Source organism: Mesorhizobium sp. B2-4-2, from assembly GCF_006442845.1.
Lineage (GTDB): Bacteria > Pseudomonadota > Alphaproteobacteria > Rhizobiales > Rhizobiaceae > Mesorhizobium.
In genome coordinates this window covers 1-51616 of the sequence record NZ_VFVM01000021.1, presented here as the reverse complement: position 1 = coordinate 51616, position 51616 = coordinate 1, and the positions used below count along the sequence as shown (strand labels likewise).

General features: G+C 63.3%; 53 protein-coding genes and 2 tRNA genes. 24 read left to right on the top strand and 31 right to left on the bottom strand.

The window, feature by feature from the left end; translation table 11 throughout:
• Positions 1 to 318 precede the first annotated feature (318 nt).
• Both FJ942_RS28000 and FJ942_RS27995 read right to left on the bottom strand, forming a co-directional pair.
• A complete protein-coding gene (locus FJ942_RS28000; protein WP_140494294.1) occupies positions 319 to 1452 on the bottom strand; it encodes a metallophosphoesterase in 1134 nt (377 codons plus the stop codon).
• Between the two features lie 110 nt (positions 1453 to 1562).
• Positions 1563 to 2228 carry a TetR/AcrR family transcriptional regulator gene (locus FJ942_RS27995; protein ID WP_140899608.1) on the bottom strand — a complete coding sequence of 222 codons (666 nt, stop codon included), beginning with the start codon at positions 2226 to 2228 and terminating at the stop codon, positions 1563 to 1565.
• A gap of 119 nt (positions 2229 to 2347) precedes the next feature.
• Here FJ942_RS27995 and FJ942_RS27990 point away from each other — a divergent pair, with 119 nt between their 5' ends.
• The 4 genes from FJ942_RS27990 to FJ942_RS27975 all read left to right on the top strand — a co-directional run bounded on the left by FJ942_RS27990 (position 2348) and on the right by FJ942_RS27975 (position 6081).
• A complete protein-coding gene (locus tag FJ942_RS27990; protein ID WP_140899606.1) occupies positions 2348 to 3130 on the top strand; it encodes an NIPSNAP family protein in 783 nt (260 codons plus the stop codon).
• A gap of 376 nt (positions 3131 to 3506) precedes the next feature.
• A complete protein-coding gene (fumC, locus tag FJ942_RS27985; protein WP_140561879.1) occupies positions 3507 to 4904 on the top strand; it encodes a class II fumarate hydratase in 1398 nt (465 codons plus the stop codon).
• 179 nt (positions 4905 to 5083) lie between these two features.
• A complete protein-coding gene (locus FJ942_RS27980) occupies positions 5084 to 5506 on the top strand; it encodes a DoxX family protein (protein WP_140561877.1) in 423 nt (140 codons plus the stop codon).
• Between the two features lie 170 nt (positions 5507 to 5676).
• Positions 5677 to 6081: a DoxX family protein gene (locus tag FJ942_RS27975; RefSeq protein ID WP_140494304.1), complete on the top strand. Its 405-nt coding sequence runs from the start codon at positions 5677 to 5679 to the stop codon at positions 6079 to 6081.
• 336 nt (positions 6082 to 6417) lie between these two features.
• Here the strand turns inward: FJ942_RS27975 and ppx are convergent, their stop codons facing one another.
• Both ppx and FJ942_RS27960 read right to left on the bottom strand, forming a co-directional pair.
• Positions 6418 to 7953, bottom strand: a complete 1536-nt coding sequence (gene ppx / locus FJ942_RS27965; RefSeq protein WP_140515513.1) for an exopolyphosphatase — start codon at positions 7951 to 7953, stop codon at positions 6418 to 6420.
• Positions 7953 to 10145: an RNA degradosome polyphosphate kinase gene (locus tag FJ942_RS27960; RefSeq protein WP_140494308.1), complete on the bottom strand. Its 2193-nt coding sequence runs from the start codon at positions 10143 to 10145 to the stop codon at positions 7953 to 7955. Before FJ942_RS27960 ends, ppx begins: the two co-directional genes overlap by 1 nt.
• Before the next feature lie 202 nt (positions 10146 to 10347).
• Here FJ942_RS27960 and FJ942_RS27955 point away from each other — a divergent pair, with 202 nt between their 5' ends.
• Positions 10348 to 10593, top strand: a complete 246-nt coding sequence (locus FJ942_RS27955; RefSeq protein WP_140494310.1) for a zinc-finger domain-containing protein — start codon at positions 10348 to 10350, stop codon at positions 10591 to 10593.
• 19 nt (positions 10594 to 10612) lie between these two features.
• Positions 10613 to 11836: an FAD-dependent monooxygenase gene (locus tag FJ942_RS27950; RefSeq protein WP_140899603.1), complete on the top strand. Its 1224-nt coding sequence runs from the start codon at positions 10613 to 10615 to the stop codon at positions 11834 to 11836.
• Between the two features lie 34 nt (positions 11837 to 11870).
• Here FJ942_RS27950 and FJ942_RS27945 read toward each other — a convergent pair whose 3' ends face one another.
• The 5 genes from FJ942_RS27945 to FJ942_RS27925 all read right to left on the bottom strand — a co-directional run bounded on the left by FJ942_RS27945 (position 11871) and on the right by FJ942_RS27925 (position 16911).
• A complete protein-coding gene (locus tag FJ942_RS27945; RefSeq protein WP_140899601.1) occupies positions 11871 to 12533 on the bottom strand; it encodes a TIGR02117 family protein in 663 nt (220 codons plus the stop codon).
• Between the two features lie 115 nt (positions 12534 to 12648).
• On the bottom strand, positions 12649 to 13452 hold the full coding sequence (locus FJ942_RS27940; protein ID WP_140494315.1) for an amino acid ABC transporter ATP-binding protein: 804 nt from the start codon (positions 13450 to 13452) through the stop codon (positions 12649 to 12651).
• A gap of 15 nt (positions 13453 to 13467) precedes the next feature.
• Positions 13468 to 14625, bottom strand: a complete 1158-nt coding sequence (locus tag FJ942_RS27935) for an amino acid ABC transporter permease (RefSeq protein ID WP_140565096.1) — start codon at positions 14623 to 14625, stop codon at positions 13468 to 13470.
• Between the two features lie 4 nt (positions 14626 to 14629).
• Entirely contained in the window at positions 14630 to 15817 is a 1188-nt protein-coding gene (locus FJ942_RS27930; protein ID WP_140899599.1) for an amino acid ABC transporter permease, read from the bottom strand.
• Between the two features lie 65 nt (positions 15818 to 15882).
• Positions 15883 to 16911 (bottom strand): amino acid ABC transporter substrate-binding protein, encoded by a 1029-nt coding sequence (locus FJ942_RS27925; RefSeq protein WP_140494320.1) that lies wholly within the window; start codon positions 16909 to 16911, stop codon positions 15883 to 15885.
• A gap of 591 nt (positions 16912 to 17502) precedes the next feature.
• On the opposite strand from FJ942_RS27925, the gene FJ942_RS27920 reads away from it, so the two are divergent.
• From FJ942_RS27920 to FJ942_RS27900, 5 genes are all read left to right on the top strand, one after another.
• Positions 17503 to 18687 (top strand): cystathionine beta-lyase, encoded by a 1185-nt coding sequence (locus FJ942_RS27920; protein ID WP_140515505.1) that lies wholly within the window; start codon positions 17503 to 17505, stop codon positions 18685 to 18687.
• 212 nt (positions 18688 to 18899) lie between these two features.
• Positions 18900 to 19988: an HPP family protein gene (locus FJ942_RS27915; RefSeq protein WP_140515503.1), complete on the top strand. Its 1089-nt coding sequence runs from the start codon at positions 18900 to 18902 to the stop codon at positions 19986 to 19988.
• 90 nt (positions 19989 to 20078) lie between these two features.
• A complete protein-coding gene (locus FJ942_RS27910; RefSeq protein ID WP_140515501.1) occupies positions 20079 to 20747 on the top strand; it encodes an RNA polymerase sigma factor in 669 nt (222 codons plus the stop codon).
• A 116-nt stretch (positions 20748 to 20863) separates the two neighbouring features.
• Entirely contained in the window at positions 20864 to 21388 is a 525-nt protein-coding gene (locus FJ942_RS27905; RefSeq protein ID WP_140494328.1) for a DUF4142 domain-containing protein, read from the top strand.
• Positions 21385 to 21705, top strand: coding sequence for a cupredoxin family copper-binding protein (locus FJ942_RS27900; protein WP_140494330.1), 321 nt, complete (start codon positions 21385 to 21387; stop codon positions 21703 to 21705). Before FJ942_RS27905 ends, FJ942_RS27900 begins: the two co-directional genes overlap by 4 nt.
• A gap of 120 nt (positions 21706 to 21825) precedes the next feature.
• Here FJ942_RS27900 and FJ942_RS27895 read toward each other — a convergent pair whose 3' ends face one another.
• The 5 genes from FJ942_RS27895 to FJ942_RS27875 all read right to left on the bottom strand — a co-directional run bounded on the left by FJ942_RS27895 (position 21826) and on the right by FJ942_RS27875 (position 25128).
• The gene (locus FJ942_RS27895) at positions 21826 to 23046 is read right to left on the bottom strand and encodes an anion transporter (RefSeq protein WP_140899597.1); all 1221 of its coding nucleotides are present in this window, start codon (positions 23044 to 23046) and stop codon (positions 21826 to 21828) included.
• Between the two features lie 153 nt (positions 23047 to 23199).
• Positions 23200 to 23988, bottom strand: a complete 789-nt coding sequence (locus FJ942_RS27890) for a GGDEF domain-containing protein (RefSeq protein ID WP_140494334.1) — start codon at positions 23986 to 23988, stop codon at positions 23200 to 23202.
• Between the two features lie 185 nt (positions 23989 to 24173).
• Positions 24174 to 24398, bottom strand: a complete 225-nt coding sequence (locus FJ942_RS27885) for a hypothetical protein (protein ID WP_140494336.1) — start codon at positions 24396 to 24398, stop codon at positions 24174 to 24176.
• A gap of 289 nt (positions 24399 to 24687) precedes the next feature.
• A tRNA-Arg gene (locus FJ942_RS27880) sits at positions 24688 to 24764 on the bottom strand.
• A gap of 58 nt (positions 24765 to 24822) precedes the next feature.
• Positions 24823 to 25128: an ETC complex I subunit gene (locus tag FJ942_RS27875; RefSeq protein WP_140494338.1), complete on the bottom strand. Its 306-nt coding sequence runs from the start codon at positions 25126 to 25128 to the stop codon at positions 24823 to 24825.
• 141 nt (positions 25129 to 25269) lie between these two features.
• Here FJ942_RS27875 and FJ942_RS27870 point away from each other — a divergent pair.
• From FJ942_RS27870 to FJ942_RS27855, 4 genes are all read left to right on the top strand, one after another.
• A tRNA-Pro gene (locus tag FJ942_RS27870) sits at positions 25270 to 25346 on the top strand.
• 306 nt (positions 25347 to 25652) lie between these two features.
• On the top strand, positions 25653 to 26522 hold the full coding sequence (locus FJ942_RS27865; RefSeq protein WP_140899595.1) for an ABC transporter ATP-binding protein: 870 nt from the start codon (positions 25653 to 25655) through the stop codon (positions 26520 to 26522).
• Entirely contained in the window at positions 26519 to 27307 is a 789-nt protein-coding gene (locus tag FJ942_RS27860) for an ABC transporter permease (protein WP_140520616.1), read from the top strand. Before FJ942_RS27865 ends, FJ942_RS27860 begins: the two co-directional genes overlap by 4 nt.
• A gap of 27 nt (positions 27308 to 27334) precedes the next feature.
• Complete coding sequence (locus FJ942_RS27855) at positions 27335 to 28345, top strand: ABC transporter substrate-binding protein (RefSeq protein ID WP_140520617.1); 1011 nt, start codon at positions 27335 to 27337, stop codon at positions 28343 to 28345.
• 395 nt (positions 28346 to 28740) lie between these two features.
• Here FJ942_RS27855 and hdaA read toward each other — a convergent pair whose 3' ends face one another.
• Genes hdaA through FJ942_RS27840 form a run of 3 tightly spaced genes read right to left on the bottom strand, consistent with a single transcriptional unit; the run spans position 28741 to position 31196 of the window.
• Positions 28741 to 29445, bottom strand: a complete 705-nt coding sequence (gene hdaA / locus FJ942_RS27850; protein ID WP_140515482.1) for a DnaA regulatory inactivator HdaA — start codon at positions 29443 to 29445, stop codon at positions 28741 to 28743.
• Positions 29446 to 29479: 34 nt separating this feature from the next.
• A complete protein-coding gene (locus tag FJ942_RS27845) occupies positions 29480 to 30667 on the bottom strand; it encodes an AI-2E family transporter (RefSeq protein WP_140494346.1) in 1188 nt (395 codons plus the stop codon).
• On the bottom strand, positions 30639 to 31196 hold the full coding sequence (locus FJ942_RS27840) for a CDP-alcohol phosphatidyltransferase family protein (RefSeq protein ID WP_140495033.1): 558 nt from the start codon (positions 31194 to 31196) through the stop codon (positions 30639 to 30641). Before FJ942_RS27840 ends, FJ942_RS27845 begins: the two co-directional genes overlap by 29 nt.
• 172 nt (positions 31197 to 31368) lie before the next feature.
• Between FJ942_RS27840 and purM the strand changes: the two genes are divergently transcribed.
• From purM to FJ942_RS27815, 5 genes are all read left to right on the top strand, one after another.
• Positions 31369 to 32445 carry a phosphoribosylformylglycinamidine cyclo-ligase gene (gene purM / locus FJ942_RS27835; RefSeq protein ID WP_140494348.1) on the top strand — a complete coding sequence of 359 codons (1077 nt, stop codon included), beginning with the start codon at positions 31369 to 31371 and terminating at the stop codon, positions 32443 to 32445.
• Complete coding sequence (purN, locus tag FJ942_RS27830) at positions 32442 to 33155, top strand: phosphoribosylglycinamide formyltransferase (RefSeq protein ID WP_140515481.1); 714 nt, start codon at positions 32442 to 32444, stop codon at positions 33153 to 33155. The genes purM and purN overlap by 4 nt, the downstream gene beginning before the upstream one ends.
• An 81-nt stretch (positions 33156 to 33236) precedes the next feature.
• Positions 33237 to 33470 carry a type II toxin-antitoxin system HicA family toxin gene (locus tag FJ942_RS27825; RefSeq protein WP_224519204.1) on the top strand — a complete coding sequence of 78 codons (234 nt, stop codon included), beginning with the start codon at positions 33237 to 33239 and terminating at the stop codon, positions 33468 to 33470.
• Positions 33467 to 33808 (top strand): type II toxin-antitoxin system HicB family antitoxin, encoded by a 342-nt coding sequence (locus FJ942_RS27820; RefSeq protein ID WP_140494354.1) that lies wholly within the window; start codon positions 33467 to 33469, stop codon positions 33806 to 33808. Before FJ942_RS27825 ends, FJ942_RS27820 begins: the two co-directional genes overlap by 4 nt.
• 51 nt (positions 33809 to 33859) lie before the next feature.
• Positions 33860 to 34369, top strand: a complete 510-nt coding sequence (locus FJ942_RS27815) for a histidine phosphatase family protein (protein WP_140494356.1) — start codon at positions 33860 to 33862, stop codon at positions 34367 to 34369.
• A gap of 47 nt (positions 34370 to 34416) precedes the next feature.
• On the opposite strand, the gene FJ942_RS27810 is transcribed toward FJ942_RS27815, so the two are convergent.
• From FJ942_RS27810 to FJ942_RS28655, 6 genes are all read right to left on the bottom strand, one after another.
• Positions 34417 to 34656 carry a DUF680 domain-containing protein gene (locus tag FJ942_RS27810; protein WP_140670121.1) on the bottom strand — a complete coding sequence of 80 codons (240 nt, stop codon included), beginning with the start codon at positions 34654 to 34656 and terminating at the stop codon, positions 34417 to 34419.
• Between the two features lie 190 nt (positions 34657 to 34846).
• Positions 34847 to 35074, bottom strand: a complete 228-nt coding sequence (locus tag FJ942_RS27805; RefSeq protein ID WP_140494359.1) for a DUF680 domain-containing protein — start codon at positions 35072 to 35074, stop codon at positions 34847 to 34849.
• 44 nt (positions 35075 to 35118) lie between these two features.
• Entirely contained in the window at positions 35119 to 35322 is a 204-nt protein-coding gene (locus FJ942_RS27800) for a DUF680 domain-containing protein (RefSeq protein WP_140515477.1), read from the bottom strand.
• Positions 35323 to 35826: 504 nt separating this feature from the next.
• Positions 35827 to 36600, bottom strand: coding sequence for a 4-hydroxy-tetrahydrodipicolinate reductase (gene dapB / locus FJ942_RS27795; protein ID WP_140899593.1), 774 nt, complete (start codon positions 36598 to 36600; stop codon positions 35827 to 35829).
• An 8-nt stretch (positions 36601 to 36608) separates the two neighbouring features.
• A complete protein-coding gene (locus FJ942_RS27790) occupies positions 36609 to 38702 on the bottom strand; it encodes an ATP-dependent helicase (protein WP_140899591.1) in 2094 nt (697 codons plus the stop codon).
• A gap of 69 nt (positions 38703 to 38771) precedes the next feature.
• On the bottom strand, positions 38772 to 38945 hold the full coding sequence (locus FJ942_RS28655; RefSeq protein ID WP_181165130.1) for a hypothetical protein: 174 nt from the start codon (positions 38943 to 38945) through the stop codon (positions 38772 to 38774).
• A 110-nt stretch (positions 38946 to 39055) separates the two neighbouring features.
• Between FJ942_RS28655 and FJ942_RS28650 the strand changes: the two genes are divergently transcribed.
• Positions 39056 to 39196, top strand: a complete 141-nt coding sequence (locus FJ942_RS28650) for a hypothetical protein (protein ID WP_181170056.1) — start codon at positions 39056 to 39058, stop codon at positions 39194 to 39196.
• Between the two features lie 213 nt (positions 39197 to 39409).
• Here FJ942_RS28650 and FJ942_RS27785 read toward each other — a convergent pair whose 3' ends face one another.
• Genes FJ942_RS27785 through FJ942_RS27775 form a run of 3 tightly spaced genes read right to left on the bottom strand, consistent with a single transcriptional unit; the run spans position 39410 to position 43017 of the window.
• Positions 39410 to 40567 (bottom strand): M20 aminoacylase family protein, encoded by a 1158-nt coding sequence (locus FJ942_RS27785; RefSeq protein ID WP_140494367.1) that lies wholly within the window; start codon positions 40565 to 40567, stop codon positions 39410 to 39412.
• 18 nt (positions 40568 to 40585) lie between these two features.
• Entirely contained in the window at positions 40586 to 41812 is a 1227-nt protein-coding gene (locus FJ942_RS27780) for a Zn-dependent hydrolase (RefSeq protein ID WP_140899589.1), read from the bottom strand.
• Positions 41809 to 43017 carry a diaminopropionate ammonia-lyase gene (locus FJ942_RS27775; protein ID WP_140515473.1) on the bottom strand — a complete coding sequence of 403 codons (1209 nt, stop codon included), beginning with the start codon at positions 43015 to 43017 and terminating at the stop codon, positions 41809 to 41811. Before FJ942_RS27775 ends, FJ942_RS27780 begins: the two co-directional genes overlap by 4 nt.
• A gap of 96 nt (positions 43018 to 43113) precedes the next feature.
• On the opposite strand from FJ942_RS27775, the gene FJ942_RS27770 reads away from it, so the two are divergent.
• Together FJ942_RS27770 and FJ942_RS27765 are read left to right on the top strand one after the other, a co-directional pair.
• On the top strand, positions 43114 to 43599 hold the full coding sequence (locus FJ942_RS27770) for an Lrp/AsnC family transcriptional regulator (RefSeq protein ID WP_181165174.1): 486 nt from the start codon (positions 43114 to 43116) through the stop codon (positions 43597 to 43599).
• A 69-nt stretch (positions 43600 to 43668) separates the two neighbouring features.
• On the top strand, positions 43669 to 44811 hold the full coding sequence (locus tag FJ942_RS27765; RefSeq protein ID WP_140899587.1) for an NAD(P)/FAD-dependent oxidoreductase: 1143 nt from the start codon (positions 43669 to 43671) through the stop codon (positions 44809 to 44811).
• A gap of 11 nt (positions 44812 to 44822) precedes the next feature.
• Here FJ942_RS27765 and FJ942_RS27760 read toward each other — a convergent pair whose 3' ends face one another.
• From FJ942_RS27760 to FJ942_RS27745, 4 genes are all read right to left on the bottom strand, one after another.
• Positions 44823 to 46931 (bottom strand): molybdopterin oxidoreductase family protein, encoded by a 2109-nt coding sequence (locus FJ942_RS27760; protein ID WP_140899585.1) that lies wholly within the window; start codon positions 46929 to 46931, stop codon positions 44823 to 44825.
• Positions 46932 to 47088: 157 nt separating this feature from the next.
• Positions 47089 to 48966: an ABC-F family ATP-binding cassette domain-containing protein gene (locus FJ942_RS27755; RefSeq protein WP_140494379.1), complete on the bottom strand. Its 1878-nt coding sequence runs from the start codon at positions 48964 to 48966 to the stop codon at positions 47089 to 47091.
• 136 nt (positions 48967 to 49102) lie between these two features.
• Positions 49103 to 49552: a MucR family transcriptional regulator gene (locus FJ942_RS27750; protein ID WP_140494381.1), complete on the bottom strand. Its 450-nt coding sequence runs from the start codon at positions 49550 to 49552 to the stop codon at positions 49103 to 49105.
• Positions 49553 to 49872: 320 nt separating this feature from the next.
• Positions 49873 to 50385: a DinB family protein gene (locus FJ942_RS27745; RefSeq protein WP_140494383.1), complete on the bottom strand. Its 513-nt coding sequence runs from the start codon at positions 50383 to 50385 to the stop codon at positions 49873 to 49875.
• 65 nt (positions 50386 to 50450) lie between these two features.
• On the opposite strand from FJ942_RS27745, the gene FJ942_RS27740 reads away from it, so the two are divergent.
• Positions 50451 to 51143 carry a glutathione S-transferase family protein gene (locus FJ942_RS27740; RefSeq protein ID WP_140494385.1) on the top strand — a complete coding sequence of 231 codons (693 nt, stop codon included), beginning with the start codon at positions 50451 to 50453 and terminating at the stop codon, positions 51141 to 51143.
• Between the two features lie 63 nt (positions 51144 to 51206).
• Here the strand turns inward: FJ942_RS27740 and FJ942_RS27735 are convergent, their stop codons facing one another.
• Positions 51207 to 51455: a DUF2934 domain-containing protein gene (locus FJ942_RS27735; RefSeq protein ID WP_224680492.1), complete on the bottom strand. Its 249-nt coding sequence runs from the start codon at positions 51453 to 51455 to the stop codon at positions 51207 to 51209.
• Positions 51456 to 51616 lie beyond the last annotated feature (161 nt).

Here is a 51616-nt window from a genome sequence, read left to right as displayed (position 1 = left end):
TTCTTGGCTCACCCGCCGCGACGGTTCACGCCAATCGGGCACTGAACAAAGCGGCCCTAAAAAAAATCTGGACGCGCCGGGAGCCATTTCGGTCGAAGCACGTTTCATGGTTGTCGTCAGCAATTCACGAGAGCAATCGAAGGAAAAGCGAACGGCAAAGACGCCCCCCGCACGATAAAAGGTGCGAGGGGCGTTTTCTTTCGGCCCCTACATCGCGGCGGTCATCATCGGCGGCATCTCGTAGCGGAGGCCGAGGCCCGAGCGTACTGCCAGGTCGACGTCAGTCAGCGTCCGGGACGAAAAGGCCGCTGCGGGCTTTCATGTCTGGAACGGTTTGCTGAAGGCGTTGGTGAATGTGACCCCGCCGTGATCGTCGCTGGCTTCGCCCAGCACGACATCCATGCCATCATTGGTGACCCGCGCCAGTGCGAACCCGCCCATATAGGCCGCCTTTGGCTTGAAGAGATCAAGGCCGTCGCGCTGATAGATCATCGGCACCTCGTGCTGATGGCCATGGAAGATGGCAATCACGTTGTAGCCTTTCAGGGCCGCAAGCAGTGCCTGACGGTCCGCATCGCTCCACCAATGCGGCGGCCCCTTGCCGTCGTCGTCGAACGCCTTTTTGGCGGGATCCCATCGCTCAGTCGAAAAATTATCCCAGCCATAATGCTGAAACAGGATGACCGGGCGGCCGTCCGCCGCATAGGTCGCCAGATCCTGCTTCAGCCAGGGCAGGCTGCTGTCCGCGCCATGGCCGGTGTCGCCAGCGAAACGGTGGGTCTGGACAAGATGCAGCCCGCCCCAGTCCCACGCATAGCAGTCGGTCTCGACATCGTAGTCGGTGGCTGGAACCGGTGGCTTGAAGAACACGCCGGCACGGTGATTGACTTCGACATAGTCGCGCATTTCGCGCCGGTACCAGTCAACGTGATGCCGCGGGCCGTTTTGGTCGAGGTCATGATTGCCGAGCCCGACATAGACTGGAACATGCACGCGGTCAGGCCCCATGCCTTGCTGGTAACGCTGGCTGAATTGCAGCAATTGCGTGCCTTCACTCGGCTGGGTGATCTGACCACCGCCATCGTCGGTCATGTCGCCGCCGATGACGAGGCCGAGCGGCGTGCCGATTCGGCTGCCGGCGGAGCGTAGGCCCGTCGGGACGCCGCCGATCTCGACGGGCCATGTCTTGTCGCCAATGCCGTTCAGAGCCGCCACATTGCGCAGCAAGGCAGCGTCGGTCTTGCCTTCCTGCTGGCAATTGGGACTCAAGCCGCTGGCCATGCGGCAGGCATGGACATCGGCGATGAACAGGAAGGTGGCGTCGACAGGCTGAATGCGCTGCCCGGTCTGGCCGAGCGCCGGGCGTGGAAGCGCAAGGGCCGTGGCAAGACCGGCGGCCCGCGCCAGAAAACGGCGTCGTGATACCGATTTTGGTGAGAAGCGCTTCATCATGGGTTGAAGTTCAGCACGGACACCGGTCAGCAGTAAAGTTCAGCGCCCGGTCCACGGCTGCCCTCCCCCAGAACGGAACTGAGTTGTAGGGATCGTTCCCGTCCTCGGCATCAAAGGTTTCCCGGTGGCAGCAATATCCTGCGACGCCGCCTCGTTGCGGCCATGGGCGAAGCTTGGGCGACATTCTGCTCCAGCCCCGCCAGGCAATCGCGCAACATGCCGGCATCCTGCGCCGTCTTGGCCATCGACATCGCGCCGGAATAGGCCGCGACGGCCAGGGCGGCGAAACGCTGCGGGTCGGTGTCCTGCTCCCTGCCCGCCTGCTGATCAGCCCGGACCTTGTCGGCGATCGCCTGGCGCCAGCCGGCAAAAATGCCGGCAAGGGCGGCGCGCAATTCGGCATCGGCGAGCGACAGTTCATGTGCAAGGTTGTTGAGGGGACAGCCGCGCACGAAGCCTTGTTGCTCAAGTTCCGACGCCACGGCTTCGAAGGCTGCACGCACGCCTTCGCGCGCCGAAGCGGCCGCCCGCAAAGGCGCCATCCATGTCTCTTCGACCGCCGCGGCCACACGCTCTTCGATCACCGCCAGCGCCAACGCTTTCTTGGTCGGGAAATGATGATGCAACGCGCCGCCGCTGACACCCGCCGCCGCCATCAGATCGCCGAGACTGGACGCGTGATAGCCGCGTACCTGAAAGGACTCCTGCGCGGCATCGAGCACTCTGTTGCGCATGCCTTCGGGATCATTGGTGCGCTTCTGGGCATGCCCTGTCATCGGGAATCTCCACCGTGCCCCTCCAGGAGGGAAGAAAAAGAAGCTAGCAGATTGACAAAACAGGACAACCGGTCTGTTTTATAAAACAGGATGATCACCGTGTTTTTGGAGACGAGCTTATGAGCCTGCCCATGAGTGCCACATCGGAGACAGCAGCGCTCGCCTCCCCGGTCGTCGAACTGCGGCAGTACACGCTGAAACCCGGCAAACGCGATACTCTTATCGACCTCTTTGACGGCAAGCTGATCGAAGGCCAGGAAGAGGCCGGGATGACCATCATCGGCCAATTCAGGGACCTCGATCGCCCCGACATGTTCGTCTGGCTGCGCGGTTTCGAGGACATGGAGGCGCGCAAACGTGCCCTGAGCGCCTTCTATGACGGTCCGGTATGGGCAGCGCACCGCAATGCCGCCAACGCCACGATGATCGATTCCGACGATGTGCTGCTGCTCAAACCTGCGTGGACCGGGGCTGGCTTCGATCTCTCCGGCGCATTGCGCGCGGGCTTGGCTGCCGACGAAAAGCCAGGCAGAAGCACGCCGCTGTCAGGCATGGTCGTGATTCGGATTTATCATTTGCGGCCGGGCGCAGAGGCCGCGTTCGCCAGCCGCTTCGAGCCCGAATTCGCGCCGATGACGGCGTCACCCGGTGCGCGGCTGCTCGCCGCTTTCGTCACGGAGCATGCGGAAAACAGCTTTCCACGCCTGCCGGTGCGAGCGAGTGAGAATGTTTTCATCAGTGTGATGGGTTTTGATGGCGAAGAAGCGCAGGCCCAGCATGAAACCGCGCTTGCCGCCTCACCTGCATGGCAGGCCTTTTCGTACGCCGTCCGACATGACCTGGCCAGACCAACCGAAACCATGCGCCTGTCGGCGACATCGCGCTCGCGGCTTTGTTGCTGATCTCCAGTCCGCGCGGAAGCGGCGTCTGATCAGAGGCGGGGCGGCGTCTTTGCGGTGGACGGCGGGTATACGGCGGAGTGAGTGGACAGCCGATCTCCCCCCTCGTGGGGGAGATGGCCGGCAGGCCAGAGGGGGGCGCTGTCCCGCCGATCTCTCATTCGATTGCACTTCCGCGCTTGTTCTAACCTGAACGCAGTTGAATGACGACAGATAGCGTTCCTTCGCGCCCCCGCCGCCCTGCCGGGCATCTCCCCACGAGCGGAGAGATTGGCTCTGTCTTCAACCGATTTGCATCTTCACCGCCCGCAATCTCCGCTTGATGCGTTTTGTGCAACGCGATACGCCGTTGCCCAAATCGACAGACCGGAGACTTGCCGTGAGCGCTGCCAAGACCAGAACCGAAACCGATACGTTCGGTGCCATCGAGGTCGCCGCCGACCGCTATTGGGGCGCGCAGGCGCAGCGTTCGCTCGGCAATTTCAAGATCGGTTGGGAAAAGCAGCCGGCATCCGTCGTGCGCGCGCTCGGCATCGTCAAGCGGGCGGCGGCGGAAGCCAATATGGAGCTGAAGCGGCTCGATCCGGCGATCGGCAAGGCGATCGTCGAAGCCTCTCAAGAAGTCATCGACGGCAAGCTCAACGACCATTTCCCGCTGGTGGTCTGGCAGACCGGCTCGGGCACGCAATCCAACATGAACGCCAACGAGGTGATCTCCAACCGGGCGATCGAGATGCTGGGCGGCGTCATGGGCTCCAAGAAGCCGGTGCACCCGAACGACCACGTCAATATGAGCCAGTCGTCGAACGACACCTACCCGACCGCCATGCACATCGCCTGCGCCGAGCGCATCGTGCATGACCTGTTGCCGGCGCTGAAGCACCTGCACAAGGCGCTCGCCGCCAAGAGCAGAGCGTTCAGCCATATCATCAAGATCGGCCGCACCCACACGCAGGACGCCACCCCGCTTACGCTGGGCCAGGAATTCTCGGGCTACGCCGCGCAGGTCGCTTCGTCGATCAAGCGCATCGAGCTGACGTTGCCCGGCCTGCAGGAACTGGCGCAGGGCGGCACCGCCGTCGGCACCGGCCTCAACGCGCCCGTCGGCTTCGCCGAGCGGGTGGCCGACCGCATCGCCGCCATCACCGGCATCGCCTTCGTCACAGCGCCGAACAAGTTCGAGGCGCTCGCCGCCCATGATTCCATGGTATTCTCGCACGGTGCCATTAATGCCGCTGCCGCCGCGCTGTTCAAGATCGCCAACGACATCCGCTTCCTCGGTTCAGGGCCCCGCTCGGGACTTGGCGAGCTGTCGTTGCCGGAAAATGAGCCGGGTTCCTCGATCATGCCGGGCAAGGTCAACCCGACGCAGTGCGAAGCGATGACCCAGGTCTGCGTGCAGGTGTTCGGTAACAATGCAGCCCTCACCTTCGCCGGCAGCCAGGGCCATTTCGAGCTCAACGTCTACAACCCGCTGATGGCCTACAACTTCCTGCAATCGGTGCAGTTGCTCGCCGACGCGTCGGTCTCCTTCACCGACAATTGCGTCGTCGGCATCGAGGCGCGCGAAGACAACATCAAGGCGGCCCTCGACCGCTCGCTGATGCTGGTGACGGCGCTTGCGCCCACCATCGGCTACGACAGCGCCGCCAAAATCGCCAAGACCGCGCACAAGAACGGCACCACGCTGCGCGAGGAAGCGCTGGCCACCGGGCTGGTCAGCGAAGCCGACTACGACCGGATCGTGCGGCCGGAAGATATGACCCATCCGGGGTGAAGGCACTTTTTCGGCGGGAGAATATCCTCCCGCCACCGCATCGACCGGCACGAATTTCCGTTTTTCACCGCTTCACGGAAACGTATGTCCTGTGAACAATGTGTCGCCGGAGAGGCGGCTTTGGTGAACAGTCGGCATAGTCTATCTGACGGGCGATCAACCCCATTCGGAGAGCCACCATGTCCACCAACACGTCCTTCGCCGGCACCGGCACCGCGTCCAACAGTTCTGTCACGATCCTGCTCGGCCGCATCCTGCTTGCGGTCATTTTCCTGCTTTCCGGTTTCGGCAAGCTCAGCGCCCTTTCCGGCACCGCGGCCTATTTCGGCGGCCTCGGCCTGCCCTTGCCGACCGTGACGGCCATTGTCGTCGGCCTCATCGAACTGCTCGGCGGTCTGGCTATTCTCGTCGGCTTCCAGACCCGGATTGCCGCCTGGGTGCTGGCGATCTTCACCGTCGCCACGGCCCTGGTTGCCCACACCGGCTGGGCCGACCAGATGCAGATGATCAACTTCATGAAGAACCTGGCGATCACCGGCGGCTTCCTCGTGCTGGCTTCCTCAGGCGCCGGCGCCTATTCGATCGACGCCAAGCGCGGCTGAACTTCCCTCCCCCGTCTTGACAGCAGTGGCGCGGAATTTTCCGCGCCACTGTTTCGTTGTCGGTGCAGAAGCCTCAATTCAGTGCCCGGATTTGCCGGGGCATCGGTGGTAGGATCTATCGGTCCGGGTGGGTAAAGGCCCAAACCGGCCAAACGACAACGGAGGTGACCATGCCTCGCAACGCACTGCTTCTGGCTTCGCGGCTGCTGCTTGCCGCGCTGTTCGTACCGTCAGGCTTCCATGCGCTCGCCGACATTGCCGGCACATCGGGCTATTTCGCCGGCCTTGGCCTGCCGCTCCCGGGGCTCGCCGCGTGGGGCACGGGCCTGTTCGAGCTGATCGCCGGACTGCTGATACTCATCGGCTTCCAGACCCGGATCGTGGCTCTGCTTTTGGCCGCCTTCTGCATCGTTGCCGGCTTCATCGGCCATTACGGCCAGGGCGCCGATGATGCGACGCTTGCCTTCCTGCACCAGCAGATGCTGATGAAGGACATCGCGATATCGGGCGGCTTTCTGGCGCTCGCCATGGCCGGCGCCGGCGCCTGGTCGGTCGACGGGCGGGCTGCGGTTTGATATCGCCTAAATCCAAGGGCAGGCCCGGAACCAACCAGACAAATGCCCCGGGTTGGACTCTCAATGCCCGAGCCAAGCCAACGCCCGCGTCAAGTCGACCCCCCCCTCCGTCGAGCTGCGTTCGACACCTCCCCCGATCGACGGGGTAGAGGAAGGGCGCGAGTTCGCCAATCTTGGCGCCCTTCCTCTCCCTCCGGAGGGGGGAGAGGTGGCTTGGCGAAGCCAAGACGGAGTGGGGGAAGCCGGTCTTCAAACGCGAAGCCGCTGATAAGCGGTGCCATTGAGTTGGTCTAATATCGGTGTGGATCAGATAACTCACGCTCTGGTAGGCCGTACCTATTTCACCGAAACGCTCGGTCCGCCCTCGACCGCCAGCACCAGGCGGCGGCCGGTAATTCGCGCCAGTTGCGCCAAGCGCCCGGCCGGCCGCTCGCCATAGAGATCTGCCAGAGATGCCGGCAAGACCAGCGCCAGCACGCCATTGCCGCGCTGCTCCCATTTCAGCCTTGGCATGACGCCGGGCATCGAGGCGGTCAGCAGGTAGACGACGCGCATCGATGCCGCCAGCACCCGCGCCCGCTCCAGATAGCGCGGTGTCGCCAGCGCCTTGATCTCGGGCGCGATGGCTTCGTTGAAGATGCCGTCGTGCCGATAGGCGTTGGCCATCGCCAGATAGGCGCGGCCAGGGTGGTCCACGCCGAAAAAGGAGGCGTGGGCGATGATGTTGAGCGATTGCTTGCCGCGATATTCGGGATGCGCGCGCCAACCGATGTCGGCCAGCAATGCCGCCGCGTGGCGGTAGCGCGCCTCGTCCTCGGTCTCGTCGATGCCGAAAGCGGCAAAGGTCTTGGCCGTCCAGTCGACGAGTTCATGCGCATGGGTGACCGAGCGCGAGCGCAGCCGGGCGAGTTCCTCCGATGCCGAGATCAGCGGATCGGCCTTCTGCTCGGCCTGGTCGAGCAGCGAATAGAGGAAGCCTTCGCGCACGCCGAGCGCCGAGACGATGATCTTCGACGGCTGCATCGCCGCCATGATCTCCTGCAGCACGATGGCACCGTAAGGCAGGAGCGAGCGGCGGTTCTTCGAAACGCCCTCGATGCCTTTGATCTTCTCGATCTCGCCTTTCGCCACTTGCCGCAGGAAATTGGCGGCACTTTCGACGCCGATCTCGTAGTGGTGCATGACGCCAAGCGGATAGTTGGTCATCTCCATGTGCAGCCGGGCGAGATTTCGCCAGGTGCCGCCGACGGCATAGAAAGGCCTGCCTTGCCCGCCTTTGAGCAGCTTCGCCCGCCCCAGCTCGTCGCGCACGATTTTCGCTGCCTGCGTGAGGGAGTTCTTGGCCATATCCTGGAGGCGCAGGCCGCCCAGCGGCAACGTTATGCCGTCGCCGATCGCTTCGCCATTGACGTCGACCAGTTCAAGGCTGCCGCCGCCGAGGTCACCCGCGATACCGTTGGCCGGATGAAAGCCGCAGATGACGCCGAGCGCGGAATAATAGGCTTCCTCGCGGCCGCTGATCACGCGGATCTCGGTCTTGAGCACGTCTTCGGCGCGGTGGATGAAATCGGGGCCGTTGACGGCCTCGCGCGCGGCGGCGGTCGCCAGCACGTACATGTGCTCGGCACCGGCCTGGTCGGAGAGCGCGCGGAAGCGGCGGAACTCCTCCATCGACCGTGTCACGCCCTCGGGGTCGAGCTTCCCCGTCGACACGATGCCGCGGCCGAGGCCCGCCAGCATCTTTTCGTTGAACAGCATGGTCGGCGAGCGCGCCAGCCCCTCATATACGACAAGGCGGATCGAATTCGAGCCGATGTCGATGATGGACAGCGGTCGGCGATCCTGCAGCCGGCCCTGGGAATCGGACAGCATCAGGCGGCGGCGTTCTTCTTGCGGCGCTTGAATTGCGCGATCCGCTTCGGCGCATGCGATTTCAGCGCATCACCCCGTCCCGACAGGCTCGGATTGGTCATGAAATATTCCTGTGCGTTGAACGGCTCCTCGCCCTCCTCGAGCACGACGCGCCGGGAGGTTCCATCAGCCAATACGTCGAAACTTTGCTGATTGTCCATGATGTTGCCGAGCATGATCTGGCCCAGCACCTGTTCATGCACAGTTGGGTTGGTGATCGGCACCATGGTCTCGACGCGGCGGTCGAGGTTGCGCGGCATGAGGTCGGCCGAGGAGATGTAGACGACGGCCTCGTCCGACGGCAGGCCGTGGCCATTGCCGAAGCAATAGATGCGGCTGTGCTCGAGGAAACGGCCGACAATCGACTTGACCCTGATGTTTTCCGACAGGCCCGGCACCTGCGGCCGCAGGCAGCATATGCCGCGCACGACCAGGTCGATCTCGACGCCCGCTCGGCTGGCGTCGTAGAGCGCGTCGATGATGATCGGATCGACAAGGGCGTTCATCTTCATCCAGATGCGTGCCGGCCGTCCCTCGAGCGCGTGGGCGACCTCATCGGAGATGTGCTGCAGGATACGGTTCCTCAGCGTGAAGGGCGAGATCGCCAGCCGCATTTCGGCGGTCGGCTCGGCATAGCCGGTGATGAAGTTGAAAAGCTGGGCGACATCGCGTGCGATCGTTGCATCGGTGGTGAAGAAGGACAGGTCGGTGTAGATGCGCGCGGTCACCGGATGGTAATTGCCGGTGCCCAGATGCACATAATTGCGCAGCTTGCCGTCCTCGCGCCGCACCACCAGCGACATCTTGGCGTGGGTCTTGAGCTCGAGGAAGCCGAACACGACCTGGACGCCGGCGCGCTCGAGGTCGCGCGCCCAGCGGATGTTGGCCTCCTCGTCGAAGCGCGCCTTGAGCTCGACCAGCGCGGTCACCGACTTGCCGGCCTCGGCCGCGTCGACCAGCGCACGCACGATCGGGCTGTCATTGGAGGTGCGGTAAAGCGTCTGCTTGATCGCCACCACTTCCGGGTCGGCCATCGCCTGGCGCAGGAACTGCACCACGACGTCGAAGGATTCGTAGGGGTGGTGGACGATGATGTCCTTCTCGCGGATAGCGGCGAAGCAATCGCCGCCATGCTCGCGGATGCGCTCGGGGAAACGCGGATTGTAGGGCGTGAATTTGAGGTCGTCGCGGGCAACGGCGACGATCTCCGAAATCTGGCTGAGCGCCAGCGGGCCGGTCAGGACGCTGATGCGGCTCGACGAAACGCCGAGTTCGCCGGCGACGAATTCGCGCAGTTCGGCCGGCATGAGCATGTCGAACTCGATGCGAATGACGGAGCCGCGGCGGCGGCGCTTTAGCGCGGTCTCGAACAGGCGCACGAGATCTTCCGATTCCTCCTCGACCTCGATGTCGCTGTCGCGAATGATGCGGAACGTGCCGGAGCCCTTGACCTCGTAACCCGGGAACAACTTGCCGATGTAAAGGCCGACCGCCTCTTCCAGCGGGATGAAGCGGACATGGTGCTTGCGGTCCGGCAGGCGGATGAAGCGCTTCAGCGCCACCGGCAGGCGCAAGAGCGCGCTCATCTCCTCGCCGTTCTTGCGATGGCGAAGCTGCAGCGCCATCGAGAAGCCGAGATTGGGGATGAACGGGAACGGATGCGCCGGGTCGATCGACAATGGCGTGAGAACCGGAAACACCTGATCCTGGAAGTGCTCCTCCAGCCAAGCCTTCTCGTCCTTGGTCAGCGCGTCGCGGGTGATGCTCTCGATGCCTTCCTTGTTGAGCAGCACGGTCAGCGCCGAAAGGCTTTTCTGCTGGTCTTCCTGCAACCGTTCGACCTCGCGCAGCAGCTGTTCGAGCTGCTGTTCGGGGGTACGCCCGTCCGGACTTCTCAACACGATGCCTTCGCGAACCTGGCCGGCCAGGCCGGCGACGCGCACCATGAAGAACTCATCGAGATTGGCCGCGGAGATCGACAGGAAACGTACCCTCTCCAGCAGCGGATGGTTTGTGTTCTGCGATTCCTCGAGCACGCGGCGGTTGAACTGCAACCAGGAGAACTCGCGATTGACGAAACGATCCGGATTGCCTTCCGGGCTTGCCGCTTCCGCATTGATGAACTCGCTCTGGACCGGCTTCAGTTCGTTCATGGTTCCTGCTCTTCCCACGTCTGGTTGCTTCGCCGCTTTTTCGGGCGGCGCCCAGGCTGTTGCGCCTGGCTGCGATGCTCCAGCCGGTTAACCGGCTTAACTTATCCTCTGACAGGCTTTTGCGACAGTTTCATTTCATCGAACTTGCAAACAGACCGGTTATGATCCAAACGCTGAGCAGACTGCGCTAAAGGAGACGACGATGGCAGGCGGTTCCATTCCCCATTTCCAGAACGATGCGGGCCATCCGGCGATCGATATCGGAGTCAAGGAATTCATGTGCACCGGCGCCAACCCGCCTTTCGACCATCCGCATGTGTTTCTCGACATGGGCGACGACAATGAGAAGGTCTGCCCCTACTGCTCGACGCTCTACCGCTATTCGCCGAAGCTGACGGCGATGGAAACGCTGCCGGCCGGCTGCCTCTACATCGATCAGGCCGCCTGACCTCCAGCGGGCCGGGCCAATGGCAGACGCACAGTCCCGGCAAGTCATCATCGCCGGGGCGGGTATTGCCGGGCTGACCGCGGCACTGGCTTTCGCCGAGCGCGGCTATACCGTGCGGATCTTCGAACAGGCGCAGCGCCTCGAAGCGGCGGGCGCCGGCATCCAGCTTTCGCCCAACGCGACACGCATCCTGCGTGAGCTCGGCGTACTCGACGCACTTCTTCCCAATGCCGTCAGGCCGGAAGCCGTGGTGCTGAAGGATGCGGCAACCTTGGGCGAACTGGCGCGCGTGCCTCTTGGACGAGCAGGCGAGGCGCGCTGGGGTGCGCCCTACCTCGTGGCGCATCGAGCGGACCTGCAAAACGCGCTGATGGCGCGCGTGGCTGCCATGCCCGATGTTCATCTCACCACCGGCGCGCGCCTTGACAGCGTCACGATCAGCAGTTCAGGCATCACCGCGGCAGCCGATGTGGGTGGTAGGCTCGTCGCGGCGGAAGGTTTCCTTCTGGTCGGCGCCGATGGCGTCTCGTCGTCGGTGCGCGGACTTGCCGACCAAGGAAGGAAAAACAGGCTTGCGAAAAGCCACTTCTCCGGCGAACTGGCCTGGCGGGCAACCGTCAGCGCAGACAGTCCTGCCGGGCAAGCTTTTGCAGAGATCGGTGCGCCGGACTGCGTCACCACCTTCCTGCATCCCGGCTTTCACATGGTCGCCTATCCCGTCAGCAAGGGCAGCGCCATCAACCTCGTCGCTTTCACCAGGGGCGAGCGTATCGCCGAAGGCTGGTCCGGCCATGCCGATCCCGCAATCCTGGCCGGCGCCGTGCGCGGCACCGCGCCGGCGCTGGCAAGGCTTGCGGAGTTGGCCGGCCCGTGGGCGGCCTGGCCGATCCATACGGTCGATCAGAAGCAGCCATGGGTAAGGTCGGGCCGCATCGCGCTGGTCGGCGACGCGGCGCATGCCATGACGCCGTTCGCGGCACAGGGCGCCGCGATGGCCATCGAGGATGCCGCCACGCTTGCCGACGTCATGGCCGCCTCCCCTGCCGACCTGGCCGGAAGTCTTCAATTCTGGGAAGGCCTGCGCCGGCCGCGCGTCGTGAGAGTGGCACGTCGCGGCGCCCTCAACCGCCTTGCCTGGCATGCCTGGGGTCCGGTGGCGTTGGCGCGCAACCTTTTCCTGAAAATGCGGGCGCCGGAGAAGCTCGCCGCGGATTTGGACTGGCTTTATGGGTGGCGGGTCTAGAACTCGAACGAGGCGTTGTCGTTATCTGCGCGACCTACCAATTATACAGCCGCAACGACCACCCAAGCGAGACCGGCAGCGGGTTCCACCAACCGGTTCGCAGGCCGGCGGTTCGCAAGGCGGCGGCCGTCCAGGTGTTGCAGCCGGCCAGCGCATTGAAACGGCCGTTCGCCTCATAGAAGCGGTCGAAATCGGAATAGGCGGCCCCTGCGATGACGATCGGCCCGCTCGGTCCTTGCTGAAAACTCGCATCGATGAAGTCGAGCAATGCCGCAAAGCGGTCTTCCGGGATGTCGAAGCCGGCGACATCGGGTCCGGAGATATCGCCGGCGACCTCGACATGCATCACTGAAGCGTCAAGCGTCAGGGCCTTGAATACGGGCATCGCCTTCAGCTGCGACCAGGTCGGCGTCTCCAGGTAGAAGGCGCGGCCGCCCCAGCCGAAGACGATGTAGCGCACCTCGGGCGCATCGGAAGGCTGGCCGGCAGCCGCGAGGAAGCGAAAACGCCGGCGCACGCCGTCATCGACGGGAATGGCGATGTCGGTGTGGATCGGATTGCTCAGCACCAGAATGTGCCTGACGCCCTCGCCGGCCGCGGCAGCCGGCCAGAGTGGTCGTGGCACCAGCGTGCCGAGTGCCGCGACCAGCACCACCGCGGCCACCAGCACGGCCAGGAAACGAAGGCGTTTTCTCATCCGGGCATAGTTCTTGCGATTCCATCACGTTTCAATCGAAACGATCCGATCGGCCAAATGTGAAAAAGCCCGACCGTGGCGCGGCCGGGCTCCTTCCATTTCGACGAGGCAGCGCTCAGTGCAATATCTGCGACAGGAACAGCTTCGTGCGCTCGTGGCGCGGGTGATCGAAGAACTCGGCCGGCGTGTTCTGCTCGACGATCTGGCCCTGATCCATGAAGATCACCCGGTTGGCGACTTTCCGCGCGAAGCCCATTTCGTGGGTGACGCACAGCATGGTCATGCCTTCCTCGGCAAGGCTAACCATGGTCTCCAGCACTTCCTTGATCATTTCCGGGTCGAGTGCCGAGGTCGGCTCATCGAACAGCATGATGCGCGGGTTCATGCACAGCGAACGGGCGATCGCCACGCGCTGCTGCTGACCGCCGGAGAGCTGGCCCGGATATTTGTTGGCCTGCTCGGGGATCTTGACGCGCTTGAGGAAATGCATGGCCATCTCCTCGGCCTGTTTCTTCGGGGTCTTGCGGACCCAGATCGGCGCCAGCGTGCAGTTCTCCAGGATGGTCAGGTGGGGGAACAGGTTGAAGTGCTGGAACACCATGCCGACCTCTCGGCGCACCTCGTCGATCTTCTTGAGATCGTTGGTCAATTCCTTGCCGTCGACGAAGATCTTGCCCTTCTGGTGTTCTTCGAGCCGGTTGATGCAGCGGATCATGGTGGACTTGCCGGAGCCGGACGGGCCGCAGATGACGATGCGCTCGCCGCGCATCACCTTGAGGTTGATGTCCTTCAGCACATGGAACTCGCCATACCATTTGTGCATGGCGATGATGTCGATGGCGACATCGGTGGTCGAGATGTGCATCTTCGCGGCATTGACCTTGATCTCTTCCGCGCTGACGGCGTTTTCGGTGGCCATGAACCAATCCCCTTTTTATCGTTTGTAACCGGTGTCGAGCCGGCGTTCCGTATACATTGAATAGCGCGACATGCCGAAGCAGAACAGCCAAAACACGAAGGCGGCGAACACGAGACCGGATTTCGCGGTCTGCGGCGTCGCCCAGTTGGCGTCCGAGAAGTTCTGCTTGACGACGCCGAGCAGGTCGAACATCGAAATGATGAGGACCAGGCTGGTGTCCTTGAACATGCCGATGAACGTGTTGACGATGCCGGGAATGACCAGCTTCAGCGCCTGCGGCAGCACGATCAGTCCCATCTTCTGCCAATAGCCGAGGCCGAGCGAATCGGCGCCCTCGTATTGGCCCTTGGGGATCGCCTGCAGGCCGCCGCGCACCACTTCCGCCATATAGGCGGCGGCAAACAGCGACACGCCGATCAGAGCCCTCAGGTACTTGTCGAAGGTGACGCCGGCGGGCAGGAAAAGCGGCAGCATGACGCTGACGAAGAACAGCACGGTGATCAGCGGGATGCCGCGCACGGCTTCGATGAAGATGATGCACAGCATCTTGACGATCGGCATCTTGGAGCGCCGGCCGAGCGCCAGCACGGTGCCCAGCGGCAGCGACACGGCGATGCCGACGAAGGAGAGGCTGAGCGTGATCAGCAGTCCGCCCCACCGCGACGTCTCGACATGCGGCAGGCCGAACACGCCGCCGACCAGAAGGAAGAAGGCGACGATCGGCAGCACGAGGAAAAGCAGGATGGCGTTCAGGCCCTTGCGCGGCACGCTGGGGACCAGCATCGGCACCAGCAGCGCCGCGAACAGGATGGCGACCAGGATCGGCCGCCAGCGCTCCTCGACCGGATAGGTGCCGAACATGAACTGGCCGAACTTGGCGTTGACGAAGGCCCAGCAGGCGCCGCTCCAGCCATCGGGCTGGATGCCGCCCTGCGCCACTGTCGCGCAGACGGTCCGGTCCGGCCCGGTCCACTGGGCATTGATGAAGGCCCAGTTGATGACCTGCGGCAGGACCCAGGCGACGATGATGATGCCGAGTATGGTGAGGATGGTGTCGCCGACCGAACCGACGAGGTTCTTGCGGACCCAGGCATACAGGCCACGCTCGCTGATCGGCGCCGCCTCCGCCAGGGCCATTTCGGTGCGCACCCAGGACATGTCGTGTTCCTGCATGGCCCTACCTTTCCACCAGCGCCATCCTGGCATTGACCACGTTCATCACGGCGGAGGTCACTAGGCTGAGTATGAGATAGGCGATCATCATGATCAGCACGCCCTCGACCGCCTGGCCGGTCTGGTTGAGCACCGTGCCGGCGGTCGCCGTCAGGTCTGGATAGCCGATGGCGATGGCCAGCGAGGAGTTCTTGGTCAGGTTGAGATACTGGCTGGTCAACGGCGGGATGACGATGCGCATGGCCTGCGGCACCACGACCAGCCGCAGGATCGATCCCGACCGCAGCCCAAGTGCCGCGGCGGCCTCGGTCTGGCCCTTGCTGACACCCCTGATGCCGGCACGCACGATCTCGGCGATGAAGGCCGCCGTGTAGCAGGACAGCGCCAGATAGAGCGACAGGAACTCCGGCTTGACCTGGAAGCCGCCGGTCAGGTTGAAGGTCGACTGTTTCGGAAAATCGAAGCTCAGCGGAAAGCCGCTCAGCGCGTAGGCGAGCAGCGGCAGGCCGACGATCAGCGCCACGGATGTCCAGAACACGGGAAACTGCTGACCCGTTGCCATCTGCCGCTGGCGCGCCTTGCGGGCGACGAACCAGGCCATGGCGATACCCACGATGAGCGCCACGAAGATCAGCCATGAGCCCTCGCCCCAGACGGCGCGCGGGAAATAGAAACCGCGCTGGTTGAGGAAGGAACCGAAAGGCAGGTTATAGCTCTCGCGCGGCGGCGGCAACACGGCCAGCACGCCCGAATACCAGAAGAAGATGACCAGCAGCGGCGGGATGTTGCGGAAGATCTCGACATAGACCGTGCAGATCTTGCGGATCAGCCAATTCTGCGACAGCCGGCCGATGCCGATGACGAAACCGATAATGGTCGCGGTGACGATGCCGGCCACGGCGACGATGATGGTGTTGATCAGGCCGACAATGATGGCGCGACCATAGGTCGAATCCGACGTGTAGGCGATCGGCGTGTCCGAGATGTCGAATCCGGCGCGGCCCCTGAGAAAGCCGAAACCGGAGGCGATGTGAAGACGCTGCAGATTGTCGATGACGTTCTGCACGATCCACCAGACGGAGCCGAACAGAACGACGATGACCAGCGTCTGGAAAAAGAGACTGCGGACTTTCGGGTCGTTGATAAAGGAGCCGCGACTTGTGTCCTCGCGAAGGACTTCCTGCGATGCCATATCATCGTCCCCTGTGAAAGAGAAACCGGAAGGCAGATGGTTCTGCCTTCCGGATCACATTTCGATCAGCGGATCGGCGGAGCGTATTGCAGGCCGCCCTTGGTCCACAGCGCGTTGATGCCGCGGGCGATCTTCAGCGGGCTGCCCGAGCCGACATTGCGATCGAACATTTCGCCGTAATTGCCGACCGCCTTGACGATGTTGACGACCCAGTCGTTGGAGACACCGAGATCGGTGCCGATCTTGGTGTCGGCTTCCTGGCCGAGCACGCGCTTGATCTCAGGGCTGGCCGAGTTCTTCATCTCGTCGACATTGGCCTTGGTGATGCCGAGTTCCTCGGCATCGAGCAGCGCGAAATAGGTCCACTTGACGATATGGTACCACTGGTCGTCGCCCTGGCGCACCGCCGGTCCGAGCGGCTCCTTGGAGATGATCTCCGGCAGCACGACGTGATCGGCCGGCGCACCCAGCGTCAGGCGGATGCCGTAAAGGCCCGACTGGTCTGTGGTGTAGACGTCGCAGCGGCCGGCGTCATAGGCTGCGTTGACCTCTTCGAGCTTCTCGAAAACGACCGGATTGTACTCCATCTTGTTCGCCTTAAAGTAGTCGGCGAGGTTGAGCTCGGTGGTGGTGCCGCTCTGCACGCAGACGGCGGCGCCGGACAGCTGAAGCGCCGAATTGACGCCCGGCAGCTTCTTGGCGTTGATCATGAAGCCCTGGCCGTCATAGTAGGTGGTGCCGATGAAGTTCAGGCCAAGTGCCGTGTCGCGGTTAATGGTCCAGGTGGTGTTGCGCGACAGGATGTCGATCTCGCCCGACTGCAGCGCGGTGAAGCGCTCCTTGGCGCTGAGCGGCGTGAACTTGACCTTGGAGCCGTCACCGAAGACGGCGGCCGCCACGGCGCGGCAGAAATCGGCATCGATGCCTTGCCAGTCACCCTTGTCGTCCGGCGCGGAGAAGCCGGCCAGACCCGTCGAGACGCCGCACTGGATGAAGCCCTTCTGCTTGACCGTGTCGAGCGTGGTGGCTGAAGCCGTTGAAGCCACGGCTCCAAGCGCGGCGGCTCCAAGGATGCCGATTGCAATGTGTTTCATGACCCACAGACCCTTTTCTGTTTTCAGGCAAACCTGATCTTTTTTTCCCGCGTGAACGCAGCTTTCCGTTCCGGCCCATTTCCGGAACTCCGCATCGCAGTCGACGCGCCGCCTCCCATTCACGAACAGCATCGAAGGCGATAATTCCTGTGAGGTCAAGGAAAATGACCGAATTCAGATGGGTTTGAAAATCGTTTGCCGCAATTGCCTGAATAGCAGACAAACGCGCCCGCAATTTAGTCAGAAGCGCGAATAAAGCCGGCGAAGCTCGCCCTACGCCAGGCTGCGCTCTGTCCGCAAAAAATCCATCCGCCCGATTACTCTGCGTTACTGTGCTCTGCCGGCCGGTTGCGTGCCGATGTCTGCGCCCTCTGGCTGGATCTGGGTCATGGTGAGGTACGCTTTGCGCTATCAGGCGACGCATGCCGCTGCCGGCGGCGGGCTTTCTGGCCGCGCCATTACGCTTGCAGTCGGCCTGCGGCGGCTCCGGCAATTGGCACATTCGAAGTCGGGGTCCTGGCGAAAGCCGGCTGTTGCGCGGTCCATGTCGCCGCACTATGGCTAGCGGCTTACCAAAAAAGGCGACGACGAATGGCAAAAGACGGCAACGAGCCGGTGACTGGCAAAATGGGCATCAACACGCGGCTTGCCCATTCGGGCAACAACCCGCACGACTATTTCGGCTTCGTCAATCCGCCTGTCGTGCACGCCTCCACGGTGCTGTTCCGCAATGCCGCCTCGATGGCTGGACGGGACCAGAAATACACCTACGGCACGCGCGGCACACCGACCACCGACGCCTTGGCCCAGGCCATAGACGCGCTGGAGGGGTCGGCCGGCACGATCGTGGTCCCGTCGGGCCTGGCGGCGGTGACGGTGCCGCTGCTTGCCTTCGTTTCGGCGGGCGACCACCTGCTGATCGTCGACAGCGTCTATCATCCGACGCGCAACTTCGCCGACACGATGCTGAAGCGGCTCGGCGTCGAGGTCGAGTATTATGCTCCCGGCATCGGCGCGGGCATCGCCGCCTTGATCAAGCCGAACACCAAGGTGGTGTTCACGGAATCGCCGGCCTCAAACACGTTCGAGGTGCAGGACATACCAGCCATCGCGAAGGCCGCGCACGCCGCCGGTGCCATCGTCATGATGGACAATACCTGGGCGACGCCGCTTTATTTCCGTCCGCTCGACCATGGCGTCGACATCTCGATCCATGCGGCGACGAAATATCCCGCCGGCCATTCGGACGTGCTGCTGGGTACGGTGTCGGCCACCGAGGCCTGCTGGAAACAGCTGTATGAAAGCTTCTGCACGCTTGGCTGCTGCGCCGGACCCGACGACGTCTACCAGGTGCTGCGCGGCTTGCGCACCATGGGGGTGCGCCTCGATCACCATCAGCGCAGCGCGCTCGCCATCGCGGCATGGCTGGAGGGCCAGAAGGGCGTGGCGCGCGTGCTCCACCCTGGCCTTCCCAGTCATCCCGACCACGCGCTGTGGAAACGTGACTTTTCCGGCTCCAGCGGCATCTTCTCCATCGTGCTTGCCGGCGGCGGCCAGAAACAGCAGCACGCGTTCCTCGACGCATTGCGGATCTTCGGTCTCGGCTACTCCTGGGGCGGTTACGAGAGCCTTGCCGTGCCGGTCTGGCTCGGCGACCGCGTCGTTGCCAAGGGCCCCTATGAAGGGCCGTTGATTCGTCTCCAGATCGGCCTCGAGGATGTCGAGGACCTCATGACCGATATTCTTCGCGGGCTCACCGCCGCCGCAGCGGCCTGACGCGACCTCTCGGACCGATACCAGCAACGCCTGCAAGGCCTTGACGCGATTGAGCAAACCGGGGCCGCACGCGGCCCCCCGGTCCGGCCATGTCGGCAATATTATTCTCCCCATCCGCAGTTTTGCGGATTTGTTTGACTTCCAAATTGCCGGCTTCCGCTTCATTGCGGCAGCGGAAATCATTCCCCAGCCACCGCACCAAGAGCCTGCCCATGGCGTTCCGCCTCTTTGTTCCCATTCTTGCCGGCGCGACGCTGCGCGAACGCATCATCGCCTGCGTCGGTGCGATGATCGGCATTGCGCTGACTGGCGCGATCAGCGGACTCACACTGGGTAGCGGGCCACATGTGCCGCTGCTGGTGGCGCCAATGGGAGCATCGGCGGTGCTGTTGTTCGCGGTGCCCGCCAGCCCGCTGGCGCAGCCCTGGTCGATCATCGGCGGCAACACGATCTCGGCGCTTGTCGGCGTGATCGTGGTGCAATTCGTGCACCAGCCGGTGCTCGCCACCGGTATTGCGGTAGCGCTGGCGATTGCCGCAATGTCGTTCACGCGCTGCCTGCATCCACCCGGGGGTGCGGCGGCATTGACCGCGGTGTTCGGCGGCCCAGCCGTGATCAGCGCCGGCTTCCTTTTTCCTTTCGTGCCGGTGGCGGTCAATTCGATGCTGCTGGTGGCGCTTGGCTACGGCTTCCACAAGCTGGCCCGGCGCAACTACCCGCACGTGCCGGCCCCGGCGCCGGTAAACAGTCACGGCACCATCGATCCGCCGGCGCAATTGCGTGTCGGTTTTCGCTCCGAGGACATCGACGCCGCGCTTGGAGCGCTCGACGAGACCTTCGACATCGATCGGGGCGATCTCGACCGGCTGCTGCGGCAGGTCGAATTGCAGGCCATGGTGCGCGAGCATGCGACGTTGCGGTGCCAAGACATCATGTCGCGCGACGTCATCTCGGTGGACGAGCACACGCCAGCCGCCGCTGCGCGCCAATTGCTGCTTGACCACAACATACGAACCTTGCCGGTGGTGGATGCCGAGGCAAGGCTGGCCGGAACCGTGGGCTTGCGGGAACTGACGCTGGCGGCCGGCACGGTCGGAACCGTGATCTCGCCGGCGGCAACCGCAACTGCCGGCTCGAACGCCATGGCGCTGCTGCCAGTGCTGACCGACGGGCGCAGTCACGCCGTCATCATCGTCGACGATAAAAACCACATCCTCGGGCTGATCACGCAAACCGATCTGCTGGCCGCGACGGCGCGGATGCAAAACACCGGCAGGGAGCCGGCCAAAGTGCTAGCATAGGCAGCCAGGCGGATCGCCTGGCGTGATTTTTCGGGAACCTTTTTTCGAAACCTGCATCCAATCTTTCGTGCAAGGATCGATGGAGGACACATGCCTGCGCTGACGGCAACATCAACAGCGACGGACGAGCTCCGGCTCGTAGCCCGCGCGCTTGCCCGCGACAGCGATGCCTTTCGCAAGATCATGAAGCTGAACAACCAGCGGCTCTACCGACTGGCGCGCGGCATGGTGCGCAATGACAGCGAGGCCGAGGACATCGTGCAGGAGGCCTATGTCAGGGCCTTTACCAATCTCGGCACCTATCGCGGCGATGCTTCGCTTTCCACCTGGCTGTCGCGCATCGTCATCAACGAGGCGCTCGGGCGGCTTCGCAAAGGACGGCGAACCGTGGCCATGCCTGAAAACCCGGAAGCGCAGATCATCCGGTTTCCCCTCAACCCAAGCGACGATCCGGAGCGGACGATGGCGCAGCGGCAGATCCTCGGGCTTGTCGAGCGGGCGACCGACAGCCTGCCCGACGCCTATCGCGCGGTTTTCGTGGCCCGCGTCATCGAGGGCCTGAGCATCGAGGAGACCGCCGACCTGCTCGGCGTGCGGCCCGAGACCGTCAAGACGAGACTGCACCGCGCCCGCGCTTTGCTGCGCAAGGCGCTGGACGACGAGATCGGGCCGGTGCTGCTCGACGCCTTCCCCTTCGCCGGCCGGCGCTGCGAACGGCTGACGCAGGCCGTGATGAAGCGGCTCGGATTCGAGGGGTGATCTTCAAAGCCAGATCTTTCGCCGATTTGTCGGGAACGTTTCCGCGCCATCCTCATCCAATGAATGTCAACCCAGATGAAGCCCGCTGCCCAGGCTGTCGGGCGGAAGGAGATGCCATGCTTATCAGACACACCGCAGCGCTTGCCGCCCTCTTGCTGCTTGGCGCTGCCCCATTCGCGCAAGCTGCCGACAAGCCGACCGACCCGCAGATCGCCCACATCGCCTACACAGCCGACATGATCGACATCGAGGCGGCCAAGCAGGCAATCAAGAAATCCAAGAACAAGGAAGTCGTCGATTTCGCCAAGGACATGGAGCGCGACCACGAAGCGGTGAACAAGCAGGCGCTCGACCTGCTCAAGAAGCTCAAGGTGAAGCCGGAAGACAATGCCACCAGCCAGGCGCTGACCAAGGCGGCGAAAGAGGAACATGCCAAGCTCGCCAAGCTGAAAGGGGCTGCCTTCGACAAGGCCTATATCGAAAACGAGGTGGCCTACCACAAGCAGGTCAATGGAGCGCTCGAAACCCTGCTCATTCCGTCGGCCAGCAATGCCGAGCTGAAGAGCCTGCTCGAAACCGGCCTCAAGATCTTCCAGGGGCATGAGCAGCATGCCGAACATGTCGCCGGCATGTTGAAATGAAAGCGGCCGTGCTGATCCGACCGCTCCTTGCCTGGCTGGCGCTGGTGCTTGCCGCCGGCCCGGCGCCGGCAGCGACGATCGAGGTGACGATCGACAAGCTCGTCTTCTCGCCCGCAAGCGTCGAGGCCAGGGTCGGCGACACGATCGAGTGGGTGAACAAGGACGCATTCGCCCACACGGCCACGGTGAAGGGCGGCTGGGAGGTGATGATCCCGCCGAAGGCGAAGGGAAAACTGACCCTCAAGACGGCGGGAGCGGTTGATTATTTCTGCCGCTTCCATCCCAACATGAAAGGCCGATTGGTAGTGGCGCCCTGAAAATCTGGGCCGGTGGCGGGACTTGGCCGCAAATACCAAGCCCCGTCACTCCGGAGCACCCGCCACTCCGGAGCACCCGTCACTCCGCAGCAATTGAGCACGGAACAGTCGCGCCAGGGATCAGAGCGCTAGCCATGCCGTGCCAGCCGCCAGCGTTAGCAGCGTCAATGGCAGGCCGACTTTGAAGAAAGCGCCGAACGACAGCGACGTGCCGGCGGCGCGCGCCTGTTCGGCAACGATCAGATTGGCGACCGAGCCCAGGAGCGTGAAATTGCCGGCCAGCGTCGAGCTCATGGCGACGACCAGCCAGGCGCGCTCGGGGTTTTCCAGGCCGGGGATGAAGGGCCGCAGCGCCAGCACGGCCGGCACGTTGCTCATTATGTTGGAGAGCACCGCGGTGAAGCCCGACAGGCGCCAGACGTCGTCCAGCCCGAGGTTCTTGGCCGATGCGACGATGTCCGGTGTCAGCAGCGTTCGTTCGGCGCCGGCAACCACGATGAACAGGCCGGCGAACATGAACAGCAATGGCCCGTCGATTTCGCGATAGATGCGCTCTGGTTTGATGGCGCGGGTGAGCAGGAGGATGGCGCCGCCGATGAGCGCCGCCTTGGCGACAGGCACACCGGCGAAGAAGGCAACGGCCAGTCCGATGCAAACCACCACCGCTTTCAGCACCTGGCGGCGATGCATGCGGCCGCGCGAGACCTGTGGCGTCAATTCGCCGTTGCGCGCGAATTCGGTGCGGTAGACGATGCGAACAATGGCGATGACCGCGACGAGACCGAACAGGGCAACCGGAGCCAGAGCCGCTGAAAAGGCCGGATAGGAGATGCCCGACAGCGCACCGATGACCATGTTTTGCGGATTGCCGGTGATGGTGGTGACACTGCCGCAATTTGACGCGGTGGCGGTCGCGATGAGGTAAGGAACCGGATTGCGTTTGATGGCGCGGGTGACGTGAACGACGATCGGCGCCATGACAAGACAGATGGCGTCATTGACCAGGAAGGCCGACAGCAGGCCGGTCAGCAGGGTCACCATAACCAAAAGCATGAACGGCGCATGCGCATGCTCGATCGCGATGGCACCGAGGCCGCGAAAGGCGCCCGAGACCTTCAGATGCGCCACTACGATCATCATGCCGAGCAAAAGCGTGATGGTGTCGAAATTGATGGCGCGGTAGGCATCCTCCAGGCTGATCGCCCCGATGGCTATCATCGCGGCCCCGCCGAGCAGTGCGATCCCCGCCCGATCGAGGCGCAGGCCTGGTATGCGGCCGACGGCGACGCCGGCATAGGTCAGGACCAGGATCAGCAGTGCCGCCGCGCCCATCAATGTCATGCGAAGAAGGCCCTGCCCGATGCATTCAGCCCCGGCCGGAGCTGTGGCCACCACCTTTAGCGGGCGGCGCGCAAAGCGAAAATACCTTCTGCGTGATGGCTGCAGAAATCCCCAGCGACGCGCCCCCGGCGCCGGTGGCTGGCCGGATCCGCCTCAATGAACCGTGATTGTCGCGGCTGGCGGCGTTTGCTGGGAAACCATCGGATCGAAACTGACCTGGTCGCGTCCATTTGACTTGGCGGCATAGAGCCGCCTGTCGGCTGCCGAGAATATCTCCTCATAGGTGGTCGGCCCGTTAAAGGCGGTACCGCCAATGCTCACGGAAAGCGGACAGGACCGGCCGCCCGGCGAAAATTCCACCTCGCGAATTCGCCGGCGGATGCTTTCGGCAACCAGCCAGGATTGCGAGGGATCGACGCCGGGAAGAAACACGCCGAATTCCTCGCCGCCGATGCGGCCGACGATGTCGGTGCCGCGGAGCTGATCCTTGATCGTCTGCGCGATCAGTTTGAGCGCCTGGTCGCCGCAGTCATGCCCAAGCCGGTCATTGATCGATTTGAAGTGATCGGCGTCGATGATCAGCAGCGCACCGGAATTGGCCGACGCCTGTTTGCGGACCTGTTCGAGATAGGCTTCGACCAGCATGGAGAAAGCGCCGCGGTTGAGCACCGCCGTCAGGCTGTCGGTGGCGGCAACGACGGTGAGATCGCGCTGGGCAATGGCCAACTGGCGTATCTTCCACATCAGGAAGAAGAGAAACGATCCACCCAGCACCAGGGGCAACAGAATGTCGGTCAGCTGAGCCCGCCACACAGCTTCGGGCGAAAGATACGGAAAATTGAACGAATCGACGAAAAACGCCACGCCAATGAAGAACGCCGTGCCGGCGGCGGTGACGGCGATCACCCTGCCCCAACTCGTCGGCGACAGGTCGAGCTTCATCTCTTCAACTCCGTTAGCCGCGTCTACTATGACGCGCCAACGCAAACAAAACGATAAGACTTTCCCTCCAATTCGACGGCAGAGGTTGCAGGGTTACGGCCGCCGGACCGGCGGCCGCCTCCGGCCTGCGTCTCGAAGATTTGTCCGGATGATCGATCCGGACCTACGACAGGAGGGTCCTGCCGTCAGCCGTTGGGCGCCGATTCGCCCAGCGTCTCTGCAACAAAGGATGCCGCGATCAGATCGTCGGCATCCAGGCCTAGAGAGCCTTCGCCCGCTCCCATGATGGCGGCAACCTTATGGAAGGTCTTCAGCTCATGGTCGGAAATCCGGGCGGTTTGCATCTTGGCTTTGAGCTCGGCGATACGTCGCCCCAAGGCGGGCGACGTTCCAATTTCACGTTTCGACATGACGCGGTTTTCTCCTTCCCCAACCCATGCTTGTTTTGCCCGCCATTCGCAGCCCGAATGCTTACTTTTATGAGGGACCGCGAATACAAGGCCCCGAACGCATGATCGTTACGAAGGTTCCCGCGCGACAAGGTCACGAAATAATACGGAAAGGGCGCCGCGGCGGCGGCGTGCCGCCGTCGCGCCGGCAAGCGCATTCGTGAAGACGAGAAGGGATGAAAAGTTCCGACCGGATTCCTGCCCGCGTTGAAATTTCTCACGTCCGGAGCAGCTAAGCCGTTGAAATTATTGGCGATCCCGACAGGATTCGAACCTGTGACCATCGGCTTAGAAGGCCGGTGCTCTATCCAGCTGAGCTACGGGACCGCTGGCCGGCTCGGAGCCGGTAAGATGTCTGCGCTGGCGCCCGCCCGGGCTTTGCCGGTCAATGCGTCCAGGGCGTCCTGCGGTCATAGCGGAAATTTTCCGCATAGGAAATCTGGCGGCGCTTGGGCTCTTTCGGCTCTTCGACGCGGTAGGCGAGCCCTTCCTTCTCGGCATAGGCCACGGCCTCTTCACGCGTGTCGAAGGTCAGCTTGATCTGGCTCCTCATGTCGCCGGAAGTGGTGTAGCCCATCAGCGGGTCGATTTTCTTGCGCATCTCGGGATCGAATTCCAGCACCCAATGGCCGGTCTTGGCCGTGCCGGACTGCATCGCGGTTTTGGCTGGACTGAAAATGCGCGCGGACATGACCACCTCATTGCTGTGCAAGGCAGCATGGCCGCCTCTTCGCCCGTCATTACTGCGCAATGCGGACGGCGGCAAGGTTTTTGCACTTGCAGGTTTTTGCACTTGCCATGCAACACTGAAATGAATAGGCAACAGACCGTTCGGAGTGTAGCGCAGCCTGGTAGCGCATCTGGTTTGGGACCAGAGGGTCGGGAGTTCGAATCTCTCCACTCCGACCACCTTTCACAGAAAAGGCAATCGAGGGCCGTTGGCGCCTGCGAATGGCAATGTGTCGGGTGCAGAATGGGGCTGTCGGCAATCTCCGCGCGGCCAGTTGTCTTTGCTGCTGCATGTCACGGTCGCAACAAAAAGCCGCGGACGGCAAAGTTGCCTGCTCCACCGCATCGACTATTGTGAGCCGGAACACGGCACGGTGTGGGGCGACAGATGACCATCGGACATCGACGGTCTCCGCTAAAGCCTCACGGAGGAACCATGAGCGACAGTTGGACACCCACCCGTCTCGGCGCAGGGCGGCATTCGGCATGACGACGGAAACCGCCACGGGCGGCACGGAGACAAAATTCAGACAGCCGCCAGCCGGAACCTGGATCGCGGTCGATCTCGATGGAGTGACCATAGATTTCGCATTGGCGGCCGGGCGTAGCTTCCAGGCGGTCGCCCGCGCCGATCTGAAAGTCGGCGACCAGGAATTCGTGGCGATCATTGGGCCGACGGGCTGCGGCAAGTCAACGCTGCTGAATGCCGGCGCAGGGCTTCTCGAGCCTTCGGCTGGCAGCGTCCGTGTGTTCGGCGCCCCGCTTCGCGGTCTCAACAGACAGGCTGGCTACCTCTTCCAGCAGGATGCATTGATGCCCTGGAAGACCGCTCTGGACAATGTGGCCATCGGGCTGGAAGTGGCAGGCGTGCCCTCTTCCGAAGCAAAGGAACGCGCGCGAGCATGGCTCGGACGCGTCGGCCTGGCTGCTTTCTGCGAGCGCTACCCTCACATGCTTTCAGGCGGCCAGAAAAAGCGCGTTGCTCTTGCGCAGGTGCTGATCCGCGACCCCAAGATCATCCTCATGGACGAACCCTTCGGACCGCTCGACGCACAGACGCGGCTGATCATGGGCGGCCTTTTGCTCAAGCTGTGGTCGGACGACCGCAAGGCGGTGATGTTCGTCACCCACGACCTCGAAGAAGCGATCGCGCTGGCTGATCGCGTGGTGGTGATGTCAGCCGGTCCCTCGGCACGCATCATCGGCGACTTTCCAATCCCGCTGGCGCGTCCACGCGATATTTCGGAAATCAGGCTGGAACCGCGCTTCCAGAAATTGCATCGCGACATCTGGCACATGCTGAAGAAGGAAGTGCTCAAGGCTTACGGCGAGATTGAAGAAGGAGCGATCCGATGAAAAGGACGACGCTGCTTTTCGCACAGCTAACCGTGGCCGTCATCGTCATCGCGCTCTGGCAGGCAGCGTCGACGACGCACCTGATCGGCGATCCGAACAATATTTCCTTCTTCTTCTCGACCCCGTTGGCGGTGGCAGGCCAGATATGGAAGTGGTTTGCCACCGGGACGATCTGGCATCATCTGTGGATCACGCTGTGGGAGTCCATGCTGGCCTTCGCCATCGGCTCGCTGGCAGCGATCGCGATCGGCTTCTGGTTTGCCCGCAAGCCAAGACTTGCGGCCGTCTTCGATCCCTATGTAAAGGCGGCCAATGCGCTTCCCCGCGTCGTGTTGGCGCCGATCTTCACGCTTTGGTTTGGCCTCGGCATCTGGTCCAAGGTTGCCTTGGGCGTGACGCTGGTTTTCTTCATCGTCTTCTTCAATGTCTACCAGGGCGTGAGGGAGGTGAACACGACGGTGCTGGCCAATGCCCGAATGCTCGGCATGAACGAACGGCAATTGCTGCGCCACGTCTATATGCCATCGGCATTGTCCTGGGTGTTTTCATCGCTCCATATCTCCGTCGGATTTGCTGTGGTCGGCGCCGTGGTCGGCGAATATCTCGGTGCGGCGGGCGGACTAGGCTATCTGATACAGCAGGCCGAGGGCGTTTTCGACGTAGCGGGCGTCTTTGCCGGAATGTTCGTCCTCGCCGCTTTTGTGCTCTTGATCGACTGGATCGTCACGCTGGTCGAAAAGCGGCTGCTTGTCTGGCGGCCTGAATTCTCGAAACCAGGCCGATAGGGCCCAATCCAGCTCAAGGAGGAGATCATGAGGATCATTTCGAAACTGGCGGCCGCCGCCGTCGTATTGCTCGCGGTGGCCACAGACGCGGGGGCCGCCGAAAAGGTCACCATTTCGATCGGCGGAGCGTCATGCCTCTGCTATATGCCGACCGTGCTCGCCAAACAGATCGGCGCTTACGAAAAAGCCGGCATCGATGCAGACCTCGTCGATTTCAAGGGCGGTTCTCAATCGCTGACCGCAGTATTGGGTGGCAGCGCGGATGTGGTGTCCGGCTATTTCGATCACACGGTGAAATTGGCCGCCAAGAACCAGCGCCTGCAATCCTTCGTCGTTTACGACCAGTTCCCGGGACTGGTGCTGGCGGTGGCGCCGGGCCAGACCGGCAAGATCAAGTCAGTGAAGGACCTTGCTGGCAAAAAGGTCGGCGTGACCGCTCCCGGTTCCTCGACCGACTTCTTCCTGAAGTTCCTTCTGCAGAAGAACGGCATCGACCCGACATCCGCCGCCGTGATCGGCGTTGGGCTGGGCGCTACCGCTGTCGCCGCCATGGAGCAAGGGCAGATCGACGCCGTGGTGACGCTCGATCCGGCCGTCACCGTGCTTCAGGCCAGGCATAAGGACCTGACCATCCTGGCGGACACGCGCACCCAGAAGGATACCGAGGCGGTATTCGGAGGCGACTATCCCGGCGGAGCGCTTTACACCCGGCCGGAATGGATGGCCGCGCATCCCCAAGCAACGCAGGGATTGACCAATGCCATGCTTGCCACGCTGGATTACATTCACTCCCACAGCGCCGAAGAGATCATGGCCCAGATCCCCGACAATCTGATCGGCAGCGACAAGGACGCCTATCTGGCCGCGTTGAAAAATGCGATCCCCATGTATTCGACCACCGGGCTCATGGATCCAAAAGGCGCGCAGGCCGTGCTCGACGTTTTCTCTCTCGGTTCGCCTGATGTGGCCAACGCCAAGATCGATATCACGCAGACGTACACGAACGACTATGTGAACAAGGCGAAGAAGGCCAACTGACGAGATCAACGCCAAGCAGCGGGCATATGGCTCGTTCGCCTTAGCCACGGAGTTCACCGAGCGCCGGCATTTCAGCGACTCGGTGGCCTCGTCGCCATTTTTGGTATCCGTCAATTGACGAATACCCGTTCTTCTCTCACCTAGCTTGGCATTGCGCGGGCAAGCCGAACGCGCAGCAATAGTGAGGGTGACTGAAGTCACATGAAGGTAAGCTCGCCGGGCGAGAACCCCAACCGCCCCACTCCCGGCGAGCCTACAACCTGATTTGGAACGCAATCAGGACCGGGGTCAGCCGGCAAGCTTGTGTCGCAAGATCGGTGCCAGCTTTGTTTCCCGAAATGGGACGGTTAAAGGGACATGGAACCACCATTTGCTGGCCGGCCGACCATCGCGCCCTAAACCTCGAACTCGCCCTGCCCCTCGTCCATGGCGCTGACGGTTTCAGCCGCCAGCGCCCGGGTGATCGGCGTCTTGCGTTCGAGCGCGGCGCGGTCCAGCCGCTCCACCACGCGCATGGCCGTCGCCAGGGAGCGCTCGATGCGGCGCACCAGATATTGCACGACATGCGGCTCGACCTCGACCTGTCGGTCGGCGAACAGCTTGGTGATGACACCTGCCAGCAGGAGATCGTCGGGTTCGTGGATCTCGACGGTTGCCGCAGCCTTCAGCCGCGACGCCAGATCCGGCAGCGTGACGCCCCAGGCCGAGGGAAAGCGGCGCGCCGTCAAAAGCAAATGCGAGCCGCTGCCGCGTACCGCATTGATCAGATGAAACAGCCCCTGCTGGTCGACTGTGCCGGTATCGACGTCGTCGATCAGCGCCGGCCGGGCACCGAGATTTACAATGCTGTCGCCAACGCGGTGCGCGTCGACCTGAACGGCATCCGCCCGTGCCCGCCAGATCGAGGCCAGATGGGTCTTGCCGGAACCGGCCGGACCGGCGAGCACGACCACCGGCGAGGGCCAGTCCGGCCAGCGGTCGACCAGCGCCACTGCCTGGTTGTTGGTGCCGGAGACGACGAGTTCGTCTCGCGAATAGCCGGTGCCATGGCCGAGATCGAGCGGCAGCTGGCGCGGCGGGTCGGCCCTCTGGTCGCTCATGCCAGGCTCAGCCGCGCGACCCGGCCAGGCCGGATCATGGATTGATGCCTTTGCGACGATCGGCCGGCAATGGCGGCACGGCCTTGCCGTGACCCTTGTAGAGCGGCGATTCCAGATAACGCGCAATGGCAAAGCGCACCAGGACCGCGACCGCGGCCGATGCAGGCACCGCAATCAGCAGACCGACGAAGCCAAACAGCGCGCCGAAGGCAAACAGCGCGAACATCAGCCACACCGGATGCAAGCCGACGCTTTTGCCGACCAGCCGCGGCTGCAAGATATTGCCCTCGATAAACTGGCCGATGAAGAACACCACCGCGACCGCTACGACCATGGTCCAGTCCGGCCAGAACTGGACGAAGGCAACGCCGACGGCCAGCACCAGCCCGGTCAGCGAGCCGACATAGGGGATGAAGGAGATCAGCCCGGCGAACAGGCCGATGAGGATGCCGAAATTGAGACCGGTCAGCGTCAGGCCAGTGGCATACATGGCGCCCAGCACCAGGCACAGCGTGCCCTGCCCGCGCACGAAGCCGGCCGTTGCCGTGTTGATGTCCCTGGCGATGGCGCGCACCGTGGCGACATTGTCCCGCGGCACCCAGCTGTCGATCACCGCCACCATGCGGTCCCAGTCGAGCAGCATGTAGAAGGCGACCACCGGCGTCACCACGAACAGGCTGATCACCGAGACCAGCGCCACGCCCGAACTCCATATCGAGGTGAACACGGTTGTCAGCAGACCGAAGCCGGATGTCAGCAGTGAATTCAATCCGTCGCGCAGGCCATTGGCGTTGACGCCGAATTTCTGTTCCAGCCATTTTGGATCGAACGAGGTGATCAGGCTCTGCAGCCGCGTCAGGTACTCAGGCAATTTGCCGGCAAAATCGGCCATCTGCGTCGCCAGCACCGGGATGAGGATGACAAAGGCCAGCACCAGCACGACAAGGAAGGTGATGAGGATGACCACCGTTGCCATGAAACGGCTGAGGCCGAGTCGCTGCAGCCGGTCGGCCACGGGATCGAGGAAATAGGCGAGCACCATGCCGGCCACGAAGGGCAAGAGGATGGCGCTGAAAACATAGAGGAAAAGCGCGAGCGCGGCGACGCCGGCAAGCCAGAAGAAGATCTGCCGGCGGAATCCGGCGGATGGATCATCCCCGGCTGCCGCCGGCGCGCTCGCCGCAGCTTCTTTGTCAGGTGCCCGGGGTGGAGCCTTCGCCATAGCCGCTCATATGCCTCAGCCAAGCCACGAGATAGGCTGCGGCCGAAGCCACGGTCAAGACCCCGGACAGCATTATGAGGGCGGGACGAAGTGGATCGAGATGGATCGAAAAAGCAAGCTCACCCAGTACCAGCGCCGCCAGTACAATCTGGATGGCGGTGTTGACCTTGGAGACGAGGAGCGGCTTCATCTCGACGGGATGGGCCATCACGGTGGACAACAGCACCGCGCAAATGATCAGCGCGTCGCGCGACACCATGGTGACGACCAGCCACAGCGGCAATTGCCCGATGAAGCCCAGGACGACGAACACGGAAACCAGGAGCAGCTTGTCGGCCACCGGATCGAGATAGGCGCCGAGCTTGGAATGCTGGTTGAACCGGCGGGCGATGAAGCCGTCGACGCCGTCCGAGATGCCGGCAACGAGGAACCCGGCAAAGGCCCAATCCCAGCGCGCCTGGAGCATGGCCAGCACCACGGCAGGCACCAGGACAAGGCGCATGATTGTGATCAGGTTGGGGATGGTCAAGCGCATGTCCCGTCGCTTCTGTCTGAACGATAGATGATGGAGATGGGGGATGGACGCAAGAGAGAAGCTGCCGAGCTTCCCCTGGTGGGGAGCGGCAGTTTCAGCGCCGTTTTCCTTGCGGACCGAAACCGTTCATGCGAAGAGCCGCAAAGGAAACAGCGACAAGCCAGATATGAAGCGCGATACAGTCAAGCGTAAGAACGGGCTCACCTATGCCGAGGCTGGCGTCGACATCGATGCCGGCAATCTCATGGTCGAGAAGATCAAACCGCTGGTCAAGGCGACGCGCCGGCCGGGCGCCGATGGCGAGATCGGCGGTTTCGGCGGCTTGTTCGACCTCAAGGCCGCCGGCTTTACCGACCCGGTGCTGGTCGCTGCAAATGACGGCGTCGGCACCAAGCTGAAGATCGCCATCGACGCCGGCAAGCACGACACGATCGGCATCGACCTCGTCGCCATGTGCGTCAACGACATCGTCGTGCAGGGTGCCGAACCGCTGTTCTTCCTCGACTATTTCGCCACTGGCAAGCTCGATCCGGACCAGGGTGCGGCGATCGTCGGCGGCATCGCCGCGGGCTGCCGGCAGGCCGGCTGCGCGCTGATCGGCGGCGAGACGGCCGAAATGCCCGGCATGTATCACGGCAAGGACTATGACCTTGCCGGTTTTGCCGTGGGCGCGGCCGAGCGCGGCCAGCTTCTGCCCACCGACGACATCGTCGAGGGCGACGTGCTGCTGGGGCTGGGTTCGTCGGGCCTGCATTCGAACGGCTTTTCGCTGGTGCGCCGCATCGTTGCGACCAGCGGCCTGGCATGGACCGATCCGGCTCCCTTCAATGACGAGGCCACATTGGCCGAGGCGCTGCTCGAGCCGACCCGGATCTATGTGAAATCGATCCTGAAGGCGATCCGCAACACGCACGGCATCAAGGCGCTGGCCCATATCACCGGCGGCGGCTTCCCCGAAAACATTCCGCGCGTTCTGCCGAAGGAGTTCTCGGCCGAGCTCGATCTCGACGCCATCGACGTGCCGCCTGTGTTCTCATGGCTGGCCAAAACCGGCGGTGTGGCGCCCGAAGAGATGATGCGCACCTTCAACTGCGGCATCGGCATGATCCTGGCGGTGGCGTCCGGCCAGGCGGCGCAGGTCGCTGCCGTCTTGCAGGAAGCCGGCGAGACGGTGACGCCGATCGGCCGGATCGTGCCGCGCCGCGACGCCGGCGTCATCTATCGGGGTTCGATCGGTCTATGAGTGCGCAGAAGAAACGCACTGTCGTTCTGATCTCGGGGCGCGGTTCCAACATGACGGCGCTGATCGCCGCCGCCAGCGACCCGGCTTTCCCCGCCGAAATCGTCGGCGTCATCTCCGACAAGGCGGATGCCGCCGGGCTCGGCATGGCGAGGGCGCGCGGCATCGCCACCCAGGTGATTTCCCGGGCCGACCACGCCAGCAAGCAGGCGCACGACGCCGCGATCGATGCGGCCCTCACGGCCTTCAATGCCGAGATCGTGGCACTGGCCGGCTATATGCGCATTTTGACCACCGGCCTCGTCCAGAAATGGCAGGGTCGCATGATCAACATCCACCCCGCTCTGTTGCCGGCCTTCAAGGGGCTCGATACGCATGCGCGCGCGCTGGTGGCGGGTATGCGTATCCATGGCTGCACGGTGCATTTCGTCACGTCCGAGATGGATGACGGCCCGATCATCGCACAGGCGGCGGTGCCGGTAATGGTCGGCGACAATGCCGACACACTTGCCGCACGAGTGCTGAAGGTGGAACACCAGCTCTATCCGCTGGCGCTGGGGCTGGTCGCCGAGGGCAAGGCGCGGATGGAAAAGGGCCGCACCGTATTTGCCCGCTTCGCCGACGATGCCGACAATGCAACCTCGATGATCATTGCACCGAGCCCGCTACGCGAGGAAATCGATTTCGAGCAATTGGCGCGGATCACGCCGTAGGCATTTTTGCAGTCATAATTTGATTGCAAACTTTGGCGCACCCGCCTATCTCATGCTTGCATGAACAGCAAGCATAGGCGCGTGCTCAAGGCGATATTCACCGATCCAGTTTCGGGCAGTATCGAATGGATTGCCGTCGAAACCTTGCTGGTCGCCGTTGGTTGCCAGGTGATCGAAGGAAGCGGCTCACGCGTGCGTTTTGTCTTTAAGAGCGAAGTCGAGACGTTCCACCGGCCACACCCTTCAAAGGAAGCAAAGCGATATCAAGTACGGGATGCTCGCCAATTCTTGTCGAGGATCGGAGTGAAGCCATGAATGCGATGACCTACAAGGGCTATTCGGCCCGTGTTGATTATGATGACGATGACGAGATTTTCTTCGGCCGTATTGCCGGTATTCGAGACGGCGTATCCTTCCATTCAGAAACTGTCGCGGGGCTAAAAGCCGCCTTCCATGAAGCCGTGGACGACTATGTCGAAACTTGCGCGAAAATCGGTAAGTCGCCGCAAAGACCTTATTCCGGCAATCTCATGTTGCGCGTTGACCCCTCGGTTCATTCAAAAGTCGCAATGGCAGCGGAACTCGCAGGCAAGAGCCTGAACCAGTGGGGAGAAGAAGTCTTGCGCGAGGCCGCCGAAAAGCAAATTGCCTGAACCAGCAGCTGTCCTGCCTCCATCTGCATCCGCCATTCGACCGGGAGTATCGTGAAACAGTTGTTTGTGCTGCGCCACGCCAAGTCGAGTTGGGACGATCCCAACCTCCCCGATTTCGACCGGCCGCTCGCCGAACGCGGATTGAAGGCGGCCCAATTGATAGGGCGCGAACTCGCGACGCGCGGGTGGCTGCCGGACCAGGCGCTGGTATCGCCGGCGCTGCGCACCCGCGAGACCTGGCGGCTGGTGGACGCGGAGTTGCCAGCGCATCCACGAGTCGCGTTCTCCGAGGCGCTTTATGAAGCCTCAGCGACGGATATTCTGAGCCAGATTCGTCAAGCCGATCCGTCGAACGACAGCTTGCTGGTGGTCGGCCACAATCCCGGTCTGCAATATCTGGCGAAACAGCTTGCCGGGCCAGGGTCAGAGGCCAAGGCGCGCAGGAGGCTCGAAGGAAAATTTCCAACGGCAGCCTTTGCGCGCCTCGTTTTCCAGGGCGACTGGTCCAACCTGTCGTCCGCGCGGCTGACGCATTGCCTGCGTCCGAAGGATCTGCGCTAGAAATCCGGGGTTAAGCTGGCAGCCAAGGCCGCTGCGTGTCCGGGACGTTAATTGCCCCAGATGCCTTGGCCGGGTTCGGGCCAGTCGGTCGTGGGCTTCGTCTTGGCATCGCCTGTCTCGTGGCTGGCCATGCCCGTATCCTTGAGCGCGCCGGTGACAAGGTGGTCCACGCCCGCCATCGGGGCGACGGGCTGGTTGGCATTGTCGGAGCCATAATGGTCGCTGCCGGCAAAGGCGCTGCCGGTCGCAACGAGGATGGCGGCGGTGGCGAGGGCGATCTTGTTCATTTCAATCTCCTGGATTCATCCGTTAGGCGGCGTCTTGGGAGGACGGTTCCGCTAAGGACAAGACCCCAGGCACTCCTGTTTTATTCCTGGGCTCGGATTGTTTTCTGCCGAGCTTGGAGGATTGGTCATGCGCAAAAAACAAGAGCGGCGGGCCAGGCCCACCGCTCTTTGTGGTCGAAGACTTACAGAATCAACGGCCCCAGATGCCCTGGCCAGACTGAGCCGGCACGTTGGCATTCGCGTCGCCCTGCGCCTTTATGGACTTGGTGATCGAGCCGGTATGCGTGGTGTCGATGTTGGAGGTCGACTGGTTGGCAACCGGCTGGTTGACATTGTTGGAACCATAATTGTCGCTGCCGGCAAAGGCGCTGCCCGTGGCAATGAGAATGGCGGCGGCGGTAAGAGCGATCTTGGTCATTTCTTTACTCCTGAGTTCAAGTTGGTTGATGTCGGCAGTCGCGATTAGCGGCCGAAAAGGTTGCGGTCGGCGCCCTGCGAAGCCGGGGCCTGGACGGTTCCGTTCGTCTTCGAGGTCGAAGCGGTGACGGAATGGTCGACAGCGGCGGCGGGCTGATTGGCGTTGGCCGAACCATAATTGTCGCTGCCGGCGAAAGCGGTGCCCGTGGCAACGAGGATGGCGGCGGCGGTAAGAGCGATCTTGGTCATTTTGGTTACTCCAGTATGTTTGTTCTGTCCGTCTAGTGGCGTGCCCTTGGGAGGATTTCGCGTCGCTCGGACCACCCCGAGATGGGTCTGCGGTGTTGTCGTTTCCAGTCACGAAAATGTGCCAAAAAAGCTGTGGGACGGCCCTTGAAATTGAAACGACATCGCTGGCTGCCACAATTTTATCTTGTTGAACCAACGGTTTATTGAGAAAACTCCATTGAGCCCACCCGTTTGCGCAGAGCGTACGTTCACCGTTTGATGTACGGTCCGTCAACACAAATCGAACCGAACGGTTCGGTTTTATCTACGTAAGGCCCGCGCGAGTGGCCGCATCCGGGCGTTTGCTTGCGGCTGGGTCGACATTGTCGCTTGCAAACGGGCTGAAGGACGCGCCAAGAGGCGCGCCGCATTCTCCACGCGGAGGCTTCGCCTCCGGTCGCGGCAGGCTCAAGCTTTCAGTCATTTTGACGACTGGAGAAATGGAAAGCGGCGGGTTCTGGCCCGTCAAGAAGCGCCAAAGCCAAGGACGTCGCGCATATCGTATTGACCGGGCGGTCGCCCGGTCACCCAGAGGGCTGCGGCGATGGCGCCACGGGCGAACATGACGCGGTCCTCGGCCGCATGCGACAGGGTGACGATCTCGCCCCCGGTGCAGAAGCTGACGCTGTGCTCGCCGACGATACTGCCGCCGCGCAGCATCGCGAAGCCGATCTCGCCGGCAGGCCGCGCACCGGTGACACCGTCGCGAACACGCCTCGCCATCGCATTGAGTTCGACGCCGCGTCCGTCGGCAATGGCTTGGCCGAGCATCAGGGCGGTGCCCGATGGCGCATCGATCTTGTGGCGGTGATGCGCCTCTAAAATCTCTGCATCCCAGTCCGCGGGACCGAGCGCTCTCGCCGCCTGCTCGACCAATCCGACCAGCATGTTGAGCCCAAGCGAAAAGCTCCCGGAGCGTACGATGACAACGGTTTTCGCGGCATCGGCGATGGCTGCCAATTCAGCGTCATCGAAACCGGTCGAGCCAATGACCATGGCAGGCCCGCGACGGCCGGCGCAGGCTCTCGCCAGATCGGCCGATGCCGCCGGCGTGGTGAAATCGACGACCACATCGGCCAGGCCGAGCGCCTCGTCGCGACTGACCAGGCCATCGCCGACGACGCCCGGTCGATGAAAGCGGGCAGTAAGCGCCAGCCGCGAGTCGGCCTGCACGGCGTCCGCCATCTGGCGCCCCATGCGGCCGAGCGCACCGGCAATTGCGATCCTGACTGGCGCCATCGCCGCGACTATTTCCACATGCCGCGCATGCGCGCGCCAATGTCGACGCGTATCTCCGGCCGGGGCGCCCTGCCCGGCGCTGCTTGCGCTGCCGGCCATACCGTCTGTTCGAATGCCGCAAGGAGGGAGGCCGGGATGAAGCGCGTGCGCGAGGCATAGACATGGCGGTCGCCGCGCGCCGCCTGGCCATGCGCAAAGAAGCGCTGCGGCATGACCAGGTTGAGGCTGTCCTTGGCCCTTGTCATCGCCACGTAAAGCAGCCGGCGCTCCTCCTCGATATCTTCCCTGGTACCAACGCCGAGATCGGCCGGAATGCAGCCATCGACGGTGTTGAGCACAAACACGTTCTTCCACTCCTGGCCCTTGGCCGAGTGGATGGTCGACAGGATCAAATAATCCTCGTCGCGGTGCGGCGGCCCGGCCTGGTCGCTGGTCGCGTCCGGCGGATCGAGCGTCAGCTCGGTCAGGAACCGTTCGCGCGAAGCGTAGCCGGATCCGATCTGCTCGAGCTGCAGAAGGTCGGCCCGGCGCGTGGTTGCGTCCTCGTGGATGCGCTCGAGATGCGGCTCGTACCAGAGCCTGACCTGTTCGAGATCGGCCGGCCATTTGGCGCCGGCACGCAGGCCGGAGTAGAGCGAGACGAAGCCCGGCCAGTCATCCGCCGCGCGCTGCGGCGGCCGCCAGCCGGCAAGGCCCATCGCCTCGTCCAGCGCCGATGTCATCGTCTCGACGACCTGCGCGGCGGCCGACGGGCCGATGCCGGGCAAAAGCTGCAGCACGCGAAATCCGGCGACGCGGTCGCGCGGGTTTTCGGCAAAGCGCAGCACCGCCAGCACATCCTTGACGTGAGCGGCATCGAGGAATTTCAGCCCACCGAACTTGACGAAGGGAATGTTGCGCCGCGTCAGCTCGATTTCCAGAGGCCCGCTGTGGTGCGAGGCGCGAAACAGCACCGCCTGCGATTTCAGCGCCGTGCCGGCCTCGCGCTCGGCCAGGATGGCCTCGCAGACGAAATTGGCCTGTTCGACCTCGTCGCGTACAGTCACCAGCCTCGGCTTGGCGGCGGATTTGCGTTCCGACCACAGGTTTTTGGTGAAGCGTTCCGAGGCCTCGCCGATCACGGCATTGGCGGCGGCCAAAATGGTTTCGGTCGAGCGGTAGTTGCGCTCCAGCATCACCACATCGGCGGCCTGCGCGAACTGCTTGGGAAAGTCCAGGATGTTGCGCACCTCGGCGGCGCGGAACGAATAGATCGATTGCGCATCGTCGCCGACCACCGTCAGCCCGGCGCCATCGGGTTTGAGCGCCATGAGGATCGAGGCCTGCAGCCGGTTGGTATCCTGGTATTCGTCGACCAGCACATGGTCGAAGCGCCCGCCCAGATGCATCGCTATCTCCGGTTCGGCCGTCATCTGCGCCCAGTAGAGCAGCAGGTCATCGTAATCGAGCACGTTCTGCGCCTGCTTGGCCTCGACATAGCCGGCGAACAGCTGCTTCAGCTGTTCGCCCCATCCGGCGCACCACGGAAAGGCGGAGCCCAGCACCTCGCCGAGCGGCGCCTGCGCGTTGACGGCGCGCGAATAGATGGCAAGGCAGGTGCCCTTGGTCGGAAAGCGCGCTTCCGCCTTCGAGAAGCCGAGTTCGTGGCGCACCAGGTTCATCAGGTCGGCCGAATCCTCGCGATCGTGGATGGTGAACGCCGGATCGAGGCCGATCTCCTGCGCGTAATCGCGCAGTAGCCGTGCACCGATGCCATGGAAGGTGCCGGCCCAGGTCAGCGCGTCAGTGACGATCGAGGCGTCACGGCCGAGCACCTCGCCAGCGATGCGCTCGACGCGCCTGGCCATTTCGGAGGCGGCGCGACGTGAAAACGTCATCAGCAGGATGCGGCGCGGATCAGCGCCCTTGACGATGAGATGGGCTACGCGATGCGCCAGCGTGTTGGTCTTGCCCGAGCCGGCGCCGGCAATGACCAGCAGCGGTCCGGCGATCCTGCCGTCGCCATGCTCGACAGCCTGGCGTTGGGCATCGTTCAGCCTTGCGAGATAAGCAGGCTGGTCGGTCGGTTCCCGAAATGTCGAATCATGAGCGGCAAGGTTCATCGCCCATCAAGCATCGTTTCCGCTTTGTTCGCAACAAGGAAGCGGCGCGGCGAGCTCAAGGTCGACAGGTCAGCGTTCCGGATCGACACCCATCGCTGCCGACTGCCTGCGCAATGTCTCCCGATCATTCTTCGGGACTGGCAGCAACAGGGGATCGACGGTGTCAGGTACGTCCTCGATCAGCTTGCGCGCGAGGCGGTAAGTGACGAAGGCGATGGTGCAGGCCAAGAGCAGACGGATCATCCAGCAGTCCTCCTTTGCCTGATCCAACCGGAGACATGAGCTTTTGTTCCTCGGCTTGATCGTCGCAACCAAACGGAAGTCGTCTCGTTGTCAGACGAGAGGAGGTAGCGATGAAGAAGCTCTCCCTAGGCCTTCTGCTGATCGTTCTGGCCGTGTCGGCCTGCGACAACAACGTCCCGCCAACCAAGGCTCCGGCAGCGGAAAACCCGCACGCCGACGGCAATCCTGTAGCCGGTAAGACCGGCAAATGAGTTGACATGCGTGCAGCAACGCCGCGGACCACGGCGGGACAGCACAAAGCACAGCCTGGAAAGGACGGCCGGCGCCGCTTGGGAGGTGCCTGATAGCGCCGGCCAGGCGGATATCAGGTCCGCCGCAATATGGATGTTAGCTGAGTCTTGCCGTAGCGTCATGGGGATTCCACCCCTTTGGCTTCCCGCCAAATTCCGGAACGACCGCGCCGTTCATGCTCCCAATCGCCGTCTGACGACCGCGGCATGGAAATTCGTGCCGAACAGCAGGCCGTCATCGTTGAAGTCGTAGCTCGGATTGTGCAGCGGCGCCGTGTCGCCATTGCCGAGGAAGACGAAGCAACCGGGCACGTGAGCGAGGAAACGGGCAAAATCCTCAGAGCCGGTCATCGGCTCGCGGGCGACGGCGACGCCTTCGGGCGCGAACACGTTTCCGGCGGCTGCAAAGGCCTCGTCGACCAATTCGGCGTCGTTGTGCAGCGGCACGAATTCCCTGCTGTAGGCGACCTCGGCGGTGACGTTGTAGGCGGCGGCGGTGCCGGCGGCGATGGTGCGCATCTGCTTCTCGATCTCGGCGCTGACCTCGGGGCGAAAGCTGCGGGCGTCTCCCAGGATACGGGCAAGGCCGGGCAGCGCGTTGCGGGTGCCGTCGGTGATCAGCTCGGTTACCGAGACCACCGATATGTCGGCCGGGCTCAGCCGGCGCGAGACGATGGTTTGCAGATTGGTGACCAGCGCGCAAGCGGCGACCAGTGTCTCCCGGCCGTCCTGCGGCCCGGCAGCGTGGCCGCCGCGGCCTCTCAGAACAATCTCGAAGATATCCTCGGCCGACATCATCGGGCCGGGGCGGGTTTCGAAATGGCCAATCGGCAATCCGGGCAGATTGTGCAGGCCGAAAATCTCATCGAAGGGAAAGCGGCGCATCAACCCATCGTCGAGCATGGCCAGCGCGCCCCTGCCCCACTCCTCGGCCGGCTGAAAGATGAAGCGCACCGTGCCGTTGAACCCGCCCTCCCCGGCCAGCAGCTTCGCCGCGCCGAGCAGCATGGTGGTGTGGCCGTCATGGCCGCAGGCGTGCATGATTCCGGGATTTTGCGAGCCATAGGCCACAGCCGATTGCTCGGTGATGCGCAGGGCATCCATATCGGCCCTGAGCGCGATCGCCCTGTTGCCGCTGCCGCGCTTCAGCGTGCCGACGACGCCGGTGCCGCCGACGCCCTCGGTCACATCGTCGAGGCCGAATTCGCGCAGTTTGGCAGCGACGAAGGCCGCGGTGCGCTTTTCCTCGAACCCGAATTCCGGATGGGCATGCAGATCGCGCCGCCAGCCGGTCATCTCCTGCTTCAAGGCATCGAGATCGATTTTGGCCATTTCTCCGCCCCTCTCAAACTAGGTTGCAAGTCGGGTGACGACATCGAGCAGAATGTTGGCGCCGGCGACGAGCTCGGTATCCTCGGTGTATTCGCGCGGATTATGGCTGATGCCGCCGGCGCTCGGCACGAAGATCATCGCGGCAGGTGCGATACGCGCCATCATCTGCGCATCATGGCCGGCGCCGGACGTCATGCGCTTCGAAACCAGCCCGCGACTGATGGCAGCGGCCTCGATCAGCTCCACGATGCGGCTGTCGAAGATCACCGGCTCGAAGCGCGCCAGCCGCTCGACCGAGATCGTCACGCCTTCGGCGGCGGCGAGTTCTTCGAGGTGAGCGGCGAGTGCTGCTTCCTCCGCCTGCAGCCGGTGCTCGAAAGGATCGCGCAGGTCGATGGTGAAGACCGCTCGCGAGGGAATGACGTTGATGGCGTTGGGCTCGAAAAGCATCGTGCCGACGGTGGCGACGGTCGGCGTGTTCGAAGCCTTGGCACGATCGTGCAGGAAGGCGACGACACGGGCGGCCGCATGGCCGGCGTCGCTGCGCATCGACATCGGCGTGGTGCCGGCATGGTTGGCGACCCCGTCGATGGTGATGCGCTGCCAGGAGATGCCTTGCAGGTTTTCCACCGCGCCGATCGGCACGCCTTCGCGCTCCAGCACCGGGCCCTGCTCGATATGCAGTTCGAGATAGGTATGCGGCTTGAGGAAGCCCGGCTGCTCGTCGCCGGCATAGCCGATGCGCGCCAGTTCCTGCCCGAGCACGCTGCCGTCGGTCCCCACGGCCGCCAGCGCCTCGTCGATCGCAACACCGCCGGCATGAACCAGCGAGCCCATCATGTCGGGGGAATAGCGCACGCCTTCCTCATTGGTGAAGGCGGCGACGGCCAACGGGCGCGACAGGACAAAGCCTGACGCCTTCAGTGTCTCGATTGCCTCCAGCCCAGCCAGCACGCCGTAGCAGCCGTCATAAATGCCGGCATCTATGACCGTATCGATATGCGAGCCTATCAGGATCGGCGCCTGCCCGGCATTCCCAGGCGTCCGCCAGATGCCGAAGATATTGCCCATGCGGTCGATGGCGACTTCGAGCCCCGCCTCGCGCAACCAGCCGACGAAGCGGTCGCGGCCCTGCCGGTCGGCGCCCGAGGCGGCAAGCCGCACCAGCCGGCCCTCGCCGTCGCGGCCGATGGCGCCGAGGTCCCGAATACGGCCAAGCAGCCGCCGCGCGTCGACCGAGATCATGGCGTTGCTCCAGAAAGTACCTTGCCCGCAAGCACGTCCGCGGCGGCCACGCCGACGAGTTCGGCATAACGCCTGGGATCGGTTGCGCCTTCGGTGTTGACGACCAGCACCCGCGAGAGCCGGTCGAGGCCGAGTTCGGCCTTGTTGTCGGCCAGCGCCCGGATCAGTCCGGCCAGGCCGACCCCGCCGCTTTCGCCGGCAACGATGGCCGGATCGCCGCCGGCCGGCCGCGCAAGCCTCCGCATCACAGCGACCGCATCCTCCTCGTCGACGGTCATGAAGGCATCGGCGGCACGCGCCAGCACGCGCCAGGCGACAGGCGACGCCTCGTAGCATTCGAGCATCGCCATGACAGTCGCTTCGCCATGCGCGATCTTGACAGGATGGCCAGCCCTGGCGGCGCCCAGGATACAAGCGGCACGTGCGGGCTCGACCACGGTGAAGACCGGCCTGGCATCACCGAGCACGATGGCGAGATGGCCAGCCACGGCAGCGGCAATGCCGCCGACCCCGGCCTGGACGAAGACGTGGGTGGGCGGTTCGCCGAGCTGGCGCAGCGCCTCGCGCATGATCGCGGTGTAGCCTTGCATGACGAGGCCTGGAATGCGCTCATAGCCCGGCCACGACGTATCGGACACGACGGTCCAGCCCTTGTCCGCCGCGACGCGTGCGGCTTGCCTGACCGAATCATCGTAGTTGCCGTCGACGCGGATCATCTCGGCGCCGTAGCGGGCGATAGCCGTGATGCGCTCGTCGCTGACGCCGGCATGGACGAAGATCGCCGCCCTCGCGCCGACAAGCCGCGCGCCCTGTGCCACCGAGCGGCCGTGATTGCCGTCGGTCGCGCAAGCCATCGTCATGGTGGCGGCGACCGCCCTGACATCGGGCTGATCGAGATCGGCGATGCCGAGCGGCCTGCCAAGCCGGCGGCCGGCTTCCTCCAGCACCAGATGAACGACGGCATAAGCGCCCCCAAGCGCCTTGAAGCTACCGAGGCCGAGGCGAAAACCCTCATCCTTGAGGTGGATGGCGCCAATGCCCAGTTCGGAGGCCAGCGCCGGCAGCGCATGCAGCGGCGTCTCCTGATGATTGTCGCGATGGGACAGGAAACGCTCGGCCGCGTCGGCCCCCGCAACCCCGAGCGTTTCGGCGTCGACCGGATCGAGTGGGCTGCCGTGCAAGGCATTGCGGTTGAGCAGGAACATCAAGGCCTCCTTGGCTGACGACGAGACTATATTGCAAGGCAGGCGCAAAAAGCGCTGTATTCAAGGTGCCGAAATGCAAGTTTGTTTCTTCAGGACATGCCATTGCCCGCTTTGCCAGCCTCGCTCGACAGTTTCGACCTCGCCATTCTCGCCGTGCTGCAGAAGGACAACACGACGCCGCAGCGACTGATCGGCGAGGCCGTGAACCTGTCGGCGCCGGCGGTGCAGCGCCGTATCAAGCGCATGCAACAGACCGGCGTCATCGCGGCCAATGTCGCGGTCATCGAACCGGCGGCGGTCGGCCAGCCCATCACCATCTTCGTCGAGGTCGAACTCGAAAGCGAACGCACCGAACTGATCGACGCGGCCAAGCGGCAATTCCTGGCGGCGCCTGAAGTCCAGCAGTGCTACTATGTGACAGGCGAGGCCGACTTCATCCTGGCCATCACGGTGGCCGACATGAGCGCCTATGAGGCGCTGACGCGGCGCCTGTTCTTCAACAGCAACAATGTCCGCAAATTCCGCACCTTCGTGGCCATGGACCGCGTCAAGGTCGGCCTGACGGTGCCGCTGCCGGGATGAGCGATCAGGTTGCATGTCTGGCATGCTTTCGCCATTCTCCGCATCGCGAATTAGCGGCGGGAGGCGCGCTTGCACGACACCACCCCGGTTGCGATTATCGGTGCCGGGCCGGCGGGCCTGGCCGTTGCCGCGTGCCTGCGGCAGGCCGGGGTCGACTTCATCTTGCTTGAAAAAGAGCAGCAGCCCGCTCCCGCCTGGCGGCGCCACTACCAGCGCGTCCACCTGCACACGACCAAGCGCTATTCATCCCTGCCCTTCGTGCCCTTCCCCAGGCATTATCCGCGCTATGTGCCACGTGATCTGTTCGTCAAATACCTCGATACCTATGCGCAACGCTTCGATCTGCGGCCCCGCTTTGGAGAAGCGGTGCGTGCGATCCGCCGGCAGGGCAGAAGCTGGGGCGTCGAAGCGACATCAGGCACCGTGCGCGCTTCCCATGTGGTGATTGCCTCGGGATACAATGCCGAGCCGCTGATGCCGGCATTCGCCGGCGCCGGCAGTTTCAAGGGCAAAAGTCTGCACAGCGCGGATTACCGCAACAGCACGCCGTTTGCCGGCCAGTCGGTGCTGGTCATCGGCATGGGCAACACCGGCGCCGAGATCGCGCTCGACCTGGCGGAAGGCGGCGCGCATCCGACGATCTCCGTGCGCGGCGGCGTCCATATCGTGCCGCGCGAACTGCTCGGGGTGCCCATCCAGGTCGTCAGCATGGCGACGCGCCTGGGGCCGCGACGCGTCAATGACGCCGTCTTCCCTATCATCCTCGATCTGGTGTTGGGCAGGCTGGAGAAATATGGGCTCAAACGGCCCAAGCAGGGATTGCTGGAGCAGATATCCCTGGCGTCGCGCATCCCGGTGATCGATGTCGGCACCATCGGCAAGATCCGCGAAGGCGCGATCAAGGTCGCGCCCGACATTGCCGAGATATCAGAAGGCGGCGCCCGTTTCGTCGATGGTCGGCACAGCGACTTCGACGCGATCATCTTCGCCACCGGCTACCGCCCAGCCTATGCCAAATTCCTCCAGCCCGGCGTCGAGCCTGGCGCCAGCGGCGTCAATGCGCGCGCTTCGGAACTCGGTCTTTATCTCGTCGGCTTCCACAATTCGGTCACCGGCCTGCTGCGCGAAATCGGAATCGAAGCCCAGGCGATCGCCGACGACATTCGTCTCCGGCAGAACAGAAAAAGGACGGCCGAAACCCTGCCGGTATGAGCTGAGGCCGCTCAGCTTGCCTTGCGCAGCCACACCTTGTTGTCGTGGAATGCCGCGCCGCCATAGGGTGCGGGCGCATCGGCGCCAGTCAGCACGTTGATGCCCTCGCCGCGCTCATGCGCGCTGTTCGGCCAGATGCCTTCGGCGATCACCACGCCGCGCTTGATGCCGTCGAACAGCCTCGCATGCAGCACCACCTCGCCGCGCGCATTGCCGAGTTCGACACGATCGCCCTCTGCCAAACCGTGTGCGGCGGCATCGTCGGGATGCAAGAGCAATTCCGGCCGGCCCTCCTTGGCCTTCGACACCGGCGTCTCGGAAAAGGTCGAGTTGAGGAAGTTGCGCGCCGGCGACGTAGCCAGCCGGAACGGATGCGCCTCGTCGGCAACCTCGATCAGGTCGACATGATCGGGAAATTGCGGCAACTGCTCCACCGGGCCGAACAGGCCCATGCTTTTCGGCGGCCGGTTGGGGGCGGCTTGTCCGGTCCAATCGGCGCGGAAGCGGAATTTGCCGTCCGCATGGCCGAAGCCCTTGGTGAAATGCGCGGTTTCGAAATCCGGCTGCAAGTCGACCCATTTCTGCTCCTTCAGGCTGGCAAAGCTGCCCAGCCCGCGCTTGCCCAGAATGATATCGATATGCTGCTGTTCGGTGAGGCCGAAGCCCGGCCTGTCGGCGACTCCGAGGCGCTCAGCCAATTGCTCGATGACGAAATGGTTGGTGCGCGGCCCTTCCGGCGGCTCGATCAGCTTCGGACCGAGCGTGATGTGCTGGTTTCCGCCGCCCTTGTAGATGTCGTCATGCTCGACGAACATCGTTGCCGGCAGCACGACGTCGGCGAGCTTGGCCGTGTCGGTCATGAACTGCTCGTGCACGCAGGTGAACAGATCCTCACGCAAGAAACCCTGCTTCACCAGTCGCTGCTCGGGCGCGACATTGGCCGGGTTGGTGTTCTGGATGAGCAGCGCCGTCACCGGCGGCCCGCCATAGAGCGCATCCGGCGCTCCCGTCAGCACCGGGCCGATGCGCGAATGATCGAGATAGCGGATCGAGGGATTGCGCATGCGCGTGCCCTCCAGCACCTCTTGGTTGAGCTTGAAGATGCCGGAATTGGAGTGGAAGGCGCCGCCACCCTCATATTGCCAGGCGCCGGTGACGGCGGCGATGCAGGAGGCGGCATGCATGTTGACCGCGCCGTTGCGCTGGCGGGCAAAGCCGTAGCCGAGGCGGAAATAGGTTTTCCTGGTCATGCCGACGAGACGGGCAAAGTTCTCGATCTCGGCCACAGTCAGTCCAGTGATCGCGGCCGCCCATTCGGGTGAGCGCGTGCGCAGATGCGCTTCCAGACCTTTCGGGTCATCGGTGTATTTCTCGAGATAGGCGCGGTCGGCCAAGCCTTCCCTGAACAGCACATGGATGACCGCGCAAGCCAGCGCGCCATCGGTGCCAGGCTTCAGGACAAGGCCCATATCGGCCTGCTTCATCGTGGCGTTCTCATAGACGTCGATGACCACGATCCTGGCACCGCGCTCCTTGCGTGCCTTGATGGCGTGGGTCATGACGTTGACCTGGGTCACCACGGCATTGGTGCCCCAGATCACCACGCAATCGGACTTGGCCATTTCGCGCGGGTCGGGACCGCGCAGCGCGCCCGCCCCCATCATCCAGCCGGTCCAGGCCAGGTTGGTGCAGATCGAGCCAAAGAAGCCCGAATATTTCTTCGCATGCCGCAGCCGCTCGATACCGTCGCGCTGCACCAGCCCCATCGTGCCGGCATAGAAATAGGGCCAGACCGTCTCCGAGCCGTATTTTTCCTCGGCCGCGATGAATTTTTCGGCGACGAGATCCAGCGCCGCCTCCCAACTTGTTTCCTGCCAGGCGCCCTCGCCCTTGGCGCCTTTGCGCACCAGCGGCTTCAGCAAGCGGTCGGGATGGTGGACGCGGTCTGCGTAACGAGCAACCTTGGCGCAGACAACGCCGGCCGTATAGCTGTTGGACTTGGCGCCATGGACGCGGCCGATGCGGTTGCCGTCAAGCAACTCGACCTCGAGCGCGCAGGTCGACGGGCAATCATGCGGACAGGCCGAATGGCCGATGCGAAGGCTGGCGTGCTGGTTCATGGCACGTGTTTAGCCGTTTTCGAACAAGGCGTGTAGGGCCAGATCTGACCGTCCCCTTGAAGGAGAGGGTCGGCGCGTAGCGCCGGGGTGGGTTGTGGCGCAGACCCCCACCCCGCTCCGCTTCGCGGATCGACCCTCCCCACAAGGGGGAGGGTAACTACTCCGCCGTGCCTTCCTCATACTCGGCCGACATGGTCAGCCATTTTTCCTCGTGGCCGGCGAGCGTCTGGGCGAGTTGCGATCGCTCCTTGGCCAGCCTTGTCGCCGTCGAGGGATCCTTTTCGTAGATTGCTGGGTTGGCCAGTTCGTCCTCGATGCCGTCGATGCGCTTGCGGATGCGGTCCATCAGCGCTTCGGTGGCGCGAATTTCCTTGGCCAGCGGCTCAAAGGCGGCGCGGCGCTGGGCCGCCTCGCGGCGGCGGTCGGCCTTCGAGGCTTTTTCCGCCTCGCGCCGCTCGCGCCGGTCGCCGGACACGCCGGTGACCAGCGTCTTGTAATCTTCGAGGTCGCCGTCATAGGGATTGACCGCGCCATCCTTGACCAGCCACAGCCGGTCCGCCGTCGCTTCCAGGAGATGGCGGTCGTGCGAGATTAGGATGACGGCGCCGGGGAACTCGTTCAGCGCATGGATCAAGGATTCGCGGCTGTCGATGTCGAGATGATTGGTCGGCTCGTCAAGGATGAACAGGTTCGGCCCCTCGAAGGCCGACAGCCCCATCAACAGCCGCGCCTTCTCGCCGCCGGACAGGTCTTTCGCCGCCGTGTTCATCTTTTCGGTGGTGAGCCCAAACTGGGCGACACGGCCGCGCACTTTCGATTCCGGCGCTTCGGGCATCAGCCTGCGAACATGCTCGTAGGCGTTTTCCTCAGGCCTGAGATCGTCGAGCTGGTGCTGTGCAAAGATCGCCACCTTCAGCCCGGGCGCCACGGTCATGGTGCCGGTCTCCTGCTTCAGGCGACCGGACAGAAGCTTGGCGAAGGTCGATTTGCCGTTGCCATTCGCGCCAAGCAGCGCGATTCGGTCGTCGGCATCGATGCGCAAGGTCATTTTCTTCAGAATCGGCTCACCGGGGGTATAGCCGACATTGACATTGTTCAGCGCGACGATTGGCGAGGCCACCGTCTTCACCGGCTCCGGGAAAGAAAATGGCCGCACCGTGTCGTTCACGATGGCCGTGATCGGCTTCATCTTTTCAAGCGCCTTGATGCGGGACTGAGCCTGTCTTGCCTTGGATGCCTTTGCGCGAAAACGCTCGACGAAGGATTCCATATGCTTGCGGGCGGCTTCCTGCTTGATACGGCCCTTTTCCTGCTGTTCTTTCTGCTCGGTGTACTGGCGTTCGAACTGATCGTAGCCGCCGCGCCAGAAGGTCAGCTTCTTCTGGTCGAGATGGACGATCGAATTGACGGCGCGGTTAAGCAGGTCGCGATCGTGCGAGATCAGCAGCACCGTGTGCGGATATTTGGAAACATAGTTCTCGAGCCACAGCGTGCCTTCGAGATCGAGATAATTGGTCGGCTCGTCGAGCAGCAGAAGATCGGGTTCGGAAAACAGCACGGCAGCGAGTGCCACGCGCATGCGCCAGCCGCCGGAAAACGAGGAGGCCGGGCGGCGCTGCGCGGCGTCGTCGAAGCCGAGACCGGCCAGGATGGTGGCGGCGCGCGACTCGGCCGAATGCGCGTCGATATCGGCCAGCCGCATATGGATGTCGGCAATACGGTGCGGATCGGTCGCCGTCTTTTCCTCCTCGAGCAGCGCCGTGCGCTCGAGGTCGGCCTTGAGCACGATCTCGATCAGCGGCTCCTCGGTTCCGGGCGCTTCTTGCGCCACCTGGCCGATCCGCGTGTTCTTCGGCAGGCTGATCGAGCCCGTCTCGGAAGGGAAATCGCCTGTTATGGCCTTGAACAGCGTGGTCTTGCCGGTACCGTTGCGGCCGACAAGTCCGGCCTTGGTGCCGGCCGGCAAGGTCAGCGAGGCATGGTCGAGAAGCAAGCGCCCCGCCATGCGCAGCGAGAGGTCGTTGATGATAAGCATGGCCGCGCTTTTGCACGGGAGACCGGCGCTTCGCAAGACCTTGCGGGCCGGTTGGCCACGCAAGGCATGAAAACGGCGCGCGCAATGGCGCCGTCAACATCGCAGCTCAGAGGCTTCCGGCCGCGGTCGGCCGCGCTCAGGCGCTGGCTTTGCCGCGCTTTGTCGCCTTGGCCACAGGGGCCGGCGCTGCCGGCTTGCGGCCAAGTCCCGTCGACTTCGCCAGCGCTGACCGTGTCGCTGAGTAGTTCGGAGCGACCATCGGATAGTCGGGCGGCAGGCCCCATTTGGTGCGATACTCATCCGGGCTCAGCCCATAGTCCGTCCTGAGGTGCCGCTTGAGCGACTTGAACTTCTTGCCGTCCTCCAGGCAGACGATGTAGTCGGGAAAAACCGACTTCTTCGGGTTCACCGCAGGAACCAGGCTTGGGCTTTCCGCGACAACGGCACCTCCGAGCTTTCGCACCGAGGCACTGACGCTGGCAATCAGGTCAGGCAGGCCGGAAACCGGCAGCGGGTTGTTGCCGACATAGGCCGAGACAATGTCAGCGGTCAGCTCGATAACGGTCTTATCCTCGATATTTGACAAATCTTTCACCCTATTTGCGACAAAATCATCTACCCCAGAGAAGAATTTCGTCGATGCATTTATTTAACCGCGTCCCCCAAACGGACCAGCAAATCTCAAAACGAATCAAGACTTGCAGTCAAATATTTTTTAGGGAAATCGGCTCCGTGCAAACTAGAAAAGCTAATTTTTCGGGTCGGCAGACTTAGGCGGCCCGGTTGGAAGGCCAATATCTGTAAAACACGCGCCGTCGGTCATAACGCGCTCCAACGTCTTTCGGCCCTCAGTTCGCAGTTTCCGTGAAACGGTGAAAACTGCTCTATCGCAGCCGGCGGCCGAAATCAGGCGTATGCGCGCCCTTCCTCGGTGCGCTGGAAATGCGCCAGGTCGAGCTGCACGGAAGGGCGGCCCAGAACCGTCAGGATCATATGGGCCTGGCCGCGGTGGTGGGTCTGGTGGTTGAAGACGTGGTCGAGCGCCGGAGCCAGCCGTTGCGAGACGGTGCGCATGTCCGATACCGTCATGTATATAAAGCGGCCCGACAGCGCCTTGTCGCTCAAACCGCCAACCCAGTCGACGATCCGCCGGTCCTCCGCCTCGCGCGCCATGCGCAGGCCCGGCAACGCCTGGTACAGTATGGCGTCCAGCGCCGTCGGCGCATCGCCCTCGCCGGTAAAGCGCTTCATCCAGATGCGATCGGCGGCCAGGAGATGGTTGAGCGTGCCCTTCATCGAGCCGAAGAAAGCGCCGACGTCGCGATTGAATTCCTCTTCGTCGAGATCGGCGGCGGCATCGTAGATGCGGCCATTGGCCCATTGATTATAGGCCGCAAACATCATGAAGTGCCGTTTCATCTTTTCTCCCGCCGGCCTGTGTCGAGGCGTTGCGGGATACCTAAACCGCAAGGAAGCCGCCGCCAATGACCATTCTGCTTTATGATCTCGTCGGACGCGACGCCACCCGCCCCTTCAGCCCGCATTGCTGGAAGGCGACGATGGCGCTGGCTCATAAGGGGCTGGAGATCAGCGCGGTGCCGACACGTTTTCTCGAAGTGCCCCGCGTCGAGGGCGGCGCATCGAAACTCGTGCCGGTGATCCGCGACGGCGAGACGGTCGTCGCGGATTCCTTCGCCATCGCGCTTTATCTCGACGAAACCTATCCGGACCGGCCGTCGCTGTTTGGCGGCGAAGGCGGCAAGGCCATGGCGCGCTTCATCGAGCGCTGGTCGCAACTGACCATCCATCCCTATGTGACCACCGCCGCGATCATGGACCTTTATGCCATGCAGGATACGGAGAACGCCGCCTATTTCCGCCAGAGCCGGGAGCAGCGCCTGGGCAAGAGCCTGGAAGAGGTGATGGCCGCGCGGGATGCCGGGCTTGGCAATTTCAGGGCTTCGCTGGAGCCGCTGCGCTCGATGCTCGCCTATCAGCCATTCATCGGCGGAGATTCGCCCCTGTTCGCCGACTATATCGTGTTCGGCGCGCTGCAATGGGCACGCGTCGCCTCGCCCTACCCATTGCTCGACGACCACGATGTCGTGGCGCAGTGGTTCGCCCGCTGCCTCGACCTGCATGGCGGGCTGGGTCGAACGGTTGCGGCGGCCGCGTGAACCGTAGCGCCTGATCTTGCGGCAGGGCTAACGACGAGCCATCGGCTCCGATATGGCCAGGTCTTATTTGGCCGCCTTTTTTGGCTTACCGGGCTTGGCCGCGGTCTTGGCCTCTTTGGGCGCGGTTTTTGCCTTGCCGGCGACGGCCGCCTTTCTTGCTGGCTTCTTCAACCCGGATGACCCTGCATCCTCCTGGTCGATGTCGGCTGTCGCCTGTTGCCAATGGCGCTCATGCTGTCCGGCCGGTTGCCCTTCTTCCTGCCAGATATGATGTGCGCGGCTGCGAATGCGCTCCTGGCGATCGTCTGTCATGGTCATGGTCTCCATCCGGGCCGACCTCAGCGCGGCGCCGACATGTGACTATAGCAAGCAAAGCCTAATATTGCAGCCGTCCGATCTCGGGCTGGCGGCATCGCCGATATCGGCCCGGCACGCAAACGCGCATGGCGTCGACTTCCCCCGTCGACTTCCTC

Bases quoted from the DNA above. Each gene is read 5' to 3' on its own strand.
- FJ942_RS27930 (WP_140899599.1), bottom strand. From the start codon at position 15,817: ATGGCATCGCAGGAAGTCCTTCGCGAGGACACAAGTCGCGGCTCCTTT.
- FJ942_RS27785 (WP_140494367.1), bottom strand. From the start codon at position 40,567: ATGGCCAAAATCGATCTCGATGCCTTGAAGCAGGAGATGACCGGCTGG.
- FJ942_RS27975 (WP_140494304.1), top strand. From the start codon at position 5,677: ATGCCTCGCAACGCACTGCTTCTGGCTTCGCGGCTGCTGCTTGCCGCG.
- hdaA (WP_140515482.1), bottom strand. From the start codon at position 29,445: ATGAGCGACCAGAGGGCCGACCCGCCGCGCCAGCTGCCGCTCGATCTC.
- FJ942_RS27820 (WP_140494354.1), top strand. From the start codon at position 33,467: ATGAATGCGATGACCTACAAGGGCTATTCGGCCCGTGTTGATTATGAT.
- FJ942_RS28650 (WP_181170056.1), top strand. From the start codon at position 39,056: ATGAAGAAGCTCTCCCTAGGCCTTCTGCTGATCGTTCTGGCCGTGTCG.
- FJ942_RS27755 (WP_140494379.1), bottom strand. From the start codon at position 48,966: ATGCTTATCATCAACGACCTCTCGCTGCGCATGGCGGGGCGCTTGCTT.
- FJ942_RS27895 (WP_140899597.1), bottom strand. From the start codon at position 23,046: ATGACATTGATGGGCGCGGCGGCACTGCTGATCCTGGTCCTGACCTAT.
- FJ942_RS27950 (WP_140899603.1), top strand. From the start codon at position 10,613: ATGGCAGACGCACAGTCCCGGCAAGTCATCATCGCCGGGGCGGGTATT.
- FJ942_RS27940 (WP_140494315.1), bottom strand. From the start codon at position 13,452: ATGGCCACCGAAAACGCCGTCAGCGCGGAAGAGATCAAGGTCAATGCC.
- FJ942_RS27740 (WP_140494385.1), top strand. From the start codon at position 50,451: ATGACCATTCTGCTTTATGATCTCGTCGGACGCGACGCCACCCGCCCC.
- FJ942_RS27865 (WP_140899595.1), top strand. From the start codon at position 25,653: ATGACGACGGAAACCGCCACGGGCGGCACGGAGACAAAATTCAGACAG.
- FJ942_RS27845 (WP_140494346.1), bottom strand. From the start codon at position 30,667: ATGGCGAAGGCTCCACCCCGGGCACCTGACAAAGAAGCTGCGGCGAGC.
- FJ942_RS27855 (WP_140520617.1), top strand. From the start codon at position 27,335: ATGAGGATCATTTCGAAACTGGCGGCCGCCGCCGTCGTATTGCTCGCG.
- FJ942_RS27960 (WP_140494308.1), bottom strand. From the start codon at position 10,145: ATGAACGAACTGAAGCCGGTCCAGAGCGAGTTCATCAATGCGGAAGCG.
- FJ942_RS27920 (WP_140515505.1), top strand. From the start codon at position 17,503: ATGGCAAAAGACGGCAACGAGCCGGTGACTGGCAAAATGGGCATCAAC.
- FJ942_RS27790 (WP_140899591.1), bottom strand. From the start codon at position 38,702: ATGAACCTTGCCGCTCATGATTCGACATTTCGGGAACCGACCGACCAG.
- FJ942_RS27775 (WP_140515473.1), bottom strand. From the start codon at position 43,017: ATGTTCCTGCTCAACCGCAATGCCTTGCACGGCAGCCCACTCGATCCG.
- FJ942_RS27980 (WP_140561877.1), top strand. From the start codon at position 5,084: ATGTCCACCAACACGTCCTTCGCCGGCACCGGCACCGCGTCCAACAGT.
- FJ942_RS27860 (WP_140520616.1), top strand. From the start codon at position 26,519: ATGAAAAGGACGACGCTGCTTTTCGCACAGCTAACCGTGGCCGTCATC.
- FJ942_RS27995 (WP_140899608.1), bottom strand. From the start codon at position 2,228: ATGACAGGGCATGCCCAGAAGCGCACCAATGATCCCGAAGGCATGCGC.
- FJ942_RS27770 (WP_181165174.1), top strand. From the start codon at position 43,114: ATGCCATTGCCCGCTTTGCCAGCCTCGCTCGACAGTTTCGACCTCGCC.
- FJ942_RS27780 (WP_140899589.1), bottom strand. From the start codon at position 41,812: ATGATCTCGGTCGACGCGCGGCGGCTGCTTGGCCGTATTCGGGACCTC.
- FJ942_RS27910 (WP_140515501.1), top strand. From the start codon at position 20,079: ATGCCTGCGCTGACGGCAACATCAACAGCGACGGACGAGCTCCGGCTC.
- FJ942_RS27885 (WP_140494336.1), bottom strand. From the start codon at position 24,398: ATGTCGAAACGTGAAATTGGAACGTCGCCCGCCTTGGGGCGACGTATC.
- FJ942_RS28655 (WP_181165130.1), bottom strand. From the start codon at position 38,945: ATGATCCGTCTGCTCTTGGCCTGCACCATCGCCTTCGTCACTTACCGC.
- FJ942_RS27900 (WP_140494330.1), top strand. From the start codon at position 21,385: ATGAAAGCGGCCGTGCTGATCCGACCGCTCCTTGCCTGGCTGGCGCTG.
- FJ942_RS27745 (WP_140494383.1), bottom strand. From the start codon at position 50,385: ATGAAACGGCACTTCATGATGTTTGCGGCCTATAATCAATGGGCCAAT.
- FJ942_RS28000 (WP_140494294.1), bottom strand. From the start codon at position 1,452: ATGATGAAGCGCTTCTCACCAAAATCGGTATCACGACGCCGTTTTCTG.
- FJ942_RS27810 (WP_140670121.1), bottom strand. From the start codon at position 34,656: ATGAACAAGATCGCCCTCGCCACCGCCGCCATCCTCGTTGCGACCGGC.
- FJ942_RS27935 (WP_140565096.1), bottom strand. From the start codon at position 14,625: ATGCAGGAACACGACATGTCCTGGGTGCGCACCGAAATGGCCCTGGCG.
- FJ942_RS27955 (WP_140494310.1), top strand. From the start codon at position 10,348: ATGGCAGGCGGTTCCATTCCCCATTTCCAGAACGATGCGGGCCATCCG.
- FJ942_RS27890 (WP_140494334.1), bottom strand. From the start codon at position 23,988: ATGAAGCTCGACCTGTCGCCGACGAGTTGGGGCAGGGTGATCGCCGTC.
- FJ942_RS27925 (WP_140494320.1), bottom strand. From the start codon at position 16,911: ATGAAACACATTGCAATCGGCATCCTTGGAGCCGCCGCGCTTGGAGCC.
- purM (WP_140494348.1), top strand. From the start codon at position 31,369: ATGAAGCGCGATACAGTCAAGCGTAAGAACGGGCTCACCTATGCCGAG.
- purN (WP_140515481.1), top strand. From the start codon at position 32,442: ATGAGTGCGCAGAAGAAACGCACTGTCGTTCTGATCTCGGGGCGCGGT.
- FJ942_RS27945 (WP_140899601.1), bottom strand. From the start codon at position 12,533: ATGAGAAAACGCCTTCGTTTCCTGGCCGTGCTGGTGGCCGCGGTGGTG.
- FJ942_RS27760 (WP_140899585.1), bottom strand. From the start codon at position 46,931: ATGAACCAGCACGCCAGCCTTCGCATCGGCCATTCGGCCTGTCCGCAT.
- ppx (WP_140515513.1), bottom strand. From the start codon at position 7,953: ATGCTGTCCGATTCCCAGGGCCGGCTGCAGGATCGCCGACCGCTGTCC.
- FJ942_RS27915 (WP_140515503.1), top strand. From the start codon at position 18,900: ATGGCGTTCCGCCTCTTTGTTCCCATTCTTGCCGGCGCGACGCTGCGC.
- FJ942_RS27735 (WP_224680492.1), bottom strand. From the start codon at position 51,455: ATGACAGACGATCGCCAGGAGCGCATTCGCAGCCGCGCACATCATATC.
- FJ942_RS27875 (WP_140494338.1), bottom strand. From the start codon at position 25,128: ATGTCCGCGCGCATTTTCAGTCCAGCCAAAACCGCGATGCAGTCCGGC.
- FJ942_RS27805 (WP_140494359.1), bottom strand. From the start codon at position 35,074: ATGACCAAGATCGCTCTTACCGCCGCCGCCATTCTCATTGCCACGGGC.
- dapB (WP_140899593.1), bottom strand. From the start codon at position 36,600: ATGGCGCCAGTCAGGATCGCAATTGCCGGTGCGCTCGGCCGCATGGGG.
- FJ942_RS27990 (WP_140899606.1), top strand. From the start codon at position 2,348: ATGAGCCTGCCCATGAGTGCCACATCGGAGACAGCAGCGCTCGCCTCC.
- FJ942_RS27905 (WP_140494328.1), top strand. From the start codon at position 20,864: ATGCTTATCAGACACACCGCAGCGCTTGCCGCCCTCTTGCTGCTTGGC.
- FJ942_RS27800 (WP_140515477.1), bottom strand. From the start codon at position 35,322: ATGACCAAGATCGCTCTTACCGCCGCCGCCATCCTCGTTGCCACGGGC.